49 protein-coding genes and 1 rRNA gene are annotated in these 57,671 nt (G+C 53.8%); 20 read left to right on the top strand and 30 right to left on the bottom strand.

Annotation, left to right across the window (positions count from 1 at the left end; translation table 11 throughout):
• Nucleotides 1–9 precede the first annotated feature (9 nt).
• Nucleotides 10–1,105 (bottom strand): peptide chain release factor 2 gene (gene prfB / locus G516_RS0112060; RefSeq protein ID WP_156879032.1). Its coding sequence is split into 2 segments (ribosomal slippage): nt 10–1,032 and nt 1,034–1,105, totalling 1,095 coding nucleotides; the frame shifts between segments, so codons are not numbered across the junction.
• 271 nt (nt 1,106–1,376) lie between these two features.
• Here prfB and G516_RS0112055 point away from each other — a divergent pair.
• Entirely contained in the window at nt 1,377–1,571 is a 195-nt protein-coding gene (locus G516_RS0112055; RefSeq protein ID WP_028293879.1) for a (2Fe-2S)-binding protein, read from the top strand.
• Nucleotides 1,572–2,056: 485 nt separating this feature from the next.
• On the opposite strand, the gene G516_RS0112050 is transcribed toward G516_RS0112055, so the two are convergent.
• A complete protein-coding gene (locus G516_RS0112050; RefSeq protein ID WP_051219364.1) occupies nt 2,057–3,349 on the bottom strand; it encodes a maltoporin in 1,293 nt (430 codons plus the stop codon).
• A gap of 211 nt (nt 3,350–3,560) precedes the next feature.
• Nucleotides 3,561–4,310: a sulfite exporter TauE/SafE family protein gene (locus G516_RS0112045; RefSeq protein ID WP_028293877.1), complete on the bottom strand. Its 750-nt coding sequence runs from the start codon at nt 4,308–4,310 to the stop codon at nt 3,561–3,563.
• Between the two features lie 379 nt (nt 4,311–4,689).
• On the opposite strand from G516_RS0112045, the gene G516_RS0112040 reads away from it, so the two are divergent.
• The 5 genes from G516_RS0112040 (at nt 4,690) to G516_RS22230 (ending at nt 9,131) form a co-directional block, all read left to right on the top strand.
• Complete coding sequence (locus tag G516_RS0112040) at nt 4,690–5,628, top strand: AEC family transporter (RefSeq protein ID WP_028293876.1); 939 nt, start codon at nt 4,690–4,692, stop codon at nt 5,626–5,628.
• Between the two features lie 185 nt (nt 5,629–5,813).
• Entirely contained in the window at nt 5,814–6,806 is a 993-nt protein-coding gene (locus G516_RS22235; protein WP_051219362.1) for an AEC family transporter, read from the top strand.
• Nucleotides 6,807–7,033: 227 nt separating this feature from the next.
• Nucleotides 7,034–7,459 carry a type II 3-dehydroquinate dehydratase gene (gene aroQ, locus G516_RS0112030; protein ID WP_028293875.1) on the top strand — a complete coding sequence of 142 codons (426 nt, stop codon included), beginning with the start codon at nt 7,034–7,036 and terminating at the stop codon, nt 7,457–7,459.
• Nucleotides 7,460–7,786: 327 nt separating this feature from the next.
• Nucleotides 7,787–8,227, top strand: a complete 441-nt coding sequence (gene cynS / locus G516_RS0112025) for a cyanase (RefSeq protein WP_028293874.1) — start codon at nt 7,787–7,789, stop codon at nt 8,225–8,227.
• Nucleotides 8,228–8,465: 238 nt separating this feature from the next.
• A complete protein-coding gene (locus G516_RS22230) occupies nt 8,466–9,131 on the top strand; it encodes a GntR family transcriptional regulator (protein WP_036536200.1) in 666 nt (221 codons plus the stop codon).
• 213 nt (nt 9,132–9,344) lie between these two features.
• On the opposite strand, the gene pcaQ is transcribed toward G516_RS22230, so the two are convergent.
• Entirely contained in the window at nt 9,345–10,307 is a 963-nt protein-coding gene (gene pcaQ / locus G516_RS22225; RefSeq protein WP_051219360.1) for a pca operon transcription factor PcaQ, read from the bottom strand.
• Between the two features lie 445 nt (nt 10,308–10,752).
• Here pcaQ and G516_RS0112010 point away from each other — a divergent pair, with 445 nt between their 5' ends.
• Complete coding sequence (locus G516_RS0112010; protein ID WP_028293873.1) at nt 10,753–12,606, top strand: bifunctional sugar phosphate isomerase/epimerase/4-hydroxyphenylpyruvate dioxygenase family protein; 1,854 nt, start codon at nt 10,753–10,755, stop codon at nt 12,604–12,606.
• Nucleotides 12,607–13,030: 424 nt separating this feature from the next.
• Here G516_RS0112010 and G516_RS0112005 read toward each other — a convergent pair whose 3' ends face one another.
• Together G516_RS0112005 and G516_RS0112000 are read right to left on the bottom strand one after the other, a co-directional pair.
• On the bottom strand, nt 13,031–14,398 hold the full coding sequence (locus tag G516_RS0112005) for a YdgA family protein (RefSeq protein WP_028293872.1): 1,368 nt from the start codon (nt 14,396–14,398) through the stop codon (nt 13,031–13,033).
• Nucleotides 14,399–14,575: 177 nt separating this feature from the next.
• Nucleotides 14,576–15,427, bottom strand: a complete 852-nt coding sequence (locus G516_RS0112000) for a shikimate dehydrogenase family protein (protein ID WP_028293871.1) — start codon at nt 15,425–15,427, stop codon at nt 14,576–14,578.
• Between the two features lie 623 nt (nt 15,428–16,050).
• On the opposite strand from G516_RS0112000, the gene G516_RS0111990 reads away from it, so the two are divergent.
• The 3 genes from G516_RS0111990 (at nt 16,051) to G516_RS0111980 (ending at nt 18,878) form a co-directional block, all read left to right on the top strand.
• Nucleotides 16,051–17,061: a DctP family TRAP transporter solute-binding subunit gene (locus G516_RS0111990; protein WP_028293869.1), complete on the top strand. Its 1,011-nt coding sequence runs from the start codon at nt 16,051–16,053 to the stop codon at nt 17,059–17,061.
• A 71-nt stretch (nt 17,062–17,132) separates the two neighbouring features.
• Nucleotides 17,133–17,600 (top strand): TRAP transporter small permease, encoded by a 468-nt coding sequence (locus G516_RS0111985; protein ID WP_028293868.1) that lies wholly within the window; start codon nt 17,133–17,135, stop codon nt 17,598–17,600.
• 6 nt (nt 17,601–17,606) lie between these two features.
• Nucleotides 17,607–18,878 (top strand): TRAP transporter large permease, encoded by a 1,272-nt coding sequence (locus G516_RS0111980; protein ID WP_028293867.1) that lies wholly within the window; start codon nt 17,607–17,609, stop codon nt 18,876–18,878.
• A gap of 102 nt (nt 18,879–18,980) precedes the next feature.
• On the opposite strand, the gene G516_RS0111975 is transcribed toward G516_RS0111980, so the two are convergent.
• From G516_RS0111975 to G516_RS0111965, 3 genes are all read right to left on the bottom strand, one after another.
• On the bottom strand, nt 18,981–19,826 hold the full coding sequence (locus G516_RS0111975; RefSeq protein ID WP_169449533.1) for a sugar phosphate isomerase/epimerase family protein: 846 nt from the start codon (nt 19,824–19,826) through the stop codon (nt 18,981–18,983).
• Entirely contained in the window at nt 19,823–20,599 is a 777-nt protein-coding gene (locus G516_RS22220; RefSeq protein WP_051219358.1) for a VOC family protein, read from the bottom strand. Before G516_RS22220 ends, G516_RS0111975 begins: the two co-directional genes overlap by 4 nt.
• Before the next feature lie 162 nt (nt 20,600–20,761).
• On the bottom strand, nt 20,762–21,673 hold the full coding sequence (locus tag G516_RS0111965) for a LysR substrate-binding domain-containing protein (protein ID WP_211225107.1): 912 nt from the start codon (nt 21,671–21,673) through the stop codon (nt 20,762–20,764).
• A 128-nt stretch (nt 21,674–21,801) separates the two neighbouring features.
• Here G516_RS0111965 and G516_RS0111960 point away from each other — a divergent pair, with 128 nt between their 5' ends.
• From G516_RS0111960 to G516_RS0111945, 4 genes are all read left to right on the top strand, one after another.
• The gene (locus G516_RS0111960) at nt 21,802–22,854 is read left to right on the top strand and encodes a Gfo/Idh/MocA family oxidoreductase (protein ID WP_028293864.1); all 1,053 of its coding nucleotides are present in this window, start codon (nt 21,802–21,804) and stop codon (nt 22,852–22,854) included.
• A 26-nt stretch (nt 22,855–22,880) separates the two neighbouring features.
• Entirely contained in the window at nt 22,881–23,879 is a 999-nt protein-coding gene (locus G516_RS0111955) for a Bug family tripartite tricarboxylate transporter substrate binding protein (protein ID WP_028293863.1), read from the top strand.
• Between the two features lie 98 nt (nt 23,880–23,977).
• A complete protein-coding gene (locus tag G516_RS0111950) occupies nt 23,978–24,493 on the top strand; it encodes a tripartite tricarboxylate transporter TctB family protein (RefSeq protein ID WP_028293862.1) in 516 nt (171 codons plus the stop codon).
• 8 nt (nt 24,494–24,501) lie between these two features.
• A complete protein-coding gene (locus G516_RS0111945) occupies nt 24,502–26,007 on the top strand; it encodes a tripartite tricarboxylate transporter permease (protein ID WP_036536155.1) in 1,506 nt (501 codons plus the stop codon).
• 108 nt (nt 26,008–26,115) lie between these two features.
• Here G516_RS0111945 and G516_RS0111940 read toward each other — a convergent pair whose 3' ends face one another.
• From G516_RS0111940 to G516_RS0111915, 6 genes are all read right to left on the bottom strand, one after another.
• Nucleotides 26,116–26,523, bottom strand: a complete 408-nt coding sequence (locus tag G516_RS0111940; protein ID WP_028293860.1) for an ester cyclase — start codon at nt 26,521–26,523, stop codon at nt 26,116–26,118.
• A 503-nt stretch (nt 26,524–27,026) separates the two neighbouring features.
• Nucleotides 27,027–30,977 carry a flagellar filament capping protein FliD gene (fliD, locus tag G516_RS0111935; RefSeq protein ID WP_028293859.1) on the bottom strand — a complete coding sequence of 1,317 codons (3,951 nt, stop codon included), beginning with the start codon at nt 30,975–30,977 and terminating at the stop codon, nt 27,027–27,029.
• 97 nt (nt 30,978–31,074) lie between these two features.
• On the bottom strand, nt 31,075–31,473 hold the full coding sequence (locus G516_RS0111930; RefSeq protein ID WP_028293858.1) for a flagellar protein FlaG: 399 nt from the start codon (nt 31,471–31,473) through the stop codon (nt 31,075–31,077).
• Nucleotides 31,474–31,532: 59 nt separating this feature from the next.
• On the bottom strand, nt 31,533–33,968 hold the full coding sequence (locus tag G516_RS25175) for a flagellin N-terminal helical domain-containing protein (protein WP_028293857.1): 2,436 nt from the start codon (nt 33,966–33,968) through the stop codon (nt 31,533–31,535).
• 137 nt (nt 33,969–34,105) lie between these two features.
• Nucleotides 34,106–34,969, bottom strand: a complete 864-nt coding sequence (locus G516_RS22215; protein ID WP_051219357.1) for an EAL domain-containing protein — start codon at nt 34,967–34,969, stop codon at nt 34,106–34,108.
• A gap of 3 nt (nt 34,970–34,972) precedes the next feature.
• The gene (locus G516_RS0111915; RefSeq protein WP_028293856.1) at nt 34,973–35,446 is read right to left on the bottom strand and encodes a GAF domain-containing protein; all 474 of its coding nucleotides are present in this window, start codon (nt 35,444–35,446) and stop codon (nt 34,973–34,975) included.
• 166 nt (nt 35,447–35,612) lie between these two features.
• Between G516_RS0111915 and nth the strand changes: the two genes are divergently transcribed.
• Both nth and gloA read left to right on the top strand, forming a co-directional pair.
• Entirely contained in the window at nt 35,613–36,248 is a 636-nt protein-coding gene (gene nth / locus G516_RS0111910) for an endonuclease III (protein WP_028293855.1), read from the top strand.
• Between the two features lie 49 nt (nt 36,249–36,297).
• Nucleotides 36,298–36,696, top strand: coding sequence for a lactoylglutathione lyase (gene gloA, locus G516_RS0111905; RefSeq protein ID WP_028293854.1), 399 nt, complete (start codon nt 36,298–36,300; stop codon nt 36,694–36,696).
• 98 nt (nt 36,697–36,794) lie between these two features.
• Here the strand turns inward: gloA and G516_RS0111900 are convergent, their stop codons facing one another.
• The 3 genes from G516_RS0111900 to ung all read right to left on the bottom strand — a co-directional run bounded on the left by G516_RS0111900 (nt 36,795) and on the right by ung (nt 38,949).
• A complete protein-coding gene (locus G516_RS0111900; RefSeq protein ID WP_211225106.1) occupies nt 36,795–37,298 on the bottom strand; it encodes a hypothetical protein in 504 nt (167 codons plus the stop codon).
• A 324-nt stretch (nt 37,299–37,622) separates the two neighbouring features.
• Complete coding sequence (locus tag G516_RS0111890; protein WP_245582665.1) at nt 37,623–38,024, bottom strand: c-type cytochrome; 402 nt, start codon at nt 38,022–38,024, stop codon at nt 37,623–37,625.
• 247 nt (nt 38,025–38,271) lie between these two features.
• Nucleotides 38,272–38,949, bottom strand: a complete 678-nt coding sequence (gene ung, locus G516_RS0111885) for a uracil-DNA glycosylase (protein ID WP_028293850.1) — start codon at nt 38,947–38,949, stop codon at nt 38,272–38,274.
• Between the two features lie 137 nt (nt 38,950–39,086).
• Here ung and G516_RS0111880 point away from each other — a divergent pair, with 137 nt between their 5' ends.
• Entirely contained in the window at nt 39,087–40,301 is a 1,215-nt protein-coding gene (locus G516_RS0111880) for a glycosyltransferase (RefSeq protein WP_028293849.1), read from the top strand.
• An 11-nt stretch (nt 40,302–40,312) separates the two neighbouring features.
• Here G516_RS0111880 and G516_RS0111875 read toward each other — a convergent pair whose 3' ends face one another.
• The 11 genes from G516_RS0111875 to G516_RS0111825 all read right to left on the bottom strand — a co-directional run bounded on the left by G516_RS0111875 (nt 40,313) and on the right by G516_RS0111825 (nt 53,788).
• Complete coding sequence (locus tag G516_RS0111875; protein WP_028293848.1) at nt 40,313–41,659, bottom strand: AAA family ATPase; 1,347 nt, start codon at nt 41,657–41,659, stop codon at nt 40,313–40,315.
• A gap of 76 nt (nt 41,660–41,735) precedes the next feature.
• Entirely contained in the window at nt 41,736–42,998 is a 1,263-nt protein-coding gene (locus G516_RS0111870; protein ID WP_028293847.1) for a glycosyltransferase, read from the bottom strand.
• A gap of 10 nt (nt 42,999–43,008) precedes the next feature.
• Nucleotides 43,009–44,355 carry an O-antigen ligase family protein gene (locus tag G516_RS0111865; protein WP_028293846.1) on the bottom strand — a complete coding sequence of 449 codons (1,347 nt, stop codon included), beginning with the start codon at nt 44,353–44,355 and terminating at the stop codon, nt 43,009–43,011.
• A gap of 10 nt (nt 44,356–44,365) precedes the next feature.
• The gene (locus G516_RS23960; protein WP_084645024.1) at nt 44,366–45,352 is read right to left on the bottom strand and encodes a sugar transferase; all 987 of its coding nucleotides are present in this window, start codon (nt 45,350–45,352) and stop codon (nt 44,366–44,368) included.
• A gap of 179 nt (nt 45,353–45,531) precedes the next feature.
• Complete coding sequence (locus G516_RS0111855; protein WP_028293845.1) at nt 45,532–46,905, bottom strand: GumC family protein; 1,374 nt, start codon at nt 46,903–46,905, stop codon at nt 45,532–45,534.
• Between the two features lie 33 nt (nt 46,906–46,938).
• Nucleotides 46,939–48,015: a polysaccharide biosynthesis/export family protein gene (locus tag G516_RS0111850; protein ID WP_028293844.1), complete on the bottom strand. Its 1,077-nt coding sequence runs from the start codon at nt 48,013–48,015 to the stop codon at nt 46,939–46,941.
• Nucleotides 48,016–48,036: 21 nt separating this feature from the next.
• Nucleotides 48,037–49,104, bottom strand: coding sequence for a CpsD/CapB family tyrosine-protein kinase (locus G516_RS0111845; RefSeq protein WP_156879031.1), 1,068 nt, complete (start codon nt 49,102–49,104; stop codon nt 48,037–48,039).
• Nucleotides 49,105–49,134: 30 nt separating this feature from the next.
• A complete protein-coding gene (locus G516_RS0111840) occupies nt 49,135–50,535 on the bottom strand; it encodes an ExeA family protein (RefSeq protein WP_028293842.1) in 1,401 nt (466 codons plus the stop codon).
• A 136-nt stretch (nt 50,536–50,671) separates the two neighbouring features.
• On the bottom strand, nt 50,672–51,982 hold the full coding sequence (locus G516_RS0111835) for a lipopolysaccharide biosynthesis protein (protein WP_156879029.1): 1,311 nt from the start codon (nt 51,980–51,982) through the stop codon (nt 50,672–50,674).
• A gap of 19 nt (nt 51,983–52,001) precedes the next feature.
• Nucleotides 52,002–52,955, bottom strand: coding sequence for a glycosyltransferase family 2 protein (locus G516_RS0111830; RefSeq protein WP_028293840.1), 954 nt, complete (start codon nt 52,953–52,955; stop codon nt 52,002–52,004).
• A gap of 95 nt (nt 52,956–53,050) precedes the next feature.
• On the bottom strand, nt 53,051–53,788 hold the full coding sequence (locus tag G516_RS0111825) for an OmpA family protein (protein ID WP_051219353.1): 738 nt from the start codon (nt 53,786–53,788) through the stop codon (nt 53,051–53,053).
• Between the two features lie 446 nt (nt 53,789–54,234).
• On the opposite strand from G516_RS0111825, the gene G516_RS22205 reads away from it, so the two are divergent.
• The 3 genes from G516_RS22205 (at nt 54,235) to G516_RS0111810 (ending at nt 57,045) form a co-directional block, all read left to right on the top strand.
• On the top strand, nt 54,235–55,152 hold the full coding sequence (locus G516_RS22205; protein ID WP_211225105.1) for an alginate lyase family protein: 918 nt from the start codon (nt 54,235–54,237) through the stop codon (nt 55,150–55,152).
• A gap of 177 nt (nt 55,153–55,329) precedes the next feature.
• Nucleotides 55,330–56,058 carry a peptidoglycan bridge formation glycyltransferase FemA/FemB family protein gene (locus tag G516_RS0111815; RefSeq protein WP_156879028.1) on the top strand — a complete coding sequence of 243 codons (729 nt, stop codon included), beginning with the start codon at nt 55,330–55,332 and terminating at the stop codon, nt 56,056–56,058.
• Between the two features lie 3 nt (nt 56,059–56,061).
• Entirely contained in the window at nt 56,062–57,045 is a 984-nt protein-coding gene (locus G516_RS0111810) for a polysaccharide deacetylase family protein (RefSeq protein ID WP_028293837.1), read from the top strand.
• Between the two features lie 495 nt (nt 57,046–57,540).
• Here the strand turns inward: G516_RS0111810 and rrf are convergent.
• Nucleotides 57,541–57,656 (bottom strand): 5S ribosomal RNA (gene rrf / locus G516_RS0111805).
• Nucleotides 57,657–57,671 lie beyond the last annotated feature (15 nt).

Genomic DNA, 57,671 nt, shown 5'->3' with positions numbered 1-57,671 from the left:
GACGAACAATTAAAGGCCTTTCTTCAGACTAGCCTCAATAAACATATCCAGACCGCCATCCAGCACTTGCTGGGTGTTGCGGGTTTCTACGCCGGTACGCAAGTCCTTGATACGGGAGTCGTCCAGTACGTAGGAACGGATCTGGCTGCCCCAACCGATGTCAGACTTGGTGTCTTCCAGTGCTTGGGCTTCTTCGCTGCGTTTCATCATTTCCATTTCATAAAGCTTGGCTTTCAGCTGCTTCATGGCCTGGTCTTTGTTCTTGTGCTGCGAGCGGTCGTTCTGACACTGGGTCACGATACCGGACGGCATGTGGGTAATACGTACCGCCGATTCGGTCCGGTTAACGTGCTGACCACCAGCACCGGAGGCGCGGTATACGTCGATACGCAGATCGGCCGGGTTGATCTCGATTTCGATGTTGTCATCCACTTCAGGGGAGACAAACACGGAAGAGAACGAGGTGTGACGACGGTTACCGGAGTCGAACGGGCTCTTGCGCACCAGACGGTGTACACCGGTTTCAGTACGCAACCAGCCATAAGCGTATTCGCCTTCGATACGGATGGTGGCAGATTTGATGCCCGCAACGTCGCCGTCGGAGGCTTCCATCAGCTCACCCTTGAAGCCGTGGGCGTCGATCCAGCGCAGGTACATGCGGCACATCATTTCGGCCCAGTCCTGGGCTTCGGTACCACCGGAGCCTGCCTGAATTTCCAGGTAGGCGTTGTTCGGGTCCAGTTCGCCGGAGAACATACGACGGAATTCCAGAACTTCCAGCTGAGCTTGCAGTTCAGCGAGTTCGGATTTCACTTCTTCTACAGAGTCTTCGTCGTCTTCTTCTACCGCCATGTCGAGCAGGTCTTTGGCATCTGCCAGGCCGGTATCGAGGGTATCGATGGTTTTTACCACGACTTCCAGCGCTGCACGTTCCTTACCCAGGTCCTGGGCACGGTCGGCGTCGTTCCAGACGTCTGGCTGAGCCAGTTCCTGCTCTACTTCTTCGAGGCGTTCTTGCTTGTTGGCATAGTCAAAGATACCCCCTAAGCACGTCAGTACGCGCTTGCAGGTCTTTGATGTTCTCGACGATCGGATTAATTTCCAAGGGACTACCTATCTGTATCGCTGATTCGAGGTGATGGACAACCGGGCTGCTGCCCCGTCGTCATAAAATGACGCCGTATTCTACAGAATCGTGACAGTGTAGGCGAGTCGACCGTTCTGGGGATAATGGCTCAGATAAAAAACAAACTGAAAAATAATGGTTCACAAATACGAATAATTTACAATTTTCTTTCAAAAGCGATTGCAAACATTTCTCACTTAAACTAACTTTAATCCTGTTGATAGTCATTCCCAATCGCAGGGTCATTCATATGTACGTGTGTTTGTGCAAAGCCGTTACCAACCAGCAGGTTAAAGACGCCGTTGAGCAAGGCCAGAGCTACGCTGAAATGCGCCAGAGCCTGGGTGTTGCCACCGATTGCGGTTGCTGTGGTAAAGCTGCCAAAGAACTGATTCGTCAGCACGTAGCTACCCTGCCACCTTGTGAGTTTGCCGAAGTCGGCTGATTCATTGAGAAATGAAGAAGAAAACCGGCCAAGGCCGGTTTTTTTGTGCCTGCCGTTTGTGTTCAGGCAGAGCTGAATCGCTCTTTTCGGTACGCCGTGCACACCCTACCTTCTCCGACTATTACCTGCACAAACCTGTAGGAGCGAATGTATTCGCGAAGAGGGACAGATGCTTGTTTCTGTGCACACCCTAACTTCTCCGACTATTATCTGCACAAACGTGTAGGAGCGAATTTATTCGCGAAGGAAGCATTGTTGTCGCAGCCCAGATCACGGCAGATCACAGGTACACAGAAACCAAAAAACCGGCTCAAGGCCGGTTTTAACGCTTCATATAAATAATGAAGAAGAAGGTCCAATTGGGAAAACCGGCCAGAGCCGGTTTTCGGGGAGAACATAACAAGTTCTGTTATGAAACCGTCAGGTCAAGGCACCTGACGGCCAACGCCAATTGGAACTCCCGATATGGATTAAACCAGTAAGACTTAGAACCACACTTCGGTTTGTGCACCGAAGCTCAGGCCGCTGGTTGCATCCGCTGGCGTCACACCACCAGAGTTGCTGTTCTGACCTTCGTCGTTCCACATGGCGTAAGTAGCGAACATACGCAGGGCTGGACGAGAGAAGAACTTGGAACCGGCAGAGAACTGCTGGGCAACAGTGAACTTGGTCATGCTGTTGGTATCGCCAGAGAACTTGTCTTTCACCTGATCGTAGCCAACTTCAAACGCTGTGTTGGAGTAACCACCCCACTGAACAACCGGACGAATACCGGCAGACAGCCACTCGTGACCGGTGTTGGTCGCGCTGTTGTCTACGTTCTTGTCTTCGTATACCACCACGTACTGGGCTTCTACGTTATCGGCCAGAGAAGTCACACCAGAGTCGATAATACGGAAGAAGTCGCCTTCCAGAGTACCGTTCTGGTTACCAGTGTTGGTAGAAGAAATCATGCCGTCGTTGGCTTGTTGAATGGTCAGCTTGTTGTTGCCACCCAACACGTCGTTGAACATGAAGTTCAGGGTTACCAGAGAGCCGGAGTTGTTGGCACCTTCGTAAGCCAGACCGTCAGTACCGCTGGTAGAACCCAGAGTCAGGCCGACTTCAGCCGATACGTTGTCGGCAACTTCCATTTTGCTGATGCGGAAATCGTAGGTGTTGTTAACGTAGTTACCGGAATCACCTTCACCATCGGTCGCGTCGGTAGAGCCGTTACGTAACCAGGCAACACCCAGCTTACCAAAACCTACGTCGACGTTTTTCAGACCTACACCCGGGCCTTTCGGGTCGTAGTAGAAGAAGTCGTTGATGTGAACGTTTTGACGATCAACAAACTGCTTACCAATCCACAGAGTCGCGCCTGGCAGGGCTTCGATAACGTCAGTACCTTCAACGTTGAAACGACGGATGGAGATACGGTCGGCGGAAGAGGTGTTGCCGTTGATCTGTTCCCAGTCGGAGTTCTGGTCAGTTTCGTAGATGATTTCAGTGGTCATCTTGAACTTGCCAGCGCCTTCTACTTCCTTGTCGGTAATCAGACGAACTGCGGCGTAGGTTTCGCACTCGTTACCCAGACGGTACTTGGACGGTGCGCCTTTGGCCTTGTAGCAAACCTGATCACCACCATCGATAGAAGAACCGATGCCGGTACGGAAGTAAGCATGGAATGGGCTATCGTCGGCGATAGCAGGCATGGCAGTGGCAGCGGCAACAGCCAGAACCAAAGCCTTTGGAGAAATAACGGATGTACGGGCGTTGTTGTTATGCTCGTGCTTCATCTTTTCAGCTCTCTATTGTTTTTATAGTCGTTTCTGTAGTCCGAAACAGGAGCGAGTAAGATGATTAGGAATCGGCTCGCTCCCTCAACTGCAAGCCGATACTAGTCAGATTGTTCCAACGTCACTAAATGAATGTTTCAGCCACGTTCATATCAATTCTGTAATGGATGATTTTGAAATCACCCTTTATTTTGATGAATTTTCAGACAACTCAAAACAGCGTATCCAGCAGTAATTTTGCACCGATCAAACCCAGCGCCGAGTAGATAATCCGATAGAACCATTGGTCGCTGATTACCGCCTGCAAGCGAATTCCGTACTTGGCACCGAGCCAGGCCACTGGCATCAATATCAACGAAATCAATAAGTTATCGCCATTCAACTGCCCCAGCATGGCATAAGGAACCAGTTTCACCAGATTGACGGTGGCGATGGTAAAGATCACTGTGGCGAGATATTCCGGACGTGGCAGTCGCAGTGGCAACAGGTACAAATTCAACGGTGGCCCACCAGCGTGAGCGAGAAAACTGGTAAAGCCGGTAATGGTGCCGCACAGTCGTGCAATCCATGGGTTGCCGGTTTTTGTTTCACCCAATTGAAGGTTGCTGGCAAAGCCCCAGAGACAGAAAACGATGGATAAAACACCCAGAACAATCTTGATGAGGTCGGCATTCAGCAGATCAAACGTGAAATACCCAATCGCGATGCCGATGCAAGCAGGGCCAATCAAGCGGCGATATTGAGTCAGGTTCAGTTTGCCCCACCAGGCTTTCATGCTGACCGCATCCATCAACACCAACAGCGGCAACATAATGGCGGCTGCCTGACGAGGATCGATGTAAAGCGCCAGCAGCGGTACAGCAATCACGCCTACCCCGCCGGCAAAGCCAGATTTGGAAACGCCAGTCACCCACACCGCCAGTATTGCCAATATCCAGAAACCGAGATCAAAACCCAGCATATGTGCGCCCTTGCCCGTTATGATAAAGAAGCAGCGATGAGACCATGAACAGCCGTTGATCACCAGTCACGGTACTGTCATTTAAAGCTGCACGGGGTATTCAGAGGGCCGTGGCTAAAGAGAGCAAGACCGGCGTTATTAACAGAAATCACTTCAACTTTTGAATGGACTGTCCCGCAAGTTGAAGTACCGGCCCGGCGCGATAGCTGATAGGGACCCTCTTGACCACAGAGAGAAAGACCAGCGTTGTTAATAGAAATCACTTCAACTTTTGAATGGACTGTCCCGTAAGTTGAAGTACCGACCCGGCGTGATAGCTGATAGCGTCGGCCGCCTTTGGGACAACAACAAAAAACCAGGAACTCCACAGGGAAACCAGATGCTACCTATTTTGACCATTATCACGCCGATCTTTTTAATCATCGCCGTGGGCTATGTGCTGACCGTCCGCCAACTGATGCCAAGGGATGTGCTGCCGGTACTGTCAAAACTGGTGTTGTTCTGCCTGATTCCGGCGCTGACCTTCGGTACGGTGGCACGACTCGATTTCGACAAGGTGCTGGCGTGGGATTTTCTGGGCGTCTACGCATTGGGAGCCTTGCTGACCCAACTGGTGATTGTGGTGTTGTTCAAGCTCTTGAACCGCTCACTGACCGATGCTGCCATCCGTGCGCTGTGTACCACCATGCCAAACAGCATCTTTGTCGGCTACCCGGTGGTCATGCAGGCGTTTGGTGAGGAATGGGGCTATACCTTTATTTTTGCCGTCATGGTTGAAAACATCGTTATTCTGCCTGCGGTACTGATTGCGGCCGAGCTGGGTCGAGGTCGTAGCGAAGATGCCTCAGCCAAACTGATTCATCTGGCAGGGGGCATCGCCAAGCGCATTGTCAGTAACCCCGTCATCATTGCCATTATTGCCGGTTTGCTGGTGTCATTGTCCGGACTGGCGCTGCCCGAAGTGCTGTCGCGAACCCTGACCGTTCTGGGTAATGCGGCAGGTGGTATTGCCCTGCTGGTGATTGGTGGTTCACTGGTGGCCAACCCGATCCGGGGGAATATCCGTGACATCAGCCTGGTGACCATCGGCAAACTGGTTATTCACCCATTGATGGTAGCGCTGGTGCTGCTGTGCTGGCCGGATTTTGACCCGACGTTGGAAGCCCTGCTGATTGTGTACGCCGCACTGCCAATGGCCGCGGTGATTCCGATCATCGGCAGCAACTACGGCCTGCGTGATTTCTGCGCCAGCAGCCTGGTGGCAACGACCGTAAGCGCATTTGTATCCTTGACGGTTGTCCTGACCCTTCTGCTGTGACAGGCCTTCTGGCCAAAGCACCGTTCCGAAGCGAACCAAAACACAGACGACCAAAACATAGACGCTAACCAAAGCACAAACGCCACGCAAACCATCCAGGACACACACAACAACTCTGCGGCTCCGCCTGAGCCGCAGTCCACCTTAACGTTTTACGCCCCGAAACCCATTTAACAGGTACTGCCATGCTGGCGATTTTGTCCGTCACCACTCCGATTTTCATGCTGATCGGGCTGGGATTTATCATTGTGCGCAAGGAAGTGATCAAGGCTCACGAGATGCCTACTCTTGGCCGTTTGGTCACGTCGGTTGCCCTGCCCGCACTGGTGTTTTACTCCCTCAGCACCCGTAATTTCAGCGAAGTGATGAACCCTGTGTACCTGGCGGTTTACGGGCTGGCGTCGCTGATGCTGTTCCTGCTGGTACTGGTCATTGCCCATAACGTTCGCAAACAGCCGCTGCAAACCAGTGTTCTGAATGCCATGGCTGCCAGCTGCAGCAACAGCGGCTTCATCGGTTTTCCGCTGGTTCTGGCGCTGGTCGGCCCGACCGCCGCCGTTGCTCTGGCGCTGTGCATGATCATCGAAAACGCCCTGGTGTTACCGCTAGGGCTGATTTTGCTGGAGTGGAGCCAGCAACGAAACCGGCCGATTCTGGAATCCGTTGGCAAAACCATGTGGCTGATTTGCAAAAGCCCTCTCAGTATTGCCATCGCTGCTGGCCTGTCCGTATCCGTACTGCAAATTCATATTCCAGCACCCATGTACAAAGCGGTGGAAATGGCCGCCGGAGCGTCAGGCGCGCTGGCGTTGATTACCATTGGCGGCAAGCTGGCGGGCTTGTCATTGCGCGGACTGGGGGATTCCTGGTGGGAAATCATCATTCCCACCGTCGGCAAACTGATGATTCACCCCTTGCTGGTGATGGTTATGATCATGCTGCTACCGCCGTTTGATCCGATTCTTCAGGTCGCCGCCGTTGCCATGGCCTGTTCGCCGATGATGAGCATCTACCCGATTCTGGCCGCCCAGCATCAATACGATGGCACCGCTGCCGCCACCCTGTTGATTGCCACCATCTCCTCCTTCTTTACCATCTCGTTGGCCTTCTGGTTATTTGGTGCCACTCACTTTGTGGAATTTGGCGGCGGTATGTTGCCGACCCTGTTTCCCCAGTAGCCTGCACCCAGGCAAAGACACAAGCAAAGATCCAGGCGAAGACGCAAACGAAGCAATATGCCGCCAGCGAATACAGCGCGGCGTAATCGGACTGCGTCGTCGCCTTACATTCCGGTAAACTACCCGCAGGAAACTTGGAAAGGACTCGCCATGACACTGCATTCATCGCCGGTGCAGAGTGATTCGGAGAGCCCCCAAGCAATATTTTGATCACAGGTAATCGATACATGAGCAAGACCATCTACGTTCTGAACGGCCCAAACCTGAATTTGCTGGGCAAACGCCAACCGGAAATCTACGGCCACGAGACACTGGCAGACGTTGAGCAAAAAGTTCGCGAGCGTGCTGCGACCTTTGGTTTGGAAATTGTTTTCTTCCAGAGCAACCACGAAGGCGAAATCATCGACAAGATTCACGAAGCCCGTGACCACGCCCAGGGCATCATCATTAACCCGGCGGCCTACACGCACACGTCTGTGGCCATTCTGGATGCACTGAACACCTTTGAGTCGCCTGTTGTGGAAGTGCATATTTCCAACGTGCACAAGCGTGAATCCTTCCGCCACCACTCCTATGTATCCCTGCGTGCAGATGCCGTGATTGCTGGCATGGGCACGTTGGGCTACCGCGCTGCGCTGGAATATTTCGCTTGATGGTTGTGGGTCAGGCCAAGCTTGCCTGACCCATTCCTGCCTGACTTCTGACTTCTGACTTCTGACCTCTTTCTCTTTACCTATTTTTTCCCTACCTCTTATTCCTTACTTCTCTTTCCCTATTCTGCCCTTATCGCATCTACTGTTGTGCTTTCAGTCGGACAGACCAAGGCGACGAAGCCCAGCCATTGTCCGCAAGGTAACCTCCGCCAGCCCAAGGGACATTGGCGGCTCGGCATTTTTTGGCAAACTCATTTGCAGTGCGGGTTATCCGCAGGACAACAAGACTTGCACCGTCAGTGCAGGCGCCATCGACTGGAGACTCAGATGAACAAGCTGGAAATGACCGAAACCATCATCGCCGCCAAAATCGCCAAGGGCGTTAGCTGGGAAACCATTGCCTCCGAAATCGGTATGGGCACCGTGTGGGTAACCTCGGCTTGCCTGGGGAAAAACAGCATGCCAGAGGAGCCCGCAGCTAATTTGTGCAAGTATCTGGAGTTATCGGAAGACGTTGAGACGGCCTTGAAAACCTTCCCGACCAAAACCTGGGATGGTGCTGTACCGCAGGACCCACTGGTCTATCGCCTGTACGAAATCGTCGGCGTGTATGGCGACACCCTGAAAGAAGTGATTCAGGAAAAATTCGGCGATGGCATCATGAGCGCCATTGATTTCACCATGGACGTCGAGAAGGAAGAAAACCCCAAAGGCGACCGTGTTGTCCTCACCATGAACGGAAAATTCCTGCCTTACAAAGCCTGGTAAGCGGAAAAATACCGTTTTCAGATACCGCTCCCACCCGCCCCAGGAGCGGTCACTCAGGCCTTCAGGCGATGCAAAGCGCCTATCCATTACGTTGTTGACATAGCCAACAGTCGTTTTGGAATAGCCTGAAATCCCATGAAAGTGATAGCATTCGAGCGACTGCAATTCCTCATTTGTCGTTGCGCCACCGACACGCAGACCATTTCCAATAACAACAGGGCGCTTGATGCCCCACTTTATGAACACAACTGAAGAGAAAAAACTGGTCGGTCAAACCGCCTACGAAACCATTCGCTTTGACATTGTGAACGGTAACCTGGCCCCCGATGAGAAGCTCAAATTAAATGCCTTACAGAAGCGGTATGGCGTCAGCGTGAACACCTTGCGTGAAACCCTGATGCGACTGGTGTCTGAAGGATTTGTCCTGTTCGAAGATCAAAAAGGCTTTCGGGTTCGGCCAGTGTCACTGGCAGACTTTGAAGAGCTGATCGAATTGCGCTCAACCCTCGAACTGCTGGGTTTGCGCAAGTCCATGAACAACACCAAAAACCTGATTGAATGGAAATCCCGCCTGATCAGTGCGCACTACCGCTTGACCGTTGCCCAAAAAGGCATGATGGCCAGTGAAGCCACCAATGCCGCCGACTGGGAAAAAGCCGACCGCGAATTCCACATGGCGATTGTCTCCAACTGCGGTTCCAACCAGCTGATTCGATACCATTCCAGCGTACTGGAACTCTTCATGCGCTATCAGGTGTTAGCCCTGAAGAAGCGTCCATTCCGAGGCCAGGCCGTGGTCGATGAACATCAGAAATTGCTCGACAGCTTGCTGAACGACGATCAGGAAGCCGCTGTGAATTTCCTCGACGATCACATCAGCAAAGGCGCACAGGTTCCCGTCTGATTCAAACAAGCACTTTCTCTGCTTTTAGCTGGTTCGGTATGGGCTTAGCTCGATGCTAAGCTAGATAGAAACGAGCTGGGGTTCGAGCTCAGACTCGTTAGGCAGAAGACAGGAAAGGAGCGCAGGTGCAAGCACCTGCGCCAAAGACAGTCCGAGCGTGGACTTACAAAATCGAAGAATTCTTGAGGGAGCAGCCAGCGCTCCCGCTGATGGTCAGCTGGCAATGCGCTCCGGGAATACCACTGCCTGGGAATCCACACCAGACACAATTTCCTGAGCACTTTCCCGTGCGGCTTCCATCAACATACGCAACTGCATGGAAGGCACACGATCCGAGCGAACCGTCAAACCCACAGGGCCAAGGGTTTCCTGACCTTTCAGCGGCAGTTCAATCAGCTCACCACTGTCCAGCTCACGCATCACCACACCACGGGAAACGATCCACACAGCATCCGAGCGACGGGTGTATTCCTTACCAAACGGATCAGAGATGGTTTCAATACGATCCGGCACCGAGCCAATCCCCAACGCCACCAGATAACTTTCAACGGCATTGAAAATGATCGAGCCTTGCGGCGGATACAGCACCGGGAAACGGGTGATATCAGCGGGCTCAAAGTCCTGCTTCAGCAGCGGATGATCCGGGCACACCACAAAACTGACGCGCTCGGAGTACAGATGTTCGAAGGTCAAACCCGTCACCTGTTCCGGCTCGCCCAAACGGCCAATCACCAGATCAAGCTCGCCGACACGCAGCTGGCTTAACAGCAGGGTGTTCTGGGCAGACACAATATTGAGGGTAACGTCGAGGTCGGCGTTGCGGAATTTCTCCACCACTTTCGGCATCAGGCAGGCCGCCACGGTTGGCAGCACACCAATCGACAAACGGGCACGGCCTTTTTGCTTGGCCTGCGCCACGCTGCTGGCACCTTCACGCAGAGCCGCCACGCTGGTACCGGCGTGTTTGATAAACACTTCGCCGTACTGGGTCAGCTCAACGCCTTTTTTACTGCGCTCTAACAGGCGTACGCCAAGCATGTCTTCCAGCTCTTTCAGCTTCTTTGAAACAGCCGGTTGGGTCAGAGCCAGTACGTCCGCGGCTCGACCGACGCTGCCCTGACGAGCAACTTCCAGAAAGCACTGCAAGTGGCGGTACTTGATCCTGTTTTCCATCATTGCGCTACCCTCTAATTATTAAAATATAGGATATTTTTTGTTTGAAAGGGCGTTTTATACAATTATCCCCACAAAAGCAATATAAAAACGGTCAAAAAATGGAATGTATCGGGCCATCCAGCACGACTCTGGCATCCTTGGTTCATACTTGAACGTATAGCGGGCCGTACCGATGCAATCCGTACTCAGTACGGGCTTGCAGCCCATGGCAACAGACAAAGCCGACTCACCTTGCCGTTCACGGTGCGCTCATCGCCACCGTCCACTACCCTGCTCTCTGGTGATGCAAGGCAGTGGCCAGCGGAAACAACGACGGCATCGTCATATCGCTATGGAATAGTTAAAAACGCATTTTTCATTGTCGTGTTGATGCAATCCAGCTTAGCGTATGCGGTCCAACAGACCGTGCAGATACACCTTTTGCGGGCGTTAACGAGGAACAAAAATGAAAACATCTCTGGCCACCGTTTCCATCTCAGGCACTCTGGAGCAAAAGCTACAGGCTGCTGCCAAGGCCGGTTTTGACGCCATCGAGATCTTTGAAAACGACTTCACCCAGTTTCCCGGCAGCCCTGCCGACGTTCGTAAAATGTGTGAAGACCTGGGCTTGCACATTCTGGCATTCCAGCCATTCCGCGATGGCGGTGGTGTGCCGGATGCCATGCACCAGCAATCCCTTTACCGCATGCAAAAGAAGTTCGAAATCATGCACGAGCTGAACACCCAGCGCTTGCTGGTGTGCAGTGTGGTGCCGGATTTCGCCATTGATGACAACGAGCTGGTTGCGGCGCAGCTGTACGACTTTGCCGAAATCGCCAAGGACGCAGGTGTCAGTCTGGCCTACGAAGCGCTAGCCTGGGGCAAGTACATTGCCGACTACGACGACGCCTGGGAAATTGTGAAAAAGGTCGACCACCCGAATCTGGGCATCGGTCTGGATACTTTCCATATGTTTTCCCGTGGCTGCACGTTGGATACCCTCGACCGCGAAATCACTCCAGACAAAATCGCTCTGGTACAGGTAGCTGACGCCCCATTGATGAAAATGGAAATCCTGCAATACAGCCGCCACTACCGTTGCTTCCCGGGTCAGGGCGAATTTCCGGTGGTGGAATTCATGCGCAGCCTGAAGGCCAAAGGGTTTGATGACTATGTGTCCCACGAAATCTTCAACGACGATTTCCGCGCCTCTTCGCCGTTTGAAAAAGCCACTGACGGCATTCGTTCGCTGATTTGGCTCGACAAGCAAAGCGACCTGCCAGCCGAGCCAGAAGCAGCAGCACAACCAGAGCCACTGATCGACGACGTTGAGTTTGTGGAATTCGCCATAACCGACGACACTGGTGAACAACTGGTCGACTTCTTCAAGCAGCTGGGCTTCCGCGAAACCCATCAGCACAAGTCCAAGCAAGTGACCCTGATGCAACAGGGCAACATCAATCTGGTGTTGAACCGTGAACCTCAAAGCCAGGCACACAAGCACTTTGAAGACCACGGCGTTTCTGTATGCGCTCTTGCCTTCAGCACACCTGCGATGAAAAAAGTGATGCAACGGGCAGACGACTACGGTTGCGAGCGTTTCAGCAACCAGACCGGTCCCGGTGAGCTGAACATTCCTGCCATCAAAGGGGTCGGCGACAGTCTGGTGTATTTTGTAGAGCGCAAACCGGTACGCTTCTTTGAACTGGACTTCGAGCCTATTCAGCAGAGCGAAGACGCTCCGGCCAGCCAGCCGGGACTGACCCGTATCGATCACATTGGCCAAACCGTTGCCAGTGTCGACTTTCTGTCCGCCGGTTTCTTCTACAAGAGCCTTTTCGACTTTGCGGTTGAGCCAAGCCAGGACTTGCCAGACCTGCACGGCCTGGTGGTCAGCCGCACAGCTGTTAGCCCGGACCGCAACATTCGTATTCCTCTGAATATGACCACGGCCCGTGCCGCGTCAGCACAGCGCTTCCTCGACAAGACCAAAGGCTCCGGCGTACAGCAGCTGGCCTTTGCCTGTGATGACATTTTTGCCGCTGCCGCAGCGATTCCGGCATCACTGCGACTGGACATCCCGGCCAATTACTACCGCGATCTGGATGCCCGCTTCCAGCTACCTGCGGACTTGATCGAACGCCTACAAGACAACCAGATTCTGTACGATCGCAATGACGATGGTGAATTCTTCCACTTCTACAGCCGCGAGCAGAACGGCACCTTTATTGAGGTACTGCAGCGATCAGGTAACTACGACCGCTACGGCGAGGCCAACGCCTTTATCCGACTGGCGGCCCAGGCACGCGCTGAAGCCTGACCCAAACAAAAATGGCGCGTGGTTGCCTCCAAAGAAACAACCACACGCCATTCACACTTCCTGTTTCTGTCGATTATCGACACTAGGGACACTCTGAATAACTCTGCACAGCTCTGCGCGAGTTCTGCAGGTTGTCAGAACAAGGCGGCGAATGCAGCGGAATGACGAGTCCTTTCCAAATTCGCCAACGCCGTTATGGCAGGCTGCAGGCCGCGCCCTACGGGGATGGCAGGGCCTTGCTGACTCTGTGTCGCTGATTTTTGACTTGACCCGTCAGGCCTGCAAATCAGCTTCGTGATTCAGCGTCGCCCGGCCATCCAGAGCGGGCACCGAGTTATTCAGAGGGTCCCTTGACCGCCTCACCTGAGGCGGTTTTTTTTAACCATTCGAGTCGTTTTTCGGAGTCACTCAATAGACCGTTGAATTAAAACAACGGCTCGTCGTTCAGGCTCACCACACCGTCTTTCATCACAAACTTCAGGTCTTCGCCGTTAAAGGCTTTTTCAGCAATCAGCGGGTGCAACTGGGACGCCATCATGGCCACCGTTGGGCTCAATTTTGCGTCCAGTTTAGCGGCCAGTGAGTGAACCAGCAGCTGACGATCAGCCATGCCATTCGGATTCAGCATTTGGGCAAAGTAGTCCGCTGGCAGCTGGTCGGTCTTGAGGTTGGCTTCACCATCCACGTCGTAGAAGTTTTCGCCGTTAACCTTCACACCGGACTTCACCTGCAGAACAGGACCTGGAGCCAGCAAGGCATCGGCACGTTCCTGCAAATACAACATCATGGACTCTGTTTTGGCCTGAGGATCAAGACCGTTGCTCTGCTCCAGCATGGCAATCAGCTCACGAATCTGCTCACCATCAATACCTGCGATTCGGCTATCCAGGAAAAAGTCATTGGCTGCGCCCATCGGGCTGCTGACTTCGCCAATGTGAAATTCTGATTCGTAGTTCAACTGTTCACTCAGATCCATCTGAGCCTTGATGGAAATGCCCTTCATCTCCATGTTCTGCATCGGGTTGGCCGATTCAGTCGTCACTCTGGCAATCGTGAAGGTGCCTTCAGAGTTGATCTTCTCTTTGCTGCGTTCCGTTGACTGCTGGTAATCAAGCGTGTTGAAGGTCATCTCGCCGTCCGCAGTTTTGACCACGACGTCAGTCACCGACGTCGCGACGGTGTAATTCATACTGTCCTTGTTGGCGTCTTTCATATCCAGATTGATATCGAAGGTTGGCACCTGCAGTTCAAACTGCTGAGGATTCCCCCAGCCATCGGTACCGGCGTTGAACACCTTATTGATGGCAGGCAGGGTTACCACGGAATTGCCGCTTTCGGCATCGGTCATGACACCAACCACCTGAATCGATTTGCCATCCCAGAGTTCGTCATTGATGTTGATTTCGTCGCCTTCAACCTCAATATCCAAAACTGTGTTATTGATGCTGGCTCCTTCGTCTTCAACATCAACCTTGATATCCCTAATCGCAACTTGATAGGGAACGCCGGAGACAGCGGCCAATAGGCTGTGTGAAACGTCATAATCCATCTCCATAGAGAGGGATAAGCCATTTTCTTTCATGGTCACCAGCGCGGTACCGGCGGAGGCGAACAGGCCGTCTTCGCGCTTGAGCACCTCAACATCGACTGACATGCCAGCGTATTGAGCCAGATAGGCAGGGTCCAGTTGCTGATCAATGCCAGCAGTAACCGCATCCTTGATGGCCATCTGACCCCATGCAGCGGCGCCTGCCAGGACCACCACTACACCACCTACGACTGCTGATTTCATTTGCACGTCCTTATGATCGGAATATTAGAGTAACGCGCGTTAGCTTGGCATAATTTGGCCAGTCTGTCTGTTAACGAGAACGACTTTCATCAATAAAAGTTGACTTACAGGTACAAAAAAACCGACCTGTACGAGGTCGGTTTTTCTGGTGCGCTATGAATCAGCAGTACAAGCTGATCAGAACAGCGAAGAGGTGATGTTGTACTTGTTGGAGAAGAACTCCAGTGCCGCACGGTCGTCTTCAACCTTGTGGCCCGTGAAGATCTCGAACGCATCCACACCCTGATAGAAGAACAGGTCGTAGCCCGAGACAATTTGCACGTTCTTCTTGTGACATTCCACCAGGAACTCGGTGTCCATCGGGGTGTAAACCGCATCAAAGGCCCAGTTCTGGCCACCAATGCAGTCGGCTTTCAAAGGGCTGCCCGGGGTCTTGTAATGACCCACCGGTGTACAGTTCACCAGACCATCGACATCACGGGAGGCTTCTTCCATGTCGGCAAACGCCACAACGCGGGCGTTGTAGCCCTCAACTTTCAGTGCGGTTACCAAGGCTTCGGCGCTGGCCGGGTTGAGGTCACAAATCAGCACTTCGGTGGCGCCCAGGTCGAACAGGCCAAACGCCACGGCACGACCCACACCACCGGCACCAATCATCAGCACCTTGCCAGCGGCGGCATTACCAAAACGGCTCTGGTAACCGCGAACAAAACCGGTGTAGTCGGTATTGAACGCCTGCACACCGTCTTTCAGACGCAGGGTGTTGGTGGCGCCCATTTTGCGAACGGACTCATTCACTTCGTTGGTGTATTCAACCGCCAGCGTTTTGAACGGGAAAGTAACGTTGGTACCGGCAAAGCCTTCATCGCGCAGGCGTTGCAGCATGGCAGCAAAGGCTTCCGGAGAATTGGTTTCCGGCTCGCACAGTTCATAGTTAACCGGGATGTCGAACATCTCGCCGAGCGTCATATGAAGGGATGGAGCGCGTGACTGGGAAATTGAAATGCCGATGAGGCCTAGTTTGACCATCTGATTATTCTCCGAATACCGGTTATCACAGTACCCCTACCGCGGGGACTGCACACGGCGCAAGACGTAAAATATAGCAACATTCAGTATGGGAATGTGCCCTCTTGTGCCAGAAACGGACAGACCATACACCAGCCACTTGAATCTCTGGATGAATTTTGCAACGACGATCCATTCCAAAACAGAGATCTATTCCGTCAACCACTGGCATACAAAACATATCCATTCCCTTCTGCAGCGCGGCAAAGTGTGCAGCGATAGCACTATCCGGGCAGTCATCCGTTGCAATGCAGCTTGCCTGAGCGCGATCCAAATCCTGGCCCGAAACGGCCTATGGCGGGCGCTGCAAGGGAATCCCGCTTGAGGTCGACTTCATATAGTTAAAACGATATGAAAATTCCCCAATTTCTCACTTTTCAATTCCGGGAGCCTATCGCAGAGTGTCCATCGCTTTCAAAAATACCCTATATTTTTTGGCGATCCCTGACTCCGAATCGATCAGACCGCCAAAACGGGTGAAAGCTGCGAACTGATTCGCAAGCACACGCAATGCGCAAACCGCCGATTGCAGTTGAATAAAAATAACCAGGGCGTCCTGAGAGACCCCGATCGGAGAAGTGACTATGAAATCCATGACCAAAGCCTTGCTGGCTGGTGTAATTGCCGCCGCTGCTTCTATTCCTGCTTACGCAGCCACTACCCTGACTCTGGCTCACGTTGACCCTGTTGACTGGCAGACTTCCAAAAAAGGCGCTGCTGCCAAGGTCTTCAAAGAACTGGTTGAAGCAGAATCCGCTGGTCGTCTGAAAGTAAACGTTTACCCATCCGGCCAGCTGGGCGGCGAAACCGACGCCATTCAGTCTGCTCAGGACGGTACTCTGACCATGACCATGGTTTCCGGCGCTTACGCTCGTCTGTGTCCTGAAGCGGGTGTTCTGGAAATTCCTTACCTGTTCCCATCCGCTCCGGTTGCCTGGTCCGTACTTGACGGCGACTTCGGTAAAGCGCTGGGCGATCAGTGTCTGGCCAAAACCGGCCTGCGCACTCTGGCTTACGGCGAAACCGGTTTCCGTAACTTCACCAACTCCAAGCGTGTTGTTGCTGAGCCAAAAGATCTGGAAGGCCTGAAAATCCGTGTAATGACCAACCCACTGTACGTTGAGATGGTCAAGTCCATGGGCGGTGAGCCAACGCCAATCGCATGGCCAGAAGTACCAGCAGCACTGACCACCGGTGTTGTTGACGGCCAGGAAAACCCGGTTTCTGTTATCTACGCCAACAAGTTCTACGAGATGCAGAAGTATCTGACTCTGGACGGCCACGTATACGGTGCCGACTTCTTCCTGATCAACGACGACATCTACAGCGGTCTGCCAGCTCAGGATCAGGCAATCATTGCCCGTGCCGCCAAGGTTGCTGCTCTGACAGGTCGTGCTATCCAGCAGATCAACTCTGCTGAAGGCCTGACTGCTCTGGCTGCCAAAGGCATGACCATCACCACTCCAACTGCTGAACAACTGGCCAAGTTCCAGGAAGTTGCCCAGCCAGCGGTTGTTGAATGGCTGTCCAAGCAAGTTGACCCAAGCTGGATCGAGCGCGTTCAGTCTGCCGTTGACGAAGCAGCCAGCAAGTAAGACCCCTTTTTGACCACCCATAAAATGCACCGCACCGGCGGTGCATTTTTTTAACTGCCCGGTACTCACCCATGTTTTCCATCTACACCCGATTCCTGTCCTTTATGACAGGCCTGTCGCTGTTCGCTGTGTTCGGCGTGGTGTTGGTAGCCAGCTTGTCTCGCTACCTGCTCAACATGCCCATCCAGTGGAGTGAAGAAGTTGCCAAGTACGCCATGATCTATGGCGCTATGTTCGGTATGACGCTGTGCTACCTGCACAACAGCCACATTCGCTTTACGTTTCTGGAAAGCCTGACCCCGAAGATCCATCACCGCTGGATCTATCTGCTGCACGACGCCATTGCGTTGGCCGTCGGGATCATCCTGAGCTACTCGGGCTACATCTTCATGATGAAGCGTGGTGCTCTGGTGGCTACTGGCACCGGACTGCCAATGTACTACTTCCAGGCAGCCATGGTGGTGGGTGGTGTCACCCTGTCACTGGCGGCTGTGATCAAGCTCGTTCGCCACTTCACCCATCCGGAAAAAGGGGAGTAATTCACCATGATCGCCTTTGCTATTCTGATTGGCCTGCTGATTATCGGTGCCCCGATTGCGTTCGGTATCTTTCTGGCTGTTGTTGGTTACGTCGGCTGGGAAACGCCGTTCAAGATTTCGCTGGTTGCCCAACGGGTTTTCTCCGGCATCGACTCTTTTGCGATTCTGGCCATTCCGCTGTTCGTTCTGGCCGGTGAGCTGATGAACGAATCCGGTATCACCGACCGCATCATCAAATTCGCCAACGCTCTGGTTGGCCACATGAAAGCCGGTCTGGCTCAGGTAAACATCTGGGCATCGGTCATTTTTGCTGGTCTGTCCGGCTCTGCGGTTGCGGATACGTCCGCGCTGGGTCGTGTCTTTATTCCGACCATGGAAAAAGAAGGCTACCCACGTGATTTCGCAGCTGCTCTGACGGCCGCGTCCTCCGTGATTGGCCCGATGATTCCACCGAGTATTCCGGTGATCATCTATGCCCTGATCACCACTGGTGTATCTGTGCCCGGCCTGTTCCTGGCCGGTGTGGCTCCGGGTGTGCTGCTGGCCATCGCGCTGTCTGTCTATGTTCGTATGGTGGCTGCTGACTACGCCGAGCAAAAGCCAAAGCTGAGCTTCAAGGAGCGCGTTAAAGCCTTTACTGACGCCTGGGTTCCACTGTTGATGCCAGTCTTCATTGTCGGTTCGATCCTGACCGGTATTGTAACGCCGACGGAAGCTGCGGCTCTGGCTGCAGGTTATGCACTGGTTGCCGGTATGTTCGTGCTGAAGAGCCTGAAAATTTCCATGCTGCCGGGTATTTTCAGCCGCGCCATGCGCGACTCTTCCGTGATCTTGCTGATCATTGCCGTGGTGGCTGCGGCTAACTGGTTGCTGACCTTCTCTCAGGTTCCGCAAACCATCAGCCAGCACGTACTGGCGTCGATTGATTCGCCATGGGCGTTCCTGTTGATGGTGAACCTGATCCTGTTGGTGGTGGGTCTGTTCCTGGAAGGTATCGCTGCCATGCTGATTCTGTTGCCGATCCTGCATCCAATTGCCATGAGCCTGGGCATCGACCCAACGCACTTCGGTATTGTGGTGATCTTCAACCTGATGATTGGTCTGATCACTCCGCCAATGGGTATTTGCCTGTTCGTATCCAACTCGGTGGCGAACGTGGGTATGGGCGCGATTTCCCGTCGCATCATGCCGATGTTCCTGGTCGAGCTGCTGGTACTGACGATCATTACCTTTATTCCGGAAACCGTGACCTTCCTGCCACGTCTGTTCGGGTACTGATACTCGTTAGCCCTGCTGCCGGTGTTTTCCACCGGCACAAAAAAACCGCCCTTCTCACGAACGGCGGTTTTTTTATGTTTCGGGAATAACGAAGCCTAACGATCAGTCGTCAGAAGCCGTATTCAGCTGCTGCAAGACCCAGTCGCGGGCTTCGGAGGTTAACTCCATGGTCACAGGTAAACCCTTGCGACGGTAGGATTCGTCGTTGACGCTGAGCACGATATCGCCTTCGTAGCCAGCCAGCTGGCTTTGCTTGATCAGGCCAGCCAGATCCGCCGTCAGGTTACCAGCGCCCGGTAAAAAGCGCTGGTGACCGTCGACTTCAATCTTGTCTTCCAGAATGTGCAATGAGCTCATTTTGAAATCGGACACCCGCATCAGGAAGACTTTTTCTGCAGGCACCTGCTGAAACACCTTGCTGATGTCCAGCTCGGTCAGGTCCTGAAAACTGTCGACCACAAGGCCAAGGTTGGCATTAGCGGCCTGTTCAATCAGCTTCCAGGCCGACGCCAGATCGTAAGCATGGTCTGACCAGGGTAACGGCCGATAGCCAATGCGAATGCCCCGCTTCATCGCCAGCGTCGCAACCGCGCGCAGCTGGTCCACCAAATCAGAAATATGGCTGGTTTTGTTGAACGCCGACGGATTCACAATCAGCAGCTTGCAGCCCAGTCGTGCCATCAGGTCGAGATTGGTTTTGGCCAACTCCATGCGGTAGCCGAATACATGACCCACGTGGCCTGTAAAGTCTCGTAGCTCTTTAAAGGCCGATACCTTCAAGCCGCTTTCTTCTACCGCACGGACACCGTCACGAATGCTGGTGCTGCTTTTGGCCAGGTCGTGAGCATCCAGCTCAACGCCCTGAAATCCGGCTTGCTGGATCGCCTGCAAACGCTCGACAAACTCCCCCGGCAAGCCGCCGAGGCCCAATACTACCGATCCTGTCACTGTGATTGCTCCCAATACCATTCCAGTGCGCTTTGCTGGCTTTGCAGCATCACCTTGCCACTGTCGTCTTGCTGCACAGACTCAGGCAGGCCTTCGCCGCTGAAGCGGATAGCACACACGTGCTCGGCGCCAATGTTGTCATCGGCGGCCAGCGTGTCGGCAGAGATATCAATTTTCCAGCCCTGAGCTGCACACAGCAGGCTACCGTCCGACTGCTTATTAAAACCAAACAACTGCTGGAAGAAGTCTTCCCATTCTTGCTGACGCCCTTCCACCACTTTCAGGGTCAGACCGGTTACGGCTCCCAGGTAGTTGGCAGGCAGCGCGTGTTGCGGCAGCGGCTGGAAATCAACGTCGTAAATGGTTGGACGGTTCGGCACCCGGTCAATCAGAAAGATCTGTGAACCACCAATGCCTTCAATCGCAGGAATGTTCAGCTCCATGACCCCGGCGGAAGTTTCCGACGGCCAGGCGCCTTTGGTTTGCAGGGTCTGAAACGCTTGCTGCGCATTGTCGACCAGAATACCCAGCGCACATACCGTCACGCCGTATTGGCGAGCCAGTTGATTGGGTGTGCCTGACGGCGATTCGTTAACAATAAGATTGATGTCGCCCTGGCGGTACAGCACCACAGGCTTGTGACGGTGACGAGCAATGGCAGCAAAGCCAAGGCGGGTGAGATCGGCTTCCAGAGCCTGAATGTCCGGCGCAGACAGTTCGATAAATTCAAGCCCGAGGGCCTGTACCTGAGTTGACTGCTGATCGTTAATCACAGATCCGGTTCTCCATAATGGCGACGACTGGGTTGAGTGTAATCCATTGCAGGCGGTGGCCCAACCTGCTTCAAATATTGCAGGCCTTTTAACGCGCCTCACGCGAATATCCAACCAATTTCACGCTTCAATATATAACTATATGACAAATTTATATGTCGATTACTGAATATCATCGAGACGTTCGACCGCATATGGGCCGGATTGCAAATGACTGATTAAATAATCAACACACACCTTCATGCGGGCCGAGTTGGATGAACGCATGGGCGTGACCGCCCAAATATCAGCGGGCTGACTGTATTGCGGTAACACCCGAATCAGTTTGCCTTCACGGATAAGGTCCACCACGTCCCATTCCGCCAACAAGATAATACCGTGGCCGGCTACCGCCCAGTTCTTGGCAATGTCGCTGTGATGAGAACGCAACTGACGGCCATCCACCCGCACGGTTTCCATGCCGTTGGGGCCCATCATGCGCCACGAGCCATTGCCAATGTCGCCGTGCTTATAAAGCAGGCAGTCGTGCTGGGCCAAATCCCAGATGGTTTGGGGCTCGCCCTTACGCTCCAGATAGTCCGGAGCCGCGGCCAGCACCCGACTCGACTTCTGAACCAGCTGAGAAACGACGTGAGGCTCGCCAACGCTGCCGTTACGGATATCAATATCAATGCCTTCCTCCAGCAGGTCCAAGCGCCGGTCAACCAGCTCCAGCCAGACATCCAGACCCGGGTATTCCTTCACCAGATTGGAAAGAATCGGGCCGACGTGATAACGCCCCAGGCGCAAACTGGTGGCAATCCGGAGTGATCCTGTCGGCTGTTCCTGACTGCTGGCCACTTCTTTTTCCAGCGCATCCGCCGATTCCAGAATTTGCTGGGCCCAGCGATGAGCCACCCCACCTTCACGGGTAATCTGGATGGAACGCGTGGTGCGGTTGAACAAACGTGTGCCCAGCTTGGTTTCAAGATCGGCAATGCGCTTGCTGATATACGCCGCCGAGTAGCCAAGTTCCGCTGCTGCCTTGGAAAAGCTGCCTGTACGGACCACACAGCAGAACACCGTGAGGTCCATGAGTTCCCATCGATTCTTCATGATTAGTTAAAAATAATTCAAATATACGCTTAATTATCATCAATTAATTATTGGCTAGTATCAACCGACTCGAATCCTGAACGAAATAAATACAAGCACACTCAGGTATGAAAAGCGTAGCCATTGCCGTATTTGCTGACGATCAGCGCATACATACACAGATAGAGCGCATCCGCCGCAGTGACCAGTGTCACCTTGCCGCGATTGTCGATCCGACCGCTCAGCACGCCGAACTGGCTGGTGAGCACCAGTGCCACTGGTTCGCCGATGTTGCCGCGCTGATTTGTTCTGACGATGACAAGCCATCGTGCCAGGCATTGTGGCTCTGTCCGTCGCCCGCTATTACCGCGGCCGAGGTGACACAAGCTGCCACCATGGCGATGCTGGCAGGGATTCCGGTGCTGATCGACAGTGATGCCATCGCCTCACTCGATATGGCCCGTGAACTCGGCTATGCCGCCACAGTGACTCGTTCCCTGCACTCTCAAGCCTCGCTGCCCGGTAGCCTCTGCTGCATCAGCCAAAGCGCTCCGTTCAATCCGTTGGTCGAACGTTTGAAGCGCGGCCTGTGCGGGCATGCCAGCATTGAAGGAAACCTTGCGTTTCCAACACCACAGTCTTTATTCAGCCGCATCAACCTTGGTCTTCACAGCGCCGATGTTCAGCCACTGCTGCACATGGTGGCCGTGGTCAGACAACTGGCCGGTCCAATTGCTGAAATCCGCACCGAGCACATGCAGCCGCTGAATATCCATGCGCAGTCCTCAGCCGCCAGCGGCCAGCTGCGCCTGGCCTTTGCTGCCGGCAACGATGCCAGCCTGACGCTGACCAGCCATGAAACCGATGCCCTGGCCTCCGAGAGCGTGGCCATCAACCAGATCAGCGTCACGACCCAATTGCCGAACCAGCCAGCCACTCGCACCAGCGTGGCGCTGTCGATGAACCTGCCAATGAGCACTGCCGACAGTGAGTTGCGCTATTTTTGTCAGCAAGTGTCCCGTACGGATGGTGAAAACCACTGTCCTCTGGTAAATGATGTGGCCGAATTTATTACAAATCTGGAGATCGTCCAGGCGATTTTCCGATCCGCAATCAGCGGAAAAACCCAGCAGGTATTACCTGCAATTCACGAAAAGCCGGAAATAACTGGTACTCTTTAAAACGACAATAACAATCGGAGCACGATATGAAAAAGTTCCTGGCCAGCACGCTGGCAGTCCTGTCCCTGGCCTCAACCACTGCAATGGCTGCGGACTACCCAAGCAAAGACATTCAGGGTGTTATCCAATGGGGTGCCGGTGGCTCTACCGATACCGTTATGCGCTCGGTAAGCCCGCTTGCTGAAAAGGTGTTGGGTGAAGACATCGTTCTGACCAACAAGACCGGTGGCGTTGGCGCAATTGCGACCAAATACGTTTACTCCCGTAAGGCCGATGGCTACACCCTGCTGATGGGTGCGGAAAACCCACAGATGTACAAGGTGCTGGGTCTGTCTCCTATCGACTACAGCGACATGATTCCAATCAGCATTCTGGCTCGTGGTACGCCGATCTTCGTTGCCAACAACGATGCGCCTTACAACAACATGGCCGAGCTGATCGAATACGCCAAAGCCAACCCGGGCAAGGTAAAATCCGGTTCTACCGGTAAAGGTGGTATGACTTCCATCGTCATGGCCATGCTGCAGTCCCAGGTAAAACTGGACTTCACCATGATTCCTTACGACGGTGACGGCCCGGCTCTGACCGCTCTGCAAGGTGGTGCGGTTGATATCATGCCAGCGGTACTGGGTGCAGCCATTGAGCACATCCGTGCCGGTCGTATGAAGGTGATCGGTCTGGTTGACGTTGCTGCCAACGATCTGCTGCCAGGTGTTACGCCAATCACGGATACCCTGCCAGGCATGAAGAGCTACCTGCCATGGGGCCCATTCTTCGGTGTATTCGTGAAGAAAGGGACTCCGGAAGCAGCCGTTGCCAAGCTGTCTGAAGCGTTCCACACCGGTGCTGAGTCTGAAGACTTCAAAGCCCTGATGAAAAAGCGTGGTTTCACCGTGATGGGTACTTCCGGCAAGGAAGCGGTCGACTTCCTCGAAAGCTACCGTTCTGTTTCCTCCTGGCTGGTATATGACGCCGGCTTCGCCAAGCACTCGCCAGAGAAGTTTGGTATCAAACGTCCTGAATAATCCCCGCTGATCATTCGTTAGATGTTGTTAACGCACGAGCCTTGAGTTGCTCAAGGCTCCGTGCATGTCTGTTCATGTATTTGTAGTGAGGGTAAGGCGTGTCTGACCATACAGCCATCCCGAAGAAGCCCGGCGAAACCCTGTTCGGTTTCCTGTTTCTGGGCCTCAGTCTGTTCCTGTTCTGGCAATCGTATGAAATTGCCGGATTCGACGCCCTGAGCTCCCCCGGAGCCTTGCCGTTGGCGGCCTCTGGCCTGATGGTAATCAGCTGCGTGATTGCCCTGATTGATGATTTCAAGCGTCCTGCCGAAGCGGGCCAGATCAAGGCCTTCTTTGAGCACATCCTGCCGCTTTCCGTGGCACTGATGATCGGCATTATTTTCCTCTTTGCCGTATTGCTGGAAGACGTTGGTTTTATCATCACCGCCTTTGTCTTCCTGGTCGGTACCATTCAGCTTTTGCACCGTAAGGGCATTGGCAAGTCGCTGCTGATTGCCGCGGTATCGCTGGTATTTGTGTACCTGATTTTCCGAATTGTGTTTGTTGTGGTGTTGCCGGAAGGGATCATTCCCGAGCGCGAGATCATGGCCGTCATTGAAGCCTGGTTTGAGTGAGTAGCACCATGTTGGAAGCATTATCCTATTTCGCCACCTCGTGGCTTAACCCGGAACTGCTGGCGCTGACGGCGCTGGGTACTTTCCTGGGTATTTATGTTGGTGCCATTCCGGGTCTGTCTGTGACCATGGCGGTATCGATTCTGATTTCCTTCACGTTCTCGTGGGAAGTGAACAACGCCCTGTGTCTGATGGTGGGCATTTATATGGGTGGTGTGTACGGCGGTTCCCGTACGGCCATTCTGCTGAACATTCCGGGCGCACCGTCCGCCATTGCCACGGCACTGGATGGTTACCCGATGGCCCAGAAGGGCGAAGCCGGCCGTGCCATTGGCCTTTCAACCGTGATGTCGGTCATCGGTGGTTTTGTCGGCATTATTGTGCTGTCTGTCGCCGCGCCGACCGTCAGTGAGTTTGCCATCAAGTTCCAGCCACGGGATTACCTGATGCTGGGCCTGATCGGCATTCTGCTGGTGGGTTCACTGTCTGGTGAAAGCCTTTCAAAAGGCATTTTTGCCGGTGCTCTGGGCGTACTGATTGGTACCGTAGGCCTGGACCCGCTGACCGCAGAAGAGCGCTTCACGTTTGGCGTTGTTGAGCTGTGGAACGGCATTAACCCGGTGGCCGTGATGATTGGTATGTTCGGTATTGCCGAAGCCCTTAACCAGCTGCATCACCTCGACAAGACCGCCATCAAGCAGAAAGTCGACAAAATCGTACCGTCGTGGAAGGACATCAAGAAGTACCTGCCACTGTCGCTGCAAAGCTCCTCCATTGGTGTGGTTGTTGGCTCCCTGCCGGGCACCGGTGGCGATATCGCCGCTCTGATGGCCTACGATCAGGCCAAACGTTCTACCAAGAATCCGGAAGTGCCATTTGGTAAAGGCGCCAAGGAAGGTCTGATTGCACCGGAAGCTGCCAACAACGCGGCGGTGGGTGGTGCCTATATTCCAATGCTGACGCTGGGTATTCCGGGCGATGCCGTCACGGCGGTGTTCATTGGTGCGCTGTTTATTCACGGCTTGAACCCGGGTCCAATGCTGCTGACTGAGCAGCCAGATATGTTCTGGTTCACCGTCGGTAACCTGACACTCGCCAACATCTTTGTACTGATCTTCGGCCTGACCGGCATCAAACTGTTCGCCAAGATCGTTGAGATGCCAAAAGGCATTCTGATCCCGCTGATCTTCCTGCTGTCGATTGTCGGTGCCTACGCCATCAACAACTCGATTGCCGATATCTGGTGGATGCTGGGCTTCGGTGTACTGGGCTACTTTATGAAGCAGTACGGTTATCAGGTGGGTCCGGTCATTCTGGGCGTGATTCTGAGCCGACTGATTGATGAGAACTGGCGTCGCGCCATCATGTCGGAACGCGAAGACATGGGCTCATTGTTCATAAACCTGTTTGCCAGCCCACTGTCGATCGTCCTGTTCGTCGCTATCTGCCTGATTTTTATCTCGCAAACGCCGATCTGGACCAAGTGGCTGAAGCCCAAGCTGAGCCGCGGCTGATACCAGCGATACCATGTAAATAGCACCTAAAAAAACGCCTCGCATTGCGAGGCGTTTTTGTTTCTGGCCATTTTCGTTTCTAACGATGGTTCAGACAGTCAGTCTGGCTTAAGCAGCCGCCACCTGACGCTGCATGTGGGCAATATCCACCAGCAGGTTCATATGACGCACCCGACCCCGTTGAAGGGTCCAGGTAATCGCAATGGTGATACCCACCAGCTTGTTGTGAGGCTGAAAACCGAAAATCGGCTTTTTGAAGGTGCCGCACAGGGTCATCACGCTGATGGCGCGATCGCCGTCAGACATCAGGTCTTCAATGGTCAGATCGTAATCTGTGATGGCGGATTGAAGGTATTCGATTTCATCCACGAAGGCATCAAAGCCCTGTGACTGCATGGACTGGGAGGCGTGGTAAAGAAAATCCCTGCTTACCATCTGTCGCACCAGATTGAATCGACCCTTTCCCCAGGCATTCTGAATAAACTGCTCTACGAGCACCTTGTTGTCTTCAAACATGTCCATTTCCGTGGGAATGTGAGTTTGTGTATTTATGTAATGACAATCTTAGCAATTGTTTCAGTTTGTCGTGACGAAACCGGGTCATTTTCGTGACCTGGTTCACTTTTTCAGAACATTTGTTTTCTTATTGGATCATATGTAGTTCGTATACGTTCTGGTACCAAACTGCAACCAGCGCACCACTGTGTGTTTTTTGGGTAATCAGGACCTTACCCACATCAGAGCGGCCAGCAAAGGGAATTGGTCAACAACTCATCGGAGATCGTCAAAATCTCGACCGAATCTCACAATTGAGTGACGTAGCAATGTCGAATTGAAGTGCGATTGAAGCGAAACCAGGAACTGGAATCAGGAACTGGAATCAGGAACTGGAATCAGGAACTGGAATCAGGAACTGGAATCAGGAACTGGAATCAGGAAGTGAAATGAGAAAGACGAAACTGTCGAGTGGACAAAGATGACAGCAGAACGGCACCCGTTAACGGGTGCCGTCTAGACGATCAGCTGCTGGAGTTACTCAGGGCTTCGAACTGCTGTTCGATATAGTCCAGCGTGGTGTTCAGGGTTGAGATCAGCGCATCGTTGTAGGAAAACGCCGACTTCAGCAATTCTTCCTGAACGTTCATACGTTCATCCAACGCGGCCTTCTCTTCTTCAATCTCAGTGGCTCGGTCTTCCAATGAAGACAGCTTGGATTGAATCACAGAGTCACTGCCCGACAACAAGGATTCCAGCAGGTCGGCCATCTGGTCCCCAAAGCCCGACACATAGGTCACGCTGCCGCGCTCGCCAACCGAGCCGCCTGTCACTTTCAAACGCAAGCCAGAGGCCGCGTCTACATCGCCCTGAGCATCAGCCCCACGTTCACCATCTCCGATGCCCTTGATGAAACCAAATACAGCCGACGCTTCAGCACTGATTTCCGTGATTTCGACTTCCGAGTCCTTGCCCGAGCTGTTCGAGATGATGCTCAGCTTGTTGTAGGCGAACGAGCTGCTGTCGTCGGTGTAGTCCACAGAAACACTGATGTTTTCTTCGGAGAAGGCCGAGGTGCCGTTAATGGCGGTTTCCAACGCCGACGCAAGAGCAGACCCACTGACGTAGGTCGCCGGATAGCTCAGCTGAACTTCCGCCTCTACCCCATCGATGTTGATACTGAACTTGCTATTGTCGGCATCCAGCGTAACCGCCGAAGTAAAATCAGCGGCTTCGTTGGCAATGTAATAGCCAGGCGTAGCGGCGGTATTGCCGTTGGTGGCCCGCAGAAACTGGCCACTGCCAGAGGCTTCAATACCGTTAATGGTACCTTCCACGTCTTTGCCGGTCGGAATCTCGGCAGAGTACACAGTGACATCCTGCAAGCCCAGAAACGCGGTGGCGGCGGCATCCAAGTCAGTAAAGCCGATGCTGCGGCTCTGCCCACCAATAGTAATTTCCAGCGAGCCCAGATCCGCATCAGCGTCGTACACGTAATTCACCGCAGTATCGAGGTCGGAGCCGTAATGACGGTCGCTGTCCGTCAGGCCCAGGCCATCGTAGCCATTGGTGGCGGTTTCGGCCGTCATCGCCAGCGTCGTTGCTGCACTGCCCGTCACGTTGGACACTTCAATGCTGGCAGAAGACCCCAGGGTCGCCGCATTACGAATGCCATTCTGGCTGACGGTTTCAAAATACAGTTGGCCAGCACCATCTACTTTTGCGGCAATGTCCCCGGCGGCAAAACTGCCACTGGCCACCAGCGCCTCGTCGAGGGCCTGCTGGATCACCGTCAGGTTGGAGTCGGCGTCATTACTGCCGCTGGCACCATTACCGTCGACGGTGACATCGATTTCCTGCCCTGCCACCGTCAGCGTGAAGGCCGCGTTGTCGCTGCTGAAATCAATGCCGCTGCTGATATCACCAAAGCTGGAGGTGTACGCCCCGCGGCCATCGGCCACCACTTCGATGTACTCTTCATGGCCAGTGGCGTCGGTGGTGAGCTTCAGGCCGGTGCCGTTGAGGCTGGCGGTCACAACACCTGCGCCATAGGCGGCATCCAGTGCGGTTTGAATATCAGCGATGTTGTCACCGCTGGACGAGTTGATAACGATTTCTTGCTCGTTGCCCGACACGTTGAGCGTAAAGCCCGCATTGGTGGCACCAAAGTCGATGGTGGTGCTGACATCACGAGAACCGGTATCCACTTCAGCACCGCTGACCAGCCCGGACAGGTTGGCATCGGCACTGATGCTGCTTTGAATGGCACTTTGAACCGCATTGGCCAGGTCGGCCCCGGTGGCATAGGTGCCCGCCGGCACGGTCACCAGTGAATCTCCGGTAACGTCGTCGACTTCCACCCGGAACGCCACATCGCTGGCCAGCGTAAAGCCGGCGTCCTTACCGTTACTTTGTGGGCCATCGGTATCACTCAGGCCCAGCAAGGTATCGGAGGTACCCGTGCCAACACTGGTGATCTCAATGCTTTTACTGGCACCTGCGGTGGCGGTGGTAAAGGTCAGGTAACCGTCGTCACTGAACGACGCCGTTACTTCTCCAGCCAAGGCGGTGGCATCAATCGCTGTCTGAATGGCCTGCAAGGTATCTTCACGATCGCCAAACACGCCATCGCCATTCAGGTCGTTACCGGCTGCGTTCTGGGTAACCGACACCGCCACCGCGGCAGCACCATCGACCGACAGCGAAAAGCTGGCGTTACTGGCGGCAAAATCAATACCGTCGTCTTCTGCCACGGTACGGCTACCGGCCAGTGTGCTTGCGCCTTTGCCGTTAAAGGCCGCCGCATTCAGGGTAGTCAGCTGAGCGCCTTCGTAGGTACCCGAATCCAGAGTATTGAAACCCAGCGTGTTGGCGGTGTTGGTATCGACGCTGGTGAAGTACACCTGCGACGATGAACCATACGTGTTGGAGGTAATATCAAATGACTGTTTGGTTTCGTCGTAGGCCACCGTCACGGAATAGCCGTTGTTGGCAATGCTTTCCGAACTGTTGATCTGCAACGCCAATTCACGCGCCAGTGCATCGGCGGAATCGTAGCTGCCCTGGGTTAACGACACGCTGCCGGTTTTGCCATTGACGTTGATGGTGAAATTGTCGTTTTCATCGTCAATCACCACCGGCGAGCTGAAATCCATGCCGCTGACCGAACCGCCCTCGTAGACGGCCTGGGTCGCCAACTGGGTAATCACCACATCGTAGGTGCCCGGCTGGGTATTGATCGAGTCGTTAACGTAGGTGATCTGGCTGTCGGACGTGACCCCGGATTTGGCCATGATGCCAATCACCGAACTACGCGCTTCGGTCATGGCGGTCTGGAAGGTCGATTGGTCAAATTCCAGCAGGTAGCCATTGTCCTGGTCGGACGTCACCCCAAGCTCTGTCAGCGAGCGGTAAGAGGTGCCATCGAGGCCGGTGATGGGTTGGCTCAGCAAGGAACGAATTTGCGACTGAATCGTCCGCAAGGTGGAGTCACCCAACAGCACGCCACCGGTTTCGCTGGTGGTGTCGTAGGCGGTGACTTCGTCGGTGAAGGTTTTGTATTCGTTGTAGGCGTCAACGAAAGCCTGAATGTTTTCGGCCAGCTGTTCGGTATCGGCGGCCACGGTAATGGTCACACTGGTGCCCACGTCGGCGCTTTTCAGGTTCAGCGTGACGCCGTTGATCACTTCGTTGACGTCGTTGCTGCTACGGGTGATCTCCAGACCGTTCACCACCAGCAAGGCATCCGAACCCTGACTGGTTTGTTCCATACTGGTGTAGGCCGACTGGTTGGCGTTGTAGGCCAGCGCCGCCAGGCCGTCCGACAAGGCATTGCCATTGGCGTCCTGCGCCTGAATGTTCATGGCGTATTCTTCACCGGTTTCATCCGATGTCACCAACAGACGATAGCCATTACCATCGTTCACAATGCTGGCCGTGACGCCAAAATCTTCGTTATTAATGGCGTCGCGAATGCCGCTCAGTGTGTGATTGGACTCATCAATCTCAATGGTCGCACCGGCCTGATCCGGATTGATTTCCTGGCCGATGATATTGCCATCGTTGTCATAAATATTGGTGCCGAAGCTGAATACCAGTTTGCCGGTGCCGATGATTTCACTGCTGCTGTCGAACGCAGAGGTCGCCAGTGCATGGGCCTTGGCGGTGGCTTGCACTTCTACCGTGTAGGTGCCCGGGTCGGCCGAGCTGGATGTGGTCGCCGTCAGAATGCTTTCATTGGAAGACGTGGCGGTTGTGGAAGCCGCTTCCGATGGGCTGGCCAGCGCACTGACCGCAGAGTCCATGGTCGACAGCAGCGACTGGATTTCGCCAAACGCGGTAATACGAGCCTCAATCAGCTCCTGTTCCGATTCCAACCGGCTGTCGGATGCTTCACGCTCGGCAGCGATGATGCTTTCCATCAATTCGGTGGTCAGAACCCCGGACCCAAGACCCAGCGTTTCTACTGTTGCCATGTTGAACTCCCGGTGCGAAAAACGGCACCCATAAAAAAACCCACACCAGCGTTATCGGCCAGTGTGGGTTTCACTTAAGTGTAAAATTGTGTGCTTGTTACACCTGAGCGCTGAACAATAACGATGGTTCCTCGTCATTCAATTTCTGCGCCAGTTCCAGTGCCAGTTCACTGGGCATTTGACGAATCAGCTCTTCTGATTGCTTGTCGTACACCCGGATCACCGTACGGCCACTGGTATCATCCATTCGAAACTCAAGACTGCGTTCGGATTGCTGCACGTATTCGTTAATACGGCTTACAGCTTCCTGAACCTTTTCTGGTTCTACAGCGGCCATTTCATTCCCTTTGGTTTCTGCCTCTGGCGAAACCTTGCCGCTGTCAATTTGAGCAACAGACGATTCCTGGTAAGCACTTTTTGCCTTCATGGACTGGCCACCAACTTGCAGGGTGTTGATGCTCAGTCTTTCAGGACGATCCATACTGATTTCATTCATGGCTCACCTCACAGGTTAAAATTCAAAAGAAGGTGACCTTGCGGTCACCGACCCGAGGATTAACCCAGCAGTGACAGTACGTTCTGGCCAGCGGCGTTCGCCTGTGCCAGTACCGAAATACCCGCCTGCTGCAGCACGGAAGTACGAGACATCTCCGCGGTTTCTGCTGCAAAGTCCGCATCCTGAATACGGGAGTTCGCAGAACTCAGGTTTTCGGATGTAATGGCCAGGTTGCTCACCGTGGATTCCAGACGGTTCTGCACCGCACCGAGGTCAGCCCGCTGGCTGGCCACCTGTTGAATGGCGTTGTCGACGGCGGTAATGGCCATTTGCGCGCCTTCAAAGGTCGTGATGTCGATGTCAGACAGCGCCTGACCGTCTTCACCACCACCGTAAGTGCCTGCCTTGAAGCCAGTGTCATCCAGGCCTTTGGAGCCATTGCTGCCGTATTCCACTTCAAAGCCATTAGCGCTTTGCAGAGTCACGGTAGAGTACGTGGTTTTGGCACCATCAGCGTAGCTGAACTCATCAACGGTGGTGGCACCAGTATCCTGACCCACACTGTCTGAGCTCAGACCGAAGTTCTCAATCGACGTACCTACGTCAGTGACCGCTTCAGAAGCCGTCGCCGAGTCAGCAAACAGCGAGATGTTACGGCCATCAGAGGCTGTCAGCGTGAGGGTTTCACCGTTGTCTTCTGCAACCACCCCGGTTTGACCACTGACCGAGTTAATGGCAGTTATCGCGTTCGCCTTGTTGGTTTCGTAGTCACCGGTTTCAGTCAGGGTCACTTCGACATTGTTGATGGTCAGCGTCATGCTGTCACCAATGGTCACAGCACCCGCTGTGGCACCAAAGGTCAGTGCACCACTGTACTCACCGCCGGATACTTCCGTCGCGTTAACACTGGCCGATACGCCGGTGTCATCCGTAGCTTTATTGATCGCCGCGGCAATGGCAATACCAGAAGCCGAGGAATCTGAAGAGCCAGCCGTGGTATCCGAAGCCGTGTCATCCAGTGAGCTGGATGCCTGGATGGCAACACCATTGAGCACCAGGTCACCATCGTCGAGGGCTTTTTCGGAGGCTGCGGCCGAGGCAACAGCAACTCGAATGTCTTCAACGTTGGTACCGCCCACAGTAATGTCGCCAAAACCGGCGTCAGCCAATGCGGTGTTGAAATCCGCCGCCGTAGCACCCGCAGCGTTCGCAATAGTCAGTCCATACTCGTTACCGATGGTCGTGATATCAGCAGCGGCAGCAGCAGCGCTACCGACCAAACCGTCATCATTGGCTGCGCCTACGGATTGCTCGGTGGTTGAGGTATAAGCCGTCTGAGCGCTGTAGGTACCCGCCTGCAGACCAGAGTTTTCAATATTGCCGTTGCCGGTATCATTGCCACCCGTGATCACAATATCGGTGTTGGCATTCTCTGCGGTCAGAGTGAAACCAGCGTAAGAGGTATCGGTATTACCTGCAGCGGTATCGCTATCGGCCAGACCATAAGCACTCAGGTCGTTGGCGGCACTGGTCAGGGTAATGTTACGACCGTCGGACGCAGTCAGCACAACGCCGCCCGCCTCACCGCCGTCAGATGCCGTTACACCGGTCTGTTCGGACTTGGCGTTGATCGCCGCCACCACAGAACCACGAGTACCGGATTTTTCCGCTTCGGTGGAGTTGGCCGTACCTTCCAGGCTGATCTCAACACCGTTGAGGTCAATGGTAATCGCAGCCGCTGCGGTGGTTGCTTCGTCCATGGTGGAACCCAGCATCACGTTTTCGTCAACGGTTGCAGTCACACCGGTTTCAGCAGTAGATGCGTTGATGGCTGCTGCTTTCGAGATACCGCTCATTTCCTTATCGGTGAAAGAGAGGTCATCGTCGTTGGCAATGGATGCCTGAATGGCAACACCATTGATGTTGAGGTCACCATTTTCCAGTGCGGAGCCTACCCCCTGTGCAGACACACCAGACTGGTCGGAAGAACCCATCTTGTCAGCGGTCAGCTCAGAGATAGACACGTCTACGGTCTGGCCCGCGTTAGCACCCACCTGGAAGGTGGCAGAGAAAGAACCGTCCAGCAGGGTACTGCCGTTGAAGTCGGTGTCTTCTGCGGTACGGCTGATTTCAGACACCAGCTGGTCAACCTCAGCCTGCAGGGCTTCGCGGTCAACATCGGAGTTGGTGGCGTTGGAAGACTGAACCGCCAGTTCACGAATACGCTGCAGGTTTTCGTTAATGGAGCTCAGAGCACCTTCTGCCGTTTGCACCAGGGAAATACCATCGTTGGCATTTCGGGTAGCAACGGTCAGACCGTTAATTTGGGAAGTGAAGCGAGTAGAAATGGCCAGACCAGCCGCGTCGTCCGCTGCACTGTTAATGCGCAGGCCGGAAGACAAACGCTCCATTGCCGTTTGGTTCGCAGACTGTGAAGTGTTCAGATTACGCTGAGCATTCAGAGATGCGATGTTGGTATTAATTACTTGTGGCATGGTTAATCTCCTATGAGAATCTGGAGCAACCACCACCTCGGTAATGGGCAGTGCTCCGCCTGACATTGTCATAGGGGTTAACGGCACCCTTTTTGGGGACTTTAGAATTTTTTTTGCGATTTATTGGGTCCCGCCGTTTATGACGATTTTCCGCCATCTGTGGTTGGTTTTTGTGCTGTTTTATCGTCGCTTAGTGGGCTCAGGCGCGGTTTTTGTAGCAGGTAGCCCTGACCATAACGCACCCCAAGATCGTAGACACAGCGCAGTTCGTCACTGGATTCCAAACCTTCTGCAATCACCAGTGAGCCCACTTCGGCTGCATACCCCACCAGCGAACGCACCATCGCCTGTTGCTCATGGTCCAGATGAATGGACGCGACCAAACTGCGGTCGAGCTTGATCCAGTCGGGTTTCAGAACCAGTACGTGTTTCATTGAAGCGTATCCTGCGCCAGCGTCATCAACAGCTACGCGGGCACCTGCCGCACGCAACCGGTCCAACACAAACACCAAATCGCTGTAGAGCGCCACCGCCTCGCGCTCGGTAATTTCAATCACCAGCCGATCAAGGGACTGCCGCAACAGAAACTCGCTGCACTCCTTGCTGCACAGTACCGCAGCAGAGAGGTTGACCGACAGCAGTTCGCCCTCTGCCAGCAGCGGCAAACGGGCCAACGCCAGCTTCAGACATTTCAGCTCCAGCGGTACCGCCAGGCCGACTTCAGTAGCGTCGTGAAAGACCGATTCAACATCGTCCAGCCAGCCGTCCCGGCATTCTTCCTCCAAGCCACCTTGTTGTGGACAACGGAAACGCGCCAGCGCCTCTTGGGCATAAGGTTGCATTCGAATCTGATCATCACCTTGCTGCAACGTGAAGACCGGCTGCAAGGCGATCTCAATCGCCCGGGATTCCATAAACTGCCGCAGCCGTTGAATCATGCTCTGACGCTGGCGAGCGTACAGCACATCGGCAGAGATAAACCGTCCAACCAGCGCAGCCATCAATTACATGAATTCAAGGTCACGGTGACCTATGTCCAGCACCACATCGCGGCTGAAGCAACAAAAGGTCCCGTAAATACTGCCGTCGTTCAGGACGATGGGAACACTCAGGTGAGTACCAATGGGAAGCGATCGGGTCGCCGGAATTTCCAGCGCCAATGGCAGTTGGCAGGCATCAATAATCAGCCCCGGCAGCTCCTTGTTGACGATGCGTTTGCAGTAACTGTCGTCGAGCGGGTCGGAGCCGTCGACCTCAATCGGGCAAAACAATTCGTCGGCATTGATATGACGGAAATACCGGCGACCATTCTGAAACTCGGAAATAAACGCCACTTCCATGCTGAAGCTGCGACGCACAAACCGCAACAGTGACGACAGCAAAGCCTCCCACTCGTGCTGGTCATTGGCCGCGACACTCAATCGAGCCAACAGCTCCGCACCCTGACCATCTTTGTAAAAAGAGCCAGCTGACATCATGTCAATGAACCTCCTGTTCAAATCCAACGCGGTTTGAATCAAAGCTAGTACCCACTTACCGTCATGATCAATAGACACGGCCGGGTTTTCAATCCAATCAAACTATTGGGCATAAATTGCCCATTCTTTATACTCGTGCGACTGCACACAACTGCAACCGTGATCCATGAATAAAGAAAAACGCATCGAAATTTTCTCGCGCCTGCGCGACGCCAACCCGCACCCGGAAACCGAGCTTGAATACAGCACGCCTTTCGAATTACTGATCGCCGTACTGCTATCGGCACAGGCCACCGATGTCTCGGTCAACAAGGCCACCCGCAAACTGTATCCTGTAGCCAACACCCCCGAGAGCTTACTGGCCCTTGGGGAAGAAGGCGTGAAGGAATACATCAAGACCATTGGCTTGTTTAACAGCAAGGCCAAGAACGTCATCAAGCTGTGCGAGATACTGATCCAACAGCACAACAGCGAAGTGCCGCAAACCCGCGACGAGCTGGTCGCCCTTCCCGGCGTTGGCCGTAAAACTGCCAACGTGGTGCTGAACACTGCGTTCGGCCAGCCAACGATTGCGGTCGATACACATATCTTTAGAGTGTCGAACAGAACTCGCATTGCACCGGGCAAGGATGTCGACGAAGTAGAACAACGGCTCTTGCGACTGGTGCCAAAAGAATTTCGGCTGGACGCTCACCACTGGCTGATTTTGCACGGCCGCTATACCTGCGTGGCCCGCAAACCCAAGTGTGGCGCTTGCCTGATTGAAGATTTGTGCGAGTTCAAACAGAAGACGTCGGACTGAGCCGCAACCGCCAGATCCGACCCACCCGCTTGATACAGGATCACCGAATATGAGAATGCTCCACACCATGCTGCGCGTTGGCGACCTGCAACGCTCCATCGATTTTTACACCAACATCATGGGTATGCAGGTTCTGCGTCAGCACGATAACGAAGAATACCAATACACCCTCGCGTTTGTGGGCTATCAGCCAGAAAGCGAAGGTGCCGTGATCGAGCTGACCTATAACTGGGGCCAGTCCGAATACGACCTTGGCAACGCCTATGGCCACATTGCATTGGAAGTAGACGATGCCGCAGCCGCCTGCGAGCGCATTCGTAATGCCGGTGGCAAAGTCAGTCGTGACGCCGGCCCCGTCAAAGGCGGCAGCACCATCATTGCCTTTGTGGAAGACCCGGATGGCTACAAGATTGAGTTGATTGAGAAGAAAGCATCCAGCGCATTCTGACTTGCGCTGTTGTAATCGGCGCTCTGTGTCTGTGCGCTGGTGAAGTAGTAACAGGCCTCAGGACGAGGCCTGCAAAAGATATGGCTTTTCAGACTGTGTCAGTCAGACTCTGATGGGCCACACAGCTTGTGTGTCAGCGACAGGAACACCCCCAGCGAACACAGCAGCAAGGCACACGCCCCCAAAATAGCCACCGGGTAAAACAGGTTACCTGCCAACTCCAGCTGGCTGTACTTGATGATCATGATCAGCGCTTCCAGCACCAGCGCAATACATACCGTGCCGACAAAGCGCGAAATGGTACGCCGCAGACTCACAAAGATATTCTCACCACGCTCATCGGCGGTGTACTCCTTGCCAACCCCAATGCCCAATTCATACATGGCCAATGCAATTACCAGATTGTTAATCGACTTGATCACGTGAGTGACCATATCGAGTTCAGGCGCGCCCAGGCCAGTAAAGAAATCGTAGAACGCCAGAAATACCAGCAGCAGGGATATTAAATGAAAAATGCCCGAAAACAGCAGCGCCACACCAATACGGTAATGCACCAGCGGCGAGCGTTCCTTTGCTCCGTGATCGGAATCAGAACCAGACAAATCGGTTACCTCTCTTGATTCTTGAACAGAAAAGACAGGAGATTCTCAGCCCGTGAGCCGCAGAATTCCCCATCCTGTTGGTACTCTATGCGACTGGGACTATCGGTCTGGGTTCCATTTAAGCTGGGGTTATCCGCGGCAACACACGGATTGAGCCTGATTGCTGGATGGGCAGCCTTGAATGCGGAACCCTTGTTCATGAGGGAAGTCGGCTGCTGAAGAGCCACAGGCACTAAAACAGCTACCTGCCCGCGAGGGCTGAGCCTCGCAAGCAGCTATCAAACACCAGAGCCGTGCGTACTTCTTCACGGCCGTCGGCACGATTTACAAGGTCTTCAGGTACGCCAGAATGTAATCCTGTTCAGCCTTGTCCGAGATGGCCACATGGCGCATGCGAGTACCCGGTACCAACTTGACGTTGTCGGCAATCCACATCCGCAGATTGTCTTCGCTCCAAACCAGACCCGATGCTTTCATGGCATCCGAGTAGGCAAACCGGGGCACGCTAGCCGCCTTACGCCCGACCACACCAGACAGACTCGGGCCAAAGGTATTGCGAGCTGAGTCTTCGGAATGGCAAGCGTGACAATTGTGTGCGAACAGTACCTTCCCCTGTGCCGACAGCATGGCATCGGCGTGGCTGAAGGTTGCGCCAACCAGCAGCGCAGAAGCCGCGATCAGACTGGCAAACAAGGGCGATGATGCAACAGTAAACATAGCTTTCATGGGAACACTCCTCATCAATGTCGGATCAGATTAATCCGCTTGAAAATCACTTGGTGAACCCAGTCTAAGTCTGCCTTTCAAGGCCGTTCTGCTGTACTTGAGTACTGTTTAAGGGGTGTTTATGAGGCTGGTCAAGGCTGCTCAACGCAGCCCCGTTTCAGATCAATACCGCTGCCGATTACACTTGTCGGCAGCGCACTTTTAAGCAGTGTGTTGGATCTTGTTTAGGGACGAGCTTCGGGCAGTCCTACAAGGACCAGTCAATCGGCTGCTGGCCCTGCTGCTGTAGATACTGGTTGATGGTCGAAAACTGTCGCAGACCAAAGAAACCACGGTGGGCAGACAATGGCGACGGATGCACCGATTTCAGCACCAGATGACGATTCTGATCGATGAAAGCGCCTTTCTTCTGGGCGTAGCTGCCCCACAACACAAACACCAGGCCACTGCGCTGTTCATTCAGTGCCCGAATGGCTGCATCGGTAAACTGCTCCCAGCCCTTTTTCTGGTGCGATCCAGCCTTGGCCTGTTCTACCGTAAGCGTGGCATTCAACAGCAAGACGCCCTGCTCTGCCCAAGGGGTTAAATCGCCACTTCCAGACATGGCAATGCCTAGGTCAGATTCAATTTCCTTAAAAATATTCACCAGCGACGGCGGTACCCGTACCCCTTGTGGGACAGAAAAGCTCAGCCCCATCGCCTGACCTGGGCCGTGGTATGGGTCCTGACCAATGATCACAACCCGGGTTTGATCAAATGGTGTGTGGTTAAACGCGTTAAAGATCAAATGACCTGGCGGGAAGATCACCTTCTGTTGGGATTTTTCCTCAGTCAGGAACGCTTTCAGCGCCTGCATGTAGGGTTGTTCCAGTTCCTGGCCAATAACCGCTTGCCAGGATGGATGAAGTTCGCCTGCTTTCGACATGCCTGTGTCCGTGCTCGAAGATCAAAAGCCGTTACTATATCAAAACCAGCCGTTGACCTGCTGCCTACCGGCCATAGAATGAGGCTGCAAGGTCCAGCGACAAGGGACACCCAACCACTGCCAAAAAGGAACAATCGATGATCGCCTGGGGGCTGCTGCTGTTATCCATATTCGCCATTGCGGCATTGTTTGTCGGTTACCCGGCATTTCTTTGGCTGTACCGGAAACAACACCCCGACGCCGCTAACCCGATACCGGCTCCGCTTGACGATGAACAGCTGCCATCGCTGTCTGTTCTGGTTGCTGTGCGCAATGGTGAACACCTGATCCAGCAAAAAGTCGACAACGCTCTGGCACTGGATTACCCGGCCGACAAGCTGGACGTCGTGGTAGTTTCCGATGGTTCGGATGACCGTACCATGGAGATTCTGAACGCCATCGAACATCCAGCCCTGACAGCCATGGCGCTGCCCGCACACCTTGGCAAGCACGAAGCGCTGAACACCGGCATGCCACACTGCAAGGGCGATATCGTATTGTTCACCGATGCAGATGCCATGTTGGAGCCGGGTGCCGCCAGACAGCTGGCCAAGCACTTTAGCGATGAAAAGGTGGGCGGGGTTGGCGGCCAACGATTAATCGGTGAGTCCGGTCACGCCGGTGCGGCATCAAGTGGTGCAGGGACGGCGCAGCTGCAATCCGCTCAGTCGACCTATATTGATGCCGACAGCAAGTTGAAGATTCTCGAATCCCGGTTGGGCAGTGTGACGTCTAACGATGGCAAGATATACGCCATTCGTCGGTCACTGTTTCAAGGGGTTGCGGCTGCGGTTACCGATGATCTCTACACCTGCCTGACAATTTTGGCGCAAGGCTATGTGTTCCGCTTTGAGCCTACCGCCAAAGCCTGGATCAAAACACCTTCCCGGGGGTCATCCCATGAAGTATCACGCCGCCGCCGAATTGTGAATCGCTCCCTGCGCGGTATATGGCTGAACCGCCGGGTACTCAACCCAGCCTGCACAAGCTGGCAAATTGCCGTCGGCCTGTTCATCAACAAGGTGATGCGCCGTATGTTGCCCTGGTTTTTGGTAATTTTGCTGCTAAGTAGTCTGGCGTTGATTGCCCAATGTAGCTGGATGCTGCTGTTGCTACTGCCACAGCTGGGCATTTATGGCGCTGCACTGGTGCAGTGGCTGGCGGCCGACCGCGTGCCCTCACTGGGGCCGCTAAACAAACTCTTGTCGGTCTGTTTTTACTTTGCCGTGGGCAACATCGGTACCGCACTGGGCGGCATCGATTTTCTCAAAGGCCACCAGCCAGTGCGCTGGGACCCCAAGAAGTCCGGTTAACGGCAGCCGTGCTATTCGACAGCGGAAAGATCAAAGTTTTCCGCTGGATTCTCTCTCGGCTCCTGCCTTGAGGGCTCCGCCAGCTTGACGGCCAGGTCTTCCGATTTCATCACCGTCATAGCCTCCTCACTGGCGTCATTCCCGCTTGCAGCAGCCAACTGTTCGGAATCCGCGTCGTGCTGGCTCTGGGCTGTCGTGCCAAACAGCAAAAAGTGAATACGCTGCCACAGCGTCGGATCTGATGGCGCCGCAGCGGCAGAATTCGTGGCCTCTTCACTGGCAGCAGGAGCCGCTTGCTTGCTGTTGTGACTGGCTGCTGGTGGGTTTTGCTCCATTACCCGTTCGGCCTCGAACAACTGCATGGAATTCTCGGCCGGCTTGGCCTGACGGGTCTCCAACGACTTCACTAGGTCTGGAGCAACAATCAAGCGGGTTTCAGACGTGGTGTAATTAACCACCACCGCGAGCACAAGCATGGCCGCAACGGCACCAGCAATGCGCTTACTACCTACCGGGTGACCATCAGCCCAACTCAGAATACGATCAAACCATCCTTGTGGTTCTGGTTCATCCTCGTCGTCATCATCAATGGACTGATACTGGGTAGCTGGCTGCTGTTGCTGGGTCGCACTCACTACAGACTCAACCATCGAGGTATCCACGATGGTTCGACCATGCCATTCCGCGGCCGCCAGACACTGGCTGCACAGGGCATAGAAACTACCGGGAAAACCGCTGCTGTAGTCGTAGATCATATCCAGCGAGTCGTCAGCGAAGGCAATTGCACCGCCTTTCTGCATGGCCAGCTCGGCAACAAAACGCCGAAACCCGGCTCTTGAATAGCCCCCGATGGTGCCTTGAAATTGCCATGGGTAGTCAGCCAATGGCGCTTCGGTAGTAAACACCGCCGGCAAGAGCTGCTCGCCATTGGGGTCGGAGAAAGCCAGTCGGAACACCAACTCCCAACTGCGGGATGACAATGTGTCGGCATCATCCACCAGCAACATCATCCGTTGCTGAGGCGCGTTTCGAATCAGAGCCTCTGCAATCCGGGACAGTACCAGATCGGTTTGTTGCACATCCGGACAGGCAATGCCCAGGCGCTGACAAATATCCAGCAAGACCGAATGACTCGATAATGATGCGTCGTTCACTACCACCACGAGGTGTCCGTCACGGCTCAAGCGGCTTTCAAGAGCCCGTAACAAGGTGGATTTGCCCGCCCCCCACTCGCCATGAATACAGGCTGGGCCAAGGCCGGATGTCAGCATTCGCTGCAAGGTATCCAGACAGTAGCGGAAACGACTGTCGATCAGAAGAATGTCGGTTTGAGCACTAGCGTTGTGTGTTCCGTCCATAACGTCACAACCTCCATGGAAGTCCTTTCCAGTATAGACGACTCGCTAGAAAGCGCCGCGAGTTACAACGATGTCGCTATTGGTCAGAGCATTGAGTGTGGTTCACCACCAGTTTCACCCACTGGTCCAGAATGGTATCGCGGCTGAAATCTCCGGCGCGTAACAGCGCTTGCTGCCGATAATGCGATTGTAAGCCGGAGTCTTCCAGCAGGGTTTTAATGGCGTCAGCCAGAGACAACTCCGCAGCGGTTAAAGTTTCACCAGAATTGGGGCGATCTTCAAGTGGTGCCGTCAGCACACCAAACGCAGCGTGGTCGATACCACCGGTTTTCTGACTCGGACGAGTGTCTGGTGCCAGCAATTCCCTGGGCCCCGAGCGGCAATCGGCAGAAATCACCGGGCGGCCCAAAGCCATCGCTTCCAGCAAGGCATTGGGAAAGCCTTCCGAGCGAGAAGACAAAACAAACACACTGCAACGTCCAACCCAGGCGTATGGATTGGCCTGAAATCCGGCCAGATGAATGCGCTGCTGCATACCCAGCCGATCAATCAGCTGTTGCAAGCGTTCGCGCTCAGGGCCGTCGCCGACAATCACCAGGCGGGTGTCGGGTCGCTCACGGGTTGCATGGGTAAAGGCTCGTATCAACGCGTCCTGTCGCTTCACTTTCACCAGCCGACCACAGGTCAGCACACTGTTTCCTTGCAGCATGGCCAACGCTTCCGGTGGCAGCTGCTGCTGTGCTTTTTGCTGCATTTGCTGATCATAGAAATTGTTGATGACCGAGACCCGCTGTATCCCCGGAAACAACTGCTGCAAATCTTCCGCTGCTTCTGCTGAATTCAAATTGATATTGTCAGCTCGCCCCAACAACACCGAGTAACCGGCTTTCACCAAAGACCGCTTGAGAGCATCCTTGTCCGCCAGTGCCATACTCAGGTGCTTGCGAATCGAGATGATCCGGGCGACCTTACGGGTCCCCAGCAAATTGAGGATATTGGCCCGCTCCATAAAACTGATGACCAAATCCAGCTGGTGCTGCTGAACCAGGCGGCGAAAGCGCCAATGAGTACGGGGAAAGGCCAAAGCTTTTTGCAGGGTCGATTTGGGCAGAATCGTGTTCAGGACGGTGATGCGCTCAGCCAACTCCTGCTGCTGTTCTGGTGTGCCCGGCAGGGGCATATTGCCGACTGGGTCTATGCAGTAAAAGCGCACATCCATACCCACATCCAACAAGGCTCTGGCAACCGCCAGCGCCATGCGTTCGGCTCCACCAACCCCCAGTGTGGCAATCAGGATTCCGACCTTGATCGGGCGTGATGTCGGCAGTTCCGTATTCATGCAGATACCATCAATCGTCTTTCAGTTCTGGCAGCTCGCCGTTGGCGATCATTTGTTGCTGTTCAATCTTGAAGGCTTCGTAGTGCTTGATGGTACCCGCCAAGCCAATCAGCAGCAGGAAATACTTATGTTCAAGACCACTTTTGAAAAAGAAATACAAGCAAACGCCCACCATCGACAGTTTCAGCGCTGCCGCTAATTGGGACTCGGCTTCCAAACCATGCCGGGCTAGATTTTTTTCCGCACTGGCAAAGTTGCTGTACATACGCCACAGCAGAAAAAAGAACGCGAACATGCCAATGGTGCCGGTACCAACCATGACCTCAAGATAAGTGTTGTGGGCAGGGCGTTGTTCCATATCGAAGAATTTGGTTTCTACCGACCTGACCCAGTTTTCCTTGAAGGTATCCGGCCCGGTGCCAATGATCGGGTGCTCTTCAAATGCCTTGAAGGCCACTGTCACATACGACCCGCGTCGGTCCAGAGAGCGGTCCTGAGCCGGCTCATCGCTGACCAGCGACATTTGCCGCTCGACAAAATCCTTGGGAATAAACAGCACCACCAACACCGAGAAAACGGCAAACCCGGCAATCACCAAGCCAAAATAGCGCACCTGGAATTTGCTTTTGTACTGGTTCAGCAGTACCGCAGTGGTCAACATCATCACCAGAAAGCCTGCCCGCGACAATGAAGAAACTACTCCGCCGACCACGCACAGGGTCGCAATCCAGCCAACGATTTTGCCCATGTTGCTTTTGGCGTAAACGGCACCGCGCACCGCCAATGGATAAGCAAACATGCACATGATGGCCATGTTGTTGGAGCTCAGCGTGGCGCCTACCCCGCGGTTCGAATCTTCCTGTTGGAATTGCTCCATACCGCCGAAATAGCCCAGACAAGCCAGGAACGAACCAATTCCGGTACTCCAGAGAATGCCCCAGAACAGACTCCGTTCCAGACTGATGGGGTTGATCACCAAGACCGTCATGGTCACCAGTACCAGCCCCATGATCAACGTGGTCATGCCACTGATGGATTGATCCGGAAACGGCGATATCAGTCCTGAGACGGCATTAACCAGCAAGAACAGAAAATACGGCCCCCAAATACTCGAAGAAAAACGGCTGATGGACCGCTTGTTCATCATCAGACAGGGGAAGATCAGCAGGATCAGACCAGCCATGGCAAGATGGTCAATCCGCAGCGGGCCGATGGAGCGCCACTTGAAGAAAGGTACGGTGAAAATGATCACCACAAACAGCAACTGCGGTAACCAGAAATCAAAGCAGGTGTCGTAGCGCCCCCCAAGCACACGCTGCTTGAGTATCTCCGTTGGGTTGATCTCCGGGCGCTTCACAGGAACCTGATCAGTTAGGACAGGCGATGATGGACTTATGCAGGAAGTACTGGTCCACCAGGTAATGATTCAGTGGCGATACAGGCTCGTATTCCACAATAAATTCGCGCTCGCCATCTGCAGTACCAGCGTTTTCCCGAATCAGATCGACGTAGCAGTATGCGACCTTGGAGCGGCCGCCCAATGACGCCTTGGCTTCCGATTTCAGGCGTGCGCGATAGCGAATGTCCGGCTGCAGATCCATATGACCGGTCAGGCGCAGGTATTCGGAGTTGATGTCACAAATACGACCGGAGTAGAGCTTCTCTTTGCCGTCATAGCTCATAATTTCAACCGTCGCGGTGTTGAGCCGTACCCGAGGGTGCGCACGACGCTCAGCCTGGCCCTTGAGCAACTGATTGCCGATTTTCTCGCGCCACAAATAGTTCACGGAGCCAACCACCAATCGCCTTAGCAACACCCAGGCCGCGAACAAGCCAAAACCAACCTGACTGCGAGAAGAACTGGTGACGTATTGGCGGTCAATACGGGCACGCATGGTTTTCGGAGCGCTGTGAGGAGTACACAGCTGGGAAAAGCCAACGACACCCGGTGCTGTCTGGAAACGCACTTCGTAGTTGGGAATGTCCTTACACTGCTGAACGTACACTTCGTAACGCTCCGGGCGCGGGCCAATAAACTGCATTTCGCCACGGGCAATGTTCAGCAGCTGCGGCAGCTCGTCCAGGCGAGTGTCTCGCATAAATTGGGCTGCCGGGCGAATCTGGGCATGTTTGTGGTTAAACAGTTCACCACCAATTTTCTGCTGGGCACCCAACCCCAGCGTACGGAACTTGATGATGTTAAACGGCTTTTTCTGGTAGCCCAATCGCTCACCGACATAAAAAACCGGTCTGCCCATGGTGATCCACACGAGGACATAGAGGCAAAGAAACAGCGGAGATGCCAGGACCAGCAAGAGTGCAGCTAACGCACGTTCAATAAGAGGTACTTTCAAAACGTGATTCTCTTTTTCAGAGCTCCATTCATCTTGTCGACATGTCCTTTGGCGTTACTCATTCCTTGAGCAAACGCTTGTCAGTCAACGGCTAGAGTCCAGAACTGTGACTCAGTTACAAAAGTCACCATGCCAGAACTTTGTTACTCAATCCACCACTTCGCGGCGACACTTGTTTACTAATAATTACTTTTATCAGGAACGGAAAATAAATACGGCAAGCCAGCGTAATTACTGATGTCCTCAGGACGCTTGAATCTGTGATCAAAGAACTCAAGCAGGAAGCCAATGGTTACCCCAAGCATCAATCCGAGAATCAAACTGATCGGCAGGATTTTGCCTGCTTTGGGGAAGATCGACTGACTGGACGCATAGGCTCGCTCCAGAATCGACACAGAGAACAAGCGATCCGATTGTGTTTCACTGCGAATCTTGGCTTCACGATAGCGGGTAGCAAAGGTCTTGTAGGAGTCTTCAATCACGTCGTGCTCACGGTCCAGACGTTCGGCATCCAACACCATCTGATACAAACCGGCATTTTTCTTTTCAACGTCCACCATGGTCTGCTTGGCGGCCTGAATCTGGTCTTCTACACCGCGTAATTCCGAGCGCTCTTTCAGTATGTGACTTTGCACTTCTTCCCTGTAGACGTCGTACAGTCGATCCAGCAGCTCCTGCTCACGAATCACTTCCGGGTTTTCTTCGGTGTATACCCTGAGCTTGGCTTCCTTCTCGATCAGCAAATCCTGTACTTTTTTGGAGAAGTCACCCAGCTCCAGACTATCGATGGAGGTAAACAGATTAACGCCATCGCGCTTCATGTTGTCTTCCAGATAATCGACGTAATGGGCCTTGGCAATCCGTTTCGATTCCAGCCCGGTCAGGTCGCGTTCCAGATCGGCCATCAGCTCGATATTGCGTTTGATGAGGTTTCGCAGCGCCTGAGCGTTAGTGCCTCCGGAAACTGACACCATCTGGTCTTCCAGCTCGGCAAGGCTCTCATGGAACGACTTCAACTGGGTTTCGAAGAAGTCGACCTCTTCTTCCGGGTTGTACACCGCTTGTCGGCGTTGCAGGTATTCTTCAAAAATCGCCGACAGCAGATACGTCGCAGTCTCAGGGCTGGTCCAGGTCAAGCTCACCCGAATGATGGTTGAGCGCGGCACCAGGGTCGCCGACATGCTTTTCTGGATCTTACTGGCCAACTTACTCATGGCCTCAACGTCCATCAGGTCGGTATCGAGCTTACCTTCCGCCTGCACCCTGTGAATCGCCCCCAGCACCACGTCGAGGGACTGGATGATTTCCATATCCGAGAACAGGTCGGCCTCAGAGATAGGGCCAACTTCTGCCCGAACGTCCGCCAACGTCTCCTGGGATTGCAGCAACTGGCTGCCCTTCAGGATCACCGCCCCTTTGGCCTGATAGGTTTTCGGAGCGAACATCACAATCAGAATGCCAATGGCCATGGCAAAGGCAACGGCACCAAAGATGATCTTTTTCTGAATGAAAAAGATGGTCGCAAATTCCTTGATGTAATCCTGGGTTTTCATGATAACGGTCCCGTCCCTGCAGGATGGTTACGATTACTGAACGTCATAACTGACCCCCAGACCCAATCCCTGGAAGAAGGTGATATCGGCAATTTCAGACATCAGCTGCGCCAGACTGGAGACCTTGCTACGTGGTACCAACACAATGTCTTCCGGCTGCAGGAAGAAACTGGTCGCATGGGCACCAAACTGCGCCATATCCTTGATGTTGAAGCGGTTGGCGGTCAGGCGGTCGCCTTCTCGACGGAACACCACAATGTGCTCAGTCTGACCTTCACGAGTGTATCCACCCGCGAGGGCGATGGCTTGCAGAATATTGATCGGTCGATTGATCTCGTAGGCATCCGGGTTCTTGACTTCACCCATCACATAAATATTGGTGCCGGTTTGTTCATGCAGGAACAGGTTGGCTTTCAGACCCGGCATGTAGTTCTCGTAGGCTTTGATGATGTCATCACTGACTTCAGCAATGGTCTTTTTGGCGACAAAAAATTCGCCAATCATAGGGAATGAGGCATAGCCGTCCTGACGCACAGTCACCAGCTTACTCAGGCCCCGCCCAGCCGTACGCAAGTCGGTACGAATCTGTTCAACACGCGCGTCGATATTCAGAATTTCAACCAACACCTCAGGATAACGGAGGTATTTGGCATAGGCCTTTTCCAGCTCGTGCTTGAGTTCTTCCGAGGTCTTTCCGATTACCGGGTAAGAACCAAAGTACGGCAGCGAAATGGTGCCGTCTGGCAACACGTCCTGACGGGTGTCCAGTTCGGAGGCACCAATAAACCGAATATCCAGCGCATGGTACAAGTCAATTTCAAAACGAGACTTTTCCAGCTGCTTCTCAAGGTTGTACACCACATCCAGAACGTCGCCTGGCGCGATGTAATAGTGATCGAACAGCGGATAGTCATTGGCCATACGCAAGGTCGCGATCTTGGCCGCCGGGACCCCTTTGGTGTGATCAACCACATCGGTTTTGTCATGGTCCGCAGGAATGACATTGCCACCGCCGCTGCAAGCCGATAGCAAAAGAGCCGCCATGATTACCATCATCGCGGCTAACGCAGAGCCAGTCTTGTTCAGCATGACCAAAGGCATAGTACGCATTGTGTTTCCAATCATATCGAATCAGCCAGACAGCCAGTCATAAATACGCCGAGGCAAGTAGAACCGGCGTCGATTCATCGAAATACCAATCACCTTGCCACCAGCACTGGTAATCTTTTCTTCCGCGCTTTGGGCTACTTCCCAGCGCGTTTGCTCACACGCAACCACCAGCACCAAACCATCCACCGCTGACGCCATACGCGTCGCTTCTGAAGATGAGAAAACCGAGCTGCCATCAACGATGATGTAGCGATAGTAGTCTTTCAACAGCTCCAGCAGTTCTTTCATTGCACGGTTACTGATGTGTGCTCCCGCTGGCAGGTTGCCTGCCGGGATGTAGTCCAACCCTTTTTGCTGGGTCGCATGCAGCGCCAACTCGACCGGCACGGCACCCGCAATGATTTCCGCAAGCCCCGGGCCATGCGTCTGAAAGTAACGCTGCATCGCAGGTTTGCCGACATTGGAGTCAATCAGCAACACCCGCTCTCCATGTGACGCCAGTCCATAGGCAGCGTACATGGCCGAAATGGTTTTGCCATCACCATCAAAACAGCTGGTGAAATAGAGGGTTTTCAGTTCTTTCCCCGCACTCGACAAGTTACCTTCCACCATGCCCAGCTCACGTTCACTGCGTGCCAGTTGGCGCTTCACCTTGTTACTGAAAGCAACTGGCTGGCCACGAGCAACCAGCTGTTTAAGCGGAGCCTTTTTGACGCTGTCGGTCGTTTTGGCCGTTACCGCTTCGCTATCAGCGTCGGAGCCAGAATCTGCGGCCTTTTGTTGGACAGCCTCAGTTTTCACTGTTGGCTGAGGAGAGGGTTTGGCGGTGTCAGGGGCGGCAGCCACGGGTCCTACCGCGGTGGCAGCAGGCTCAGGCACGCGGCGGGCACGACCGGCAGCAGCTTGCTCAGCGTATGAGCGAAAGCCAGGAGCGAGGCCGTTGCTGTTTCCACTGTCTGCATGAATACTGCGATAACGCTCGCTGTAGGAGCCTTTAGAAGACATTTGTGGACGCGCATCATCCTCGCCTGCACGCAAGCGATGAAACTGATCCGCATACCCTCGGGTAGGAGCCTTGGTATCCGTCATTGCGAAGCCCTCACAAGAGGCCTGTAGGGGTTAACCAGCGACATTTCCATCTCGCATCACAACGGCCGCCAGAATCGCCAGCAACAGGAAGACAACCAGCCCCCGAAACAACCAGGCCGTCCATTTGCTGTCATTGCCCGCCGGTTTAGTGGGCTTTTCTTCATGGTCATCCGGGTGCATATTCCCTTGCTGAGCGTTTGGCTGCCCAGCAGGTGCGTTGGCGCCAAAATAAGGGGCTGCTCCCTGGGAGGACTGTGGGACACCAAAGTGTCCGGTTGCAGCGGTATGTTGAGGCGTACTGTGCGGCGCATGCATCGGCTGGTGTGCAGGGTCTGGTGCCTGGAATCCGGCTTGCTGGCCCGGGAATGGCACAGGCTGCATTGTCGCGTTTTGTAACGGTGGAGCCAGGGTGTCACCGTCAGAATGCAGTTTAAGGCCAGCTTCAACCGCTGGCTTTTCTGGTTCATTCAATACCGGCGCTGGAGGCACAGCCGCCGTGGCTTCGCTCACAGGAGCAGCAGTTGCAGCTGTATTTGCCGTTGCCAACTCAGCCACCGGGGCTTCAGCCATTGCTTCTTTGACGCTTGCTTCTTCAGTACGATCGACCTTGCCTGGCTCAGCTTCCCAGCCCAGTGCTTGCAGAGCTTCTTCGACCAGAGCACGGTCAATATCTTCAATGCCGCGAGAGGCACCAATCTGCAAGCACATGTCACACAGATTATTGGTCTTACGCAGAATGCCACCAGTAGCACTAACGATCAGGCGAATCGCGTCGTCCATAAAAAACGGCGATCCCTTGGCACCCGCGTGAATCAACCGGAAATAGATGTATTCCTTGGTATCCGCAAAATCCAGCCCCTGTACTTCGAAACGCCGTTTGATGCGCTGATCCAGAGGCTCCATGTCGAGAGCCTTGAGGCGCTGAACGAATGCCGGACTACCAAACAGGAACAGACGGATGGCGTAATTGCCTTCGCGGGTGTAGTTGGCCAGCAGGCGAATTTTGTTGAGGGTTTTGGAGTTATGCTCCTGCACATCGTCAACTATGATCACAAGACGAGTGTCGGGGTTGGCATCGACATGCTTGTAAATTACCCGGTGCAGGTCTTCTTCTTCGCTGTCCTGAGACACACCATCATCAATACCGAGCGCAGCACAGATCCCCCAGAGCACCTCCTGATAGCTTTGCATCGGCGTCGAGACATAAACGTAGGAATAACCACTCTGCTTAAGCTCTTCAACCAGCTTCAGGCACAGTACCGTTTTACCGACACCATAGTTGCCGGTAACCATCACCGCAGGCTCTTCTGACTCAATGTTCGCTTTGAGAAAATCCCACGCCCGCGTGTGGGTACTGGAGTCGAAGAAGACGCTTGGAGACGGCTTGTTAAGGAACGGCTCCTTGTTAATGAGGTGGTAAGTGTTGTACACGATTGCTCCTTGGCTCCATCTCCAACAGCGCCCTGTGACAGCGAGCGATGGTGTTTGTACGCTGTACCAGATTACGGTTTAACAGTTCGGTGACAGCTCTGTGAACAGGATTGGACCTATCAACTGTTCCAGTAATTCAACCTTTCCGAACAAGTTTAAATACTAAGAATAAAGGTGTCGACCAGATACCTGTCAGTTTATGAATCCGCCACACCAAATATAGCTTATACACCAGCGTGCTTATCAGGGTTCCCCAGGCGGCACCCATGGCGCCAATCTCAGGAATCAATACCAGACATATAACGGTATTGATCACCAGCCCGAACATCATGCCTCTGGCTGCTTCACCGGCGTTATTGGTCATACTTAACATCTGGGTTACCGCGCCCATGGAGGCATCAATCAAATGCGCCCCCGCAAGTATAACCAGTACCGGTGCTACGCTAATAAATTCAGCGCCGAATAACGACAACAGCCATTCCCCGGCAAAAACCATGATCAATGCGACTGGTATTGTCGCAGTAAAGATCAAACCCGCCACCAGACTCATTTTTTTTTGCAGTGCTTCCATTTCACCCGCTTCGTAATGTCGGGCAATCATGGGTTCTACGATCAAATTAGCAACGGCATGAGCCAGCGTAATAATTTCAGCGATCCGGAAAGCCGCATGGAATTTACTCGCTTCCGCAGTATCTTCAAGTACCCCCAATAACAGAATGCCTACCCGGCTATCAGCAACCAGCAAGGCTCCCGTCAGTACCAAAGGGAATAACTCTCTCAACCACTTACGAGTCTCATATTCCGGTGCTGCTTTGGGCAACTCCGCGAATACATGCTTTTGCGTCATATATTTATAGACAAAAGCTGCAGTAAGCGCCGCCAGCACCTGCATAAACATAGCCCAGGCCGCAGAAAAATCCTGCGCGAGAATCCACCAGGCTGCGCCAATGTATACCAGCAGAAACAAAGGCCTAAGCAGCAATTTTGGAATCTGGCCTGCCACCAGGTGCCCTGCTCCCCGCAACACGCCATCACGAATACGATTGATACCAAGCAACAAGGGAAGCACGGCACCAACAAGGCACAGCCAGAAGCCGTTCTCACCTAGGCCGTCGCCCATCAGCAATGCAACCAACACCAGTACGACGGCGGATATCAGCGCTCCCACGAAAGAAAATTGCCAGAGCCTGCGGAACAAGCCCCGCATCCTGCCAGCCGTTGCGCTGGTCAAATTCAAAACCGTGTGACGAACGGCCAGAGAGCGCAATCCGATGAACTGGGGTTCGGATAACAAGCCAACCAGCGTGAAGACGAACACATAGTGCCCGTACTCCTCAACGCCCAGCGTTCTGGCCAATACAACAGACACAGCGAACATGGCCACCAGGTTGAACACCTTGAGCCCCATCGTGTTGATCCCACCAAGGATCATTTTACGGGATATCACAGTGATGCGTTCCAGGTGGTCACAGAGAATCGAGGCTTCGCTGGCGAATAATATCCATTACTCCGGCGAGAGTTCCCTTGAAGCGAAGCCATTCTTTCTTTTTAAAAGACAATAGCACCCGAGCACCGGCGTAGAGAATATAGCCAAGAATGGCAAACCAGAAAAATAGCCAATCCAGAGGTGATTTTTTTACACTTTCGACAAAGAAGTAGTAGCGCGACAGGATAAACGCCCTTCCCTTGATAAACCGGTTAAAGTTTTTCTTGGGAGCCGGGTAATGGCAAAGACGAGCCCTAGGATTCACCAACAACCGGTACTTTTTCGACACCCGATAGCTGAACTCCTTATCTTCTCCCTGACCATAACCGCTGGCACTGCGATATCGGTTGGAAAAACGGAATTCGTCGAATACCTTGCGTTTGAATGAGGAAACGCCGCCCAGCAAGAAGTCCACTTCGGCAACGTCCTTGACCGGAAACCCGGTGCGGCCATAGTCAGTAGCAAAACCGGAGCGCAATACCTTGCCCTCCCGAAAACCGGAAATACCAAACAGGATGAATGGCATCCGTTCGAACACCCGCTCGAACAGAGACAGACTCTCGTTATCGATGATGCCACCCACACCACCAAGTTGGCCGTCCTGGTCATGGGTTTCGAAGGTGTTCACCAGCTCTTCGATGTAATTTTCAAACAGCACCACGTCGTCTTCGAGGAACACCAGAATTTCGCCACGAGCGATCTCCGCAGCCTTGTTGCGCGACTCGGTGACACCTGGAATGTCCTTTTGAAAGTAGATGCAGTCCATGCCACGGGCTTCAAGCTCATCACGCATAGGGAAGCCGCCGAGATCACCATCGTCAATAAGAATGACCTCATCCGGCAGCAAGGTCTGCTCAAGGATGGATTGCAGACACTTCTGCAAGTCCACCGGGCGGTGGTAAGTAGGAATGATCGCACTGATGCGGACAGTCATATCGGTTCGGTCCTTACGTCGCTATTACCGGCGGTTGAGCAGTCGTACGAAGTGACGCACGACTGCGTTTCAATACTACTGCGGCGAAATCGCCGCTATTCAATCACCAGGAACTCGACCCGACGGTTAAGCGCCCGTCCCTCGGTCGAGCCTGTGGAGTCAATCGGCTCATATTCACCCTTACCTGCCAGCAGCAGGCGCTTTTCGGACACGCCCGCATCGATCAGGTACTGATAAGCCGATCGGGCCCGACGCCATGACAGGTCGAGGTTGTACAGGTCGGTACCTTTACTGTCGGTATGACCAACAATCAGAATCCGTAAGTCAGGGTTCGCGTTGAGGTATTCAACAACCTGATCCAACACCCCGTTTGCCGTCGGTTTGAGGACATCCTTGTTGAATTCGAAGTGCACCGCTTGCAAAACAGGCAGGTTGGCAGCGCCGTTAATACAGCCATTGGCGCCAACATCAGCATCGGCAGGTGTACCCGGACAGACATCCTGGGAATCCGGTATTCCGTCACCATCCGAATCCAACGCACAGCCAACCGGATCAACCAGGGTATCTGCAGCGGTATCCGGGCACTCATCGATCGTATCGAGAACACCATCGGCGTCACCATCGATCACACACCCCCACTGATCCACGATGGCACCTGGTCGGGTCCCCGGACAACGGTCAATCAAATTCGGCACACCATCACGATCATCGTCCCACGGACAACCATTTTCATCGACAGGCACGCCTGGCATCTCTACTTCGCACAAATCCAGATCATCGGGAACGCCGTCGCCGTCAAAGTCGGGCGCTCTGCCCTCACCTTCGACCCACATACCGATGTGCTTTGTATTGCTACACGACGTACTTAGGACAGCAAGAAACACAATAAAGATGAAACGTAATCCCGTCACGATGGCTTCCTGAATGAATATCTGATGAACTCAGTTGACGTGGATTATGTATGAAGGGCTTATTTCAGGCAACTGAAGTACCATAAGGTACGATTTATCGAACCTCATTATTTCCCTGCATCAATAAATTGATATATCAAGTAAACGGGGCTCAAATGTTCAGTCATAACTTCTCAAAAAAATACCGAAACCCGTTAAACCTGACGCTTATATTACTGACAACTCTGTTTTCATTATCAGCGACCGCAGTCGATCTCAACGATACAGACGCGGAGCCAGGCCCGGCTTACATTCCGTCAGATTATTTATGGATAGACGCGGAACGACTATCCCGTTTGCCAATGGAAGGAGCTGCCTGGGATCGGTTATTGAAGATATCGAAACGGCCGTTGAAACACCCCAACCTGTCCGACCAGGACGATAAGGCAAATGTCGAAGTACTGGCCAAGGCATTGGTATTCGCCCGCACGGGCGACGAGCAGTTACGCCAGCAGGTAATACGCAGCTGCATGATGGCGATTGGTACCGAGCGCAACGGACGCGTGCTGGACGTTGCCAAGGAGTTAATGGCTTATGTATTAGCCGCTGATCTGGTGAAACTGCCTGAAGCGGAAGACAAACGATTCAGGCAGTTTCTGCTGACCCAAATGATCCGCCGCTATCCTTCCGGTAAAACCTTGCGCTCAACCCACGAAGATCGCCCCAACAACTGGGGGACTTACTCAGGAGCCACCCGCATTGCAATCGCAGCCTATCTTGGCGACCGCAAGGAAGTTGCCAGATCCGCCAAGGTATTCAAAGGCTGGCTGGGAGACCGCGACGTCTATCAGGAATTTCGCTACAAGGAGGATTCCTGGCAGGCGGACGATGACAACCCGGTTGGCATCAATCCCAAGGGCGCAAGTCGGGATGGCCACTCTATTGACGGAGTACTGCCAGATGACCAACGTCGTGGCGGCCGCTTCAGCTGGCCACCACCAAAGGAAAATTACGTTTACACGGCGCTTCAGGGGGCCGTTGCCCAGGCCGTATTGCTTCACCGAATGGGCTATCCGGTATGGCAATGGCAGGATCAGGCACTACTAAGAGCATTTCAGTGGCTCAACCACACGGCTCGGTTCCCCGCAGAAGGTGACGACACGTGGCTGCCGCACATCATCAACTATTACTACGGCAGTGACTTTGATGCACCTACTCCCTCAAAGCCCGGTAAAAACATGGGATGGAGTGATTGGACACATGCAGCCAACGAATCAGCAAATGCGCCAAATCAGGACCAGCAATAGACACAAAACGTGAGATAATTCACAAATATTGCGATAGTCTCTTGCTGTCATCATGCGATCCAACGTGCCAAGAGGCAAAATTCACATGCCAAAGATGTCGATTCAAGACTCCGTGATGGCACTCAGCGTTTGACCGAAAACGAGCAGCAAGGCTGTTCAACATGCAAGGAGACCGGTTTGGTACAAATCAACACGCGTAAATTGCTATTTACCAAACAAAGCTACTGGTTCAGTGCCCCCCACGAAGTTGAAGGCTGCGATGCAGCCTTCTTCTACGCAACGGAAGAGAACGTCGACCTGCCAGGATTCAAGCGCACCGAATCAAAGACCCTGACGATCCAGCTCGATCAGGATGCAGACGCGCTGATGAAGAACATGAGCAAAAGCTGCCGCTACGAAGTCAACCGTGCGGGGCGAGAAGGCCTGGTTGTCAAAAAGGACACCGATGCCGAAGCTTTTTATGAAATCTATAGTGAATTCGTCGACGCAAAAGGGTTTTCCGGCGATCTGGACATGTTCTGGAACTTCGTTGAAAACGGCGCGCTGTACACCTGCTATTGGAACGATGAGCTGATCAGCGGATTGCTCACCCTGCAAGACGACAAACATTCTCGCTGGATTCTCAGCGGCTCCAAACGCCTCTCCAGCGATGACAAACAGGTCGCCATGATCTCGGGGCTTTCAAACCGCTTGCTGGTGTGGCAAGCCATGCTGGACGCCAAAGACAGTGGCAAACAGGTCTTCGACCTGGGTGGCTATTTTGATGGTGATGATGAATCGCACCCGGAATATCGAATCGCCCGCTTCAAAAAAGGCTTCGGTGGTGAATCAGTGACCCAGTACAAATACCAGAAAACCTACTCCAGTCTGTTGAAAGCCGCCAAACACATCAAGAAGAGTGGTTAAGCCATGAAGCCCCTGATCAACAAGGTTCTCGCGGGACTCGCGCCCATCGCCATATCCGTACGCAAGCGTAAACTGGTACTTTGCTACCACCGCTTTTCGGAAGCAGGATATGACGATCCGTTTTTCAACCCGGTATCGACCATGCCGTTGGCCGAGCTACGCAAACAACTGAAGTGGCTGCTGAGCTTCGCCGACATCGTTGACCTGGAAACCTTGCTGAACAGCGACAGCAGCGACTGGCAAGTAGCCATTACGATAGATGATGGCTACAAGGACGTTGCGGACCTGGCGCTACCCGTGTTCGAGTCGATGAATACACCAGTCACCTGGTTTATTGCTACCCGCCCGGTCGAAGATGCCAGCTGGATTCCCTGGTGGGATATGGCAGCCTGGATACAGCGACAGACCAGCGGACAGCTAACACTAAACACGGATGACCTAACGGGTTCCTTCGAGCTGGCTGAAGCATCAAGTCGCCAGCAAATAGCAGCGACTCTTCGCAAACTGGCCTTATTCAACGGTATTGACGCCGCGGAGCAATTGGTAAGCTCAATCAGCAGTCAGTTGGAAGTCCCAGACAACGCATTTATACGTCCTGCAGACCTCCTCGCCATCAAAAGCTCTCCGATCCTTACCTTGGCCCCACACACTCATCAGCATCCAAACCTCGCCCTTCTGAGCAAATCAGAGCAAGAGAACGAGTTCAATGTGTCATACCAGAAGCTCGAAGAATGGGGACTAAACCCTGCCAAGTGGCTTGCATACCCTTTCGGGAAGGAATGGGCACGTTCGATGGATACCCACGAAACGGCCAGTGCACTGGGCTACAAGGGCGCTTTCACCACCAATATCGACTTTGTTGAAGCCGATACCAACCCTCATACCGTACCAAGAATCAGCGTCGACGGCCGCTGGAATATGGCTGCCTTTCAAGCACGAACCGTGTTCGCACCTATCCAACAACGAGTGAAAGCGGCATTGCGCTAATTTGTCCAACGAGCGCATAGGATTATTCTCATCAGCATTTGATGGGCGCAAGCGCACCATCCTATGGCGTTTGCCCCACAGACCTAATACGGCTTACGGGAGCGTGCTTGTTCCGTGAACGCCCGGCGGCCCGCCCGCATGGGTTACGGTGCTGGAATGAAGATTATGTATGGAGGTGCTTGAGTCGCAGAGGCGATGACCTCAATGAGTCCAACGCTGCGCGTTGTCTGGCTTCGCCACGCCTGCGGCGCTGCAGGCTGGCACCTTCGGTGCATCGCCTGTCACATGGGCCCGATATCAGTAACAGAGACCCACGTATTCTACCCATAACCCAGCAGGGCAACCGGGTATGAACTGCGCATAAAGAAAAACCCCAGCAGGTTTCCCTGCTGGGGTTTTGGGTTAGACCGGGGTCGCGCTCGACCTTGACGTGCTCGGCAAGCTCGTAACGAAAAAACCCCTGACCGCGTAAGCGATCAGGGGTTTTGGATAAGAGCTTGACGATGACCTACTCTCACATGGGGAAGCCCCACACTACCATCGGCGATGCTGCGTTTCACTTCTGAGTTCGGAAAGGATTCAGGTGGTTCCACAGCTCTATGGTCGTCAAGCAAACTGGTTTGGTG

The organism is Oceanobacter kriegii DSM 6294 (genome assembly GCF_000422845.1).
GTDB lineage: Bacteria > Pseudomonadota > Gammaproteobacteria > Pseudomonadales > Oceanobacteraceae > Oceanobacter > Oceanobacter kriegii.
The sequence above is the reverse complement of the archived record's forward strand: the minus strand, read 5'-3'. Positions and strand labels throughout refer to the sequence as shown.

Excerpts from the sequence above, each read along its gene's own strand:
- G516_RS0111940 (WP_028293860.1), bottom strand. The coding sequence starts at position 26,523 with ATGTTTGAAGACAACAAGGTGCTCGTAGAGCAGTTTATTCAGAATGCC.
- G516_RS0111810 (WP_028293837.1), top strand. The coding sequence starts at position 56,062 with ATGAAGCCCCTGATCAACAAGGTTCTCGCGGGACTCGCGCCCATCGCC.
- G516_RS0111985 (WP_028293868.1), top strand. The coding sequence starts at position 17,133 with ATGTTTTCCATCTACACCCGATTCCTGTCCTTTATGACAGGCCTGTCG.
- G516_RS0112050 (WP_051219364.1), bottom strand. The coding sequence starts at position 3,349 with ATGAAGCACGAGCATAACAACAACGCCCGTACATCCGTTATTTCTCCA.
- G516_RS0111850 (WP_028293844.1), bottom strand. The coding sequence starts at position 48,015 with ATGCGTACTATGCCTTTGGTCATGCTGAACAAGACTGGCTCTGCGTTA.
- cynS (WP_028293874.1), top strand. The coding sequence starts at position 7,787 with ATGAACAAGCTGGAAATGACCGAAACCATCATCGCCGCCAAAATCGCC.
- G516_RS0112000 (WP_028293871.1), bottom strand. The coding sequence starts at position 15,427 with ATGGTCAAACTAGGCCTCATCGGCATTTCAATTTCCCAGTCACGCGCT.
- G516_RS22230 (WP_036536200.1), top strand. The coding sequence starts at position 8,466 with ATGAACACAACTGAAGAGAAAAAACTGGTCGGTCAAACCGCCTACGAA.
- G516_RS0111880 (WP_028293849.1), top strand. The coding sequence starts at position 39,087 with ATGATCGCCTGGGGGCTGCTGCTGTTATCCATATTCGCCATTGCGGCA.
- G516_RS0111960 (WP_028293864.1), top strand. The coding sequence starts at position 21,802 with ATGAAAAGCGTAGCCATTGCCGTATTTGCTGACGATCAGCGCATACAT.
- G516_RS0111830 (WP_028293840.1), bottom strand. The coding sequence starts at position 52,955 with ATGACTGTCCGCATCAGTGCGATCATTCCTACTTACCACCGCCCGGTG.
- G516_RS0112040 (WP_028293876.1), top strand. The coding sequence starts at position 4,690 with ATGCTACCTATTTTGACCATTATCACGCCGATCTTTTTAATCATCGCC.
- G516_RS0111930 (WP_028293858.1), bottom strand. The coding sequence starts at position 31,473 with ATGAATGAAATCAGTATGGATCGTCCTGAAAGACTGAGCATCAACACC.
- G516_RS0111965 (WP_211225107.1), bottom strand. The coding sequence starts at position 21,673 with ATGGACCTCACGGTGTTCTGCTGTGTGGTCCGTACAGGCAGCTTTTCC.
- G516_RS0111990 (WP_028293869.1), top strand. The coding sequence starts at position 16,051 with ATGAAATCCATGACCAAAGCCTTGCTGGCTGGTGTAATTGCCGCCGCT.
- G516_RS0111855 (WP_028293845.1), bottom strand. The coding sequence starts at position 46,905 with ATGAAAACCCAGGATTACATCAAGGAATTTGCGACCATCTTTTTCATT.
- G516_RS0112045 (WP_028293877.1), bottom strand. The coding sequence starts at position 4,310 with ATGCTGGGTTTTGATCTCGGTTTCTGGATATTGGCAATACTGGCGGTG.
- fliD (WP_028293859.1), bottom strand. The coding sequence starts at position 30,977 with ATGGCAACAGTAGAAACGCTGGGTCTTGGGTCCGGGGTTCTGACCACC.
- G516_RS0112010 (WP_028293873.1), top strand. The coding sequence starts at position 10,753 with ATGAAAACATCTCTGGCCACCGTTTCCATCTCAGGCACTCTGGAGCAA.
- G516_RS0111845 (WP_156879031.1), bottom strand. The coding sequence starts at position 49,104 with ATGACGGATACCAAGGCTCCTACCCGAGGGTATGCGGATCAGTTTCAT.
- G516_RS0111870 (WP_028293847.1), bottom strand. The coding sequence starts at position 42,998 with ATGAATACGGAACTGCCGACATCACGCCCGATCAAGGTCGGAATCCTG.
- G516_RS25175 (WP_028293857.1), bottom strand. The coding sequence starts at position 33,968 with ATGCCACAAGTAATTAATACCAACATCGCATCTCTGAATGCTCAGCGT.
- G516_RS0112005 (WP_028293872.1), bottom strand. The coding sequence starts at position 14,398 with ATGAAATCAGCAGTCGTAGGTGGTGTAGTGGTGGTCCTGGCAGGCGCC.
- G516_RS0111945 (WP_036536155.1), top strand. The coding sequence starts at position 24,502 with ATGTTGGAAGCATTATCCTATTTCGCCACCTCGTGGCTTAACCCGGAA.
- G516_RS0111980 (WP_028293867.1), top strand. The coding sequence starts at position 17,607 with ATGATCGCCTTTGCTATTCTGATTGGCCTGCTGATTATCGGTGCCCCG.
- G516_RS0111955 (WP_028293863.1), top strand. The coding sequence starts at position 22,881 with ATGAAAAAGTTCCTGGCCAGCACGCTGGCAGTCCTGTCCCTGGCCTCA.
- aroQ (WP_028293875.1), top strand. The coding sequence starts at position 7,034 with ATGAGCAAGACCATCTACGTTCTGAACGGCCCAAACCTGAATTTGCTG.
- G516_RS0111890 (WP_245582665.1), bottom strand. The coding sequence starts at position 38,024 with ATGAAAGCTATGTTTACTGTTGCATCATCGCCCTTGTTTGCCAGTCTG.
- ung (WP_028293850.1), bottom strand. The coding sequence starts at position 38,949 with ATGTCGAAAGCAGGCGAACTTCATCCATCCTGGCAAGCGGTTATTGGC.
- nth (WP_028293855.1), top strand. The coding sequence starts at position 35,613 with ATGAATAAAGAAAAACGCATCGAAATTTTCTCGCGCCTGCGCGACGCC.
- G516_RS0111915 (WP_028293856.1), bottom strand. The coding sequence starts at position 35,446 with ATGATGTCAGCTGGCTCTTTTTACAAAGATGGTCAGGGTGCGGAGCTG.
- G516_RS0111825 (WP_051219353.1), bottom strand. The coding sequence starts at position 53,788 with ATGTGGGTCGAAGGTGAGGGCAGAGCGCCCGACTTTGACGGCGACGGC.
- pcaQ (WP_051219360.1), bottom strand. The coding sequence starts at position 10,307 with ATGATGGAAAACAGGATCAAGTACCGCCACTTGCAGTGCTTTCTGGAA.
- G516_RS0112055 (WP_028293879.1), top strand. The coding sequence starts at position 1,377 with ATGTACGTGTGTTTGTGCAAAGCCGTTACCAACCAGCAGGTTAAAGAC.
- G516_RS22235 (WP_051219362.1), top strand. The coding sequence starts at position 5,814 with ATGCTGGCGATTTTGTCCGTCACCACTCCGATTTTCATGCTGATCGGG.
- G516_RS22215 (WP_051219357.1), bottom strand. The coding sequence starts at position 34,969 with ATGGCTGCGCTGGTTGGACGGTTTATCTCTGCCGATGTGCTGTACGCT.
- gloA (WP_028293854.1), top strand. The coding sequence starts at position 36,298 with ATGAGAATGCTCCACACCATGCTGCGCGTTGGCGACCTGCAACGCTCC.
- G516_RS0111875 (WP_028293848.1), bottom strand. The coding sequence starts at position 41,659 with ATGGACGGAACACACAACGCTAGTGCTCAAACCGACATTCTTCTGATC.